We start from the raw sequence: 55,619 nt of genomic DNA, 5'->3' as shown, positions 1-55,619 counted from the left end.
CCAGGTCTCGGCCGGGGTGATGGGGTCGAGGGCACGCAACTCCGCCAGGGTGGTGCCGACCGCAAGCCCCGGAACGTCGCGCTTCACCCCCGTATGGTCCGAGATATGGACGAAGCGCCCCTCCATATCGGTCTCCCACACCAAGTCGGAGGAGCAGAGGGTCAGGTCCTCGGCGCGGCGGAGCGCCTGTTCCATCCGCCGGTTCGCCGCGTCCAACCGGCGGATCTCCTCCCGCCGGGAGCTCATGAAGGACCAGAACAGCGCGAGCAGCAGCACCGCATGGCCCAGGATCAGCAGGGCGGAGACGAGGCCATGGTGCGGCGCGTGATGCGCGCCCTCAGGCAGCGAGACCCGCAGATCCAGGAGAAGGAGCAGGAACTGCCCTGCGAGAAGCAGGGGAACAGCCAGTCTCCGCAGCGACATGACGGTTTTCGCCTGATGCGACAATGCAACCGACGGTAGACGGATCGGGCGGGCTATTCAACTTTCAACGAGGAATGTTCGCCATTTCAGCGGAAGGTCTACGCGGACGGGACGGAGGCGGATTTGTGGTCCGCCCCGCCCCGCTTGGACACCTCAGTTCAGCTCGTTCTTGAAGAACCGGCCGTCCCGCATGATGGCGAGCATCGCCGCACCCTGGTTCTGCAGGCAGGAGAGATCCTTCAGCGGGTCGCCGTCCACCACCAGCAGGTCGGCCTTCGCCCCGGGGGCCAGCACGCCGATCTCGCCCTCCATCATGCAGAGCCGTGCCGCCAAGGTGGTAGCGGAGACGAGGATCTCATGCACCGGCAGCACCCGCGCGCGGATCTCGAACTCCATGGACTGGTACTTGTGCAGCCCGCCCAGCAGGTCCGAGCCGAAGGCCATCGGCAGGCCGGCGCGGCGCATGATGTCGAGGGATTCCAGCCCGGCGGTGCGGACCGTCTCGATCTTCGCGACCGATTCCGGCCCGAGGCCCAGCGCCTTGCCCTCCAGCGCCAGCCCCTCATAGGCGACGAGGGTGGGGCAGGCGATGGCGCCGGCCTTCGCCGCCATCTCGGCCGTGTTCGGCCGGATGAGGTTGCAATGCTCCAGCGAGTGGACGCCGCATTCCACCGCGCGGCGGATCGCCTTGTCCGTATAGAGATGCGCGGCGACATAGGTGCCGGCATTCTCCGCCTCCTCCACCGAGGCGCGGATCTCGTCGCGGGAGAAGCCGAGCGCGTGGATGGGGTCGTTGGGCGAGGCGACGCCGCCATTCGCCATGATCTTGATGAAGCGCGCGCCGGACTTGATCTCCTCCCGCGCCGCGCGGCGGACGGCATCCACCCCGTCGCAGATGCGGCCCAGCGAGCCGACGCGGTTGGCGAACACGCCCTCGCGGTCGTCGGAGCGCGCGCGGAAGTCGGAATGCCCGCCCGTCTGCCCCAGCGCCTTGCCGCAGGGAATGACGCGGGGGCCGTCGATGAGGAACTCGTCCACCGCGGTGGCGATGCCGGGCTCCGCGCCGCCGAGGTCGCGCACCGTGGTGAAGCCGCGCATGAGCATGCCGTGCATCACCTTCGCCGCGCGCATCATGGCGAGGGAGGAGGGCTGCGCCGCGTTCTCGGCGAGGTTCACCATGGCCGCGATGACATGGACATGCGCGTCCACCAGCCCGGGCATGATGGTCTTGCCGCGCAGGTTCACGCGGGTGGCGGAGGAGGAGGTGATGGGCCTGTCCGACACCTCGCGGATGCGGTCGCCCTCCACCAGCACCTCCATCCCGCCGCGCAGCTCGGTCGCGCCGGGTTCCAGGAACTGTCCGTTGGTGAAGATGTAGGAGGTCATGCTCTCTCTCCGTCTCGGCGCGCCGGCTTCACCGCGCCACCGCGTAACCCTGCATGCCGCGCGGATTGGCCGCGGCCTTGACCATATGCGTGTCCCCGTCCGCCTCCCGCGCGCAGGCGGAAAGGCGGCCTTCGGACCAGGAATCCCCCAGCGTCACCGCGTGCCCGCGGCGGCGCAGCTCCTCCACCGTCGCGGCGGGGAAGCGGTTCTCCAGCGTTAGCGTGCCGAAGCCCGTCTCGCGCGGCCAGAAGGAGGCGGGGGCGTGGTCCGTGTGGAAGGCCGGCGCGTCGATCGCCTCCTGCAGATTCATGCCGTGATGCGCATGGTGCAGGAAGAGAAGCAGCGACCACTGCTCCTGCTGGTCGCCGCCCGGCGTTCCGAAGGCGAGATAGGGCTTGCCGTCCCGATAGGCGAAGCTCGGCGTCAGCGTGGTGCGCGGCCGCACGCCCGCCGCCATGGAGGAGGCGAGCCCCTCCGTCAGCCAGAACATCTGCCCGCGCACGGTGAGGCCGAAGCCAAGCCCGGGCACCACGGGGCTGGACTGGAACCACCCGCCCGATGGCGTGGCCGCGACCATGTTGCCCCAGCGGTCCACCACGTCCACGTGGCAGGTGTCGCCGCGATGCGTGCCGCCGGCCGTGGTCACGGCCTCGCCCGCGCGGTCCTGCCCGCCGCGCGCATCCTCGCGCGCGACCGTCGGCTCGCCCGTGCCCACGCGCGGCTCCTTCAGCGTGCCGGCGGCGGCGAGCGGCGGCAGGGTTGGGGCGCGGCCTTCGGGCGAACCCGGCCGGAACTCCCGCGAAGCCTGATCTCCGATCTGCGCCCGCCGCTGCGCCGCGTATTCGGCCGAGAGCAGCGCCTCCAGCGGCACCGGCGCGCTGTCGCCATACCAGCAATCGCGGTCGGCGAAGGCGAGCTTGATGGCCTCGGTCACCACATGCACGAAATCCGGGCCCAGCGGGTCCATCTTCGCCAGGTCGAAGCCCGAGAGGATGTTGATGGCCTGGAGGAAGGACGGCCCCTGGCTCCAGGGGCCGCATTTGAACACGCGGTAGGCGCCATGGTCGGCGAAGACCGGGCGCTCCACCGGCACCTGCCAGGCGGCCATGTCCTGCCCGGTCAGCAGGCCCCGGTTCTTCCGGCCGGAAACGTCCCACACCTCCGCCTCGCGGTAGTAGCGGTCCACCGCCTCGGCGATCGGCCCGCGATACCAGTAATCCAGCGCACGGCGGATCTGCGCCTCGCGCCCGCCCACCGTCTCGGCATCGGCCAGAAGCCGCTCATAGGTCGCGGCCAGGGCGGGGTTGCGGAACAGGCGCCCGGCCTGCGGCACCTGCCCGCCGGGCAGGTAGATCTCGGCGGATGTGGGCCAATGCGTCGCGAACAGCTCCCGCACCGAGGCGATGGCGGCGGGAATGCGCGGCACCAGCGGATAGCCTTCGCGCGCATAGAAGATGGCGGGCTCCAGCACCTCGCGCAGCGTCGCGGTGCCCTGGTTCAGCAGCAGCGTCATCCAGGCCCCGAAGGCGCCGGGCACGCAGGCCGGCAGCAGGCCGGAACCGGGGACGAGGTCGAGCCCCAGCCCGCGCATCCGCTCCATGGTCGCCGCGGCGGGGGAGGGGCCCTGGCCGCAGATCACGATTGGCTCCTCCGCCCCGGCGGGGCAGGCGATGATGGGGGCGTCGCCACCGGGCCCGTTCAGATGCGGCTCCACCACCTGCAGCACGAAGCCCGAGGCGACGGCGGCATCGAAGGCGTTCCCGCCCCGCTCCAGCACGCCCATCCCCGCCGCCGAGGCCAGCCAATGGGTGGAGGCGACGGCGCCGAAGGTGCCCCGCAGCTCGGGGCGGGTGGTGAAGCCGGACATGTCAGTGTCTCCCGAAGCGGGCGGGGTCGAAGGGGGTGAGGTCGAGGCCGGGCGTGCCGCTGGTGACCAGCGCCGAGACGAGCCGCGCGGTCGTCGCGGCCAGGGTGAGGCCGAGATGCTGGTGTCCCGTGGCGACCACCGCATTCGCCAGGCCCGGCACCGGCCCGAGGGCGGGCAGGTAGTCCGGCAGCGTCGGCCGGTCCCCCTGCCAGCGCGAGGCCGCCTCCGGCACCGGGCCGAAGAGGTCCCGCGCATGGCGGACGAGGATTTCGGCGCGCGACCAGTCCGGCGCGCGCCCGGCGGCCCCCAGCTCCACCGTGCCCGCCAGGCGCGTGCCGTGCTCTATGGGGGTGGCGATGAAGCCGCGCTCGGCGAAGGCGACGGGGCAGGGCAGGGGCACGGAACCCGGGGGCAGCATGGCGTGATAGCCGCGCTCCGCCGTGAGGGGCAGGCGCAGGCCGAGCATCGGGGCCAGCCGCGCGCTGGCGAGCCCGGCGGCAAGGATGACGGATTCCGCCGCGCGCTCTCCGCCGGGCGTCTCCACGGCGGCAATGCGCCCGCCCTCCCGGCGCAGCCCCGTCACCGGCTGGGCGAGGATCTCGCCGCCCTCGGCGGCGAAGCGAGCGGCAAGGTCGCGCACCAGGCGCTGCGGCTCCACCGCATGCGCCGCTTCGGGAAAGAACTGCCCGCCCGTGACAGGGGCGGAGAGCCCCGGAATCCGCGCCGCGACCTCGGCCGGGCCGAGGGATTCCAGCCGCACCCCATGGGCGGCCATGATGGCCGCTTCAGCCTCGGCGGCGCGGCGCCCGGCCTCGCTTTCGGTGACGGCGATGGCGCCTTCATACCGCAGCAGCGCGGCGAGGTCAGGCGTGTCGAGCAGGTCGCGCCAATCCGCCACCGCATCCCGCAGCAGCGCCGCAAGGGCAAGCGTCCCGGCCTCCACCCGCCCCGGGCGGCTGGCGGCCGCCATGCGGAGGAACCAGGGCAGCATGGCCGGCAGCCCGCGCCAGCGCAGCGTCAGCGGGCCCTGGGGATGTGCAAGCATGCGCGGCACGGCGGCGATCATCTCCGGCCGCGCCAGGGGCTGCACCTGCTCGATCGCGATATGGCCCGCATTGCCGGCCGAGCAGAGCGAGCCGGGCGGGGAGGGGTCCACCAGGAGAACCCGCCGGCCCGCGCGCTGCAGGGCGCGGGCGCAGGCCGTGCCCACCACCCCCGCCCCGATGACGGCGACCGGCGCTTCGCCCTGCATCACACTAGGAAGCCGGCGCGCAGCGGGTCGCGCTCGTTCACGAAGATTGTGTTGATCCCATGGGTGCGCGCCCAGCCGGCGATGCTCGGGATGATCGCCTCGTGGTTGCCCACCACGGCCTTGCCTTCCACGCGACCGTCGAAATGCGTGCCGATGATGCTCTCATGGATGAACTCGTCGCCCACCGAGAGCACGCCGCGCGCGGCGAGCTGCGCCATGCGGGCGGAGGTGCCGGTGCCGCAGGGGGAGCGGTCCACCGCCTTGTCCCCGTAGAAGACCGCGTTGCGCGCATGGGCGCGTGGGTCGCGCGCGCGCCCCGTCCACATCACATGGCTGACGCCGCGGATGGTGGCATCGTCCGGATGCACCACCTCGACGATCTCGTTCAGGCGGCGCCGCAGCTCCGGGCTGTAGCGGATCACGTCGTCGGCTGAGAAATCCTCCAGCCCCGCGAAGCCGGCCTGCGGCTCCACGATCGCGTAGAAATTGCCGCCATAGGAGATGTCCACGCGCAGCCGCCCCATCCCCGGCATCTCCACCTCCACCTCCGGCAAGGCGAGGAAGGAGGCGATGTTGCGGATTCGCACGCTGTCCACATGCTCGCCGCGACGCTCATAGGTGGCGACGATCCGGCCGGCGGGCGCGTCCAGCCGCAGCTCGCCCTCCTTCTCCGGCCGGGCGAGCCCGTTCTCGATCGCCATGGTGACGGTGCCGATGGTGCCGTGCCCGCACATGGGCAGGCAGCCCGACGTCTCGATGAAGAGGATGGCGATGTCGCAATCCTCGCGCGTCGGCGGATAGAGGATGGAGCCGGACATCACGGAATGCCCGCGCGGCTCGAACATGAGGGAGCGGCGGACCCAGTCGTGATGGGTCAGGAAGTCCATCCGCTTCTCGCTCATCGTCGCGCCCCGCAGGAAGGGGCCGCCGCCGGTGACGAGGCGGACCGGGTTCCCGCAGGTATGGCCGTCTATGCAGGAAAAGGTGTGGTTCCCCGGGGGTACCGGTGTTTCGATTCCCTGCATCGGCGAGCAATCCCTTGCGGCACGGCCCGACGCCTATAAAGGACATTTTATCCAATTGACAGTCCGCATGGCTTGCCGCTTGCATGAACGAACCCGCCGAGGCGGTGCTGACGGAGAGGTGGATTGGCAGGAATCGCGGCAGCGTCAGAGGGGGCGGCACCGGCGCGCGCCAGCACGCCGGCGGTGGTGCATCGCCGCGTCTCGGCCGCGGCGGTGCTCGTCTGGGGGCTGATCGCCACGGGGGTGCTGGCCATGGCCGTGCCCCTGGTGATGACGGCCTATATCAGCCTGTTCCGCGACGCGGTCGTAGTCTTCCCGCCCTCGGGCTACTCCGTCTCCTGGTATGCCCGGATCCTCGAATTCCCGCGCTTCGGCGACGCGCTGGGCACCAGCCTCCGCATCGCCGCCATGGCGACGCTGGGCAGCCTGGCGCTCGGCATCCCCGCCAGCCTCGCCCTGGTGCGCTACCGCTTCCTCGGCCGCGGCCTGCTGAACGTGCTGCTGCTCTCGCCGCTGACGGTGCCGGGCGTGGTGATCGGCCTCTCCATCTACGTGCTGGTGGTGGAGACGGAGATCGCGACCGAGGTGCCGTTGATCGGCTCCGACCTCGTGCTGGTGCTGGCGCATCTGCTCATCACCGTGCCCTGGGTCATCCGGCTCTGCGTCGCCAACCTCGTGGGGCTTGACCGCTCGGTGGAAGAGGCGGCGGCAAATCTCGGCGCCCGGCCCTGGTCCGTGCTGTGGCGCGTGACGCTGCCGATGATGCGCCAGGGCATCGTGGCCGCCGCGCTCTTCGCCTTCATCGTCTCCTTCGAGAATATCGAGATGACGCTGTTCCTGATCGCGCCGGGGCAGACGACGCTGCCGATCTCCGTGCTGCAATACCTGGAATACAAGGTCGATCCGCTGGTGGCGGCGGTGGTGATGGTGCAAACCCTCGTCATCGCCGGGCTGCTGCTGCTGCTGGACCGCTATGTGAAGCTGAGCCGGATCGTCTGATGAGCGACACCTATCTCCGAATCGAGGGGCTGACCAAGCGCTTCGGCGCCAGCACCGCCGTGCAGGACGTGAACCTGGATGTGCGGCAGGGCGAAATGCTCGTCCTGCTCGGCCCCTCCGGCTGCGGCAAGACGACAACGCTGCGCATGGTCGCGGGCTTCGTGGAGGCGAGCGAAGGCCGCATCCTGCTGGAAGGGCGGGACTATGCGGGGCTCCCCCCCTACCGGCGCGAAATGGGCATGGTGTTCCAGAGCTACGCCCTGTTTCCGCACATGACCGTGGCCCAGAACGTCACCTTCGGCCTGCGCATGCGCAAGCTGCCGAAGGCGGAGGTGGAGGCCCGGCTGGCAGAGACGTTGGAGATGGTGAAGCTGGCCTCCATGGCCGACCGCTATCCCCGCCAGCTCTCGGGCGGGCAGCAGCAGCGCGTCGCGCTCGCCCGCGCGCTCGCCATCCGCCCGAAGGTGCTGCTGCTGGACGAGCCGCTTTCGAACCTGGACGCCAATCTCCGCCAGCAGGTGGCGCGCGAGATCCGCGGGCTCCAGCGCGCGGCGGGGCTGACGGCGCTGATGGTCACGCATGACCAGGACGAGGCCATGATGATGGCCGACCGGCTGGTGGTGATGAACGAGGGTGCCGTGCAGCAGGTAGGCACGCAGGAGGAGCTGTACGAGCGCCCCGCCAACCCCTTCGTGGCGCGCTTCATCGGCCACAGCAACCTCATCCCCGGGGAACTGGCCGAGGGGGAGCGGCTGATGCTGCCCGGCGGCGGCGCCATCCGCCTGGCCGGAGGCTATACCGCCACCGGCCCCTGCACCCTGGCCATCCGGCCCGAGCGGGTGCGGCTTTGCGGCCCTGAGGACGCCGGGGCGCGCGTGGTCGCGACCGTCGAGGATGCCACCTATGTCGGCGCCCATATCGAGGTGCTGCTGGTGCTGCCGGACGGCACGCGGCTGATCCTGCACGACCCGACGGATGGCGGCGCCGCCCGCCGCTTCGCCGCGGGGGACCGGGCCGGCATCGCCTGGGACCCGGCCAGTGAACGCCTCTTCGATTCCGCCGGCGCGCCGCTGGCCGCCCGCACCCCTGTTCCTGCCTGACCCCCGCCTGAACCCCCGATGAAGGAGCCCAACATGACCGACCGGCAACCAGGCGCCTCGCGCCGACAGCTTCTCGGCCTGGGCGCCGCGGCCGCCGCGCTGCCCTTCATGCCCCATGTGGCGCGTGCCCAGGCCTCCGGCCGGCTCGTGGTCAGCACCTGGGGCGGTGACTACGCCCGCCTGCTGGGCAGCAATATCGACCAGCCCCTGCTCGCGCCGAAGAACATCGAGGTGACGCAGGATGTGGGCACGGAGCCGGCGCGCGTCGCCAAGCTCATCGCCCAGCGCCGCCTGCCGCGCGGCAATGTGGACATCATCTGCGCCCAGGCCCCGCAGTCCTACGACCTGAACGAGGCGGGGCTGCTGGAGCCGCTGGACGAGGGCAAGGTGCCCAACATGAAGTACGTGCTGCCGGAGCTGCGCACGAACTACGCCCTGCCGCACATCTTCAGCCCGCAGATCTTCATCTACAACACCGAGCGCGTGCAGCAGCCGCCCACCGCCTTCGCCGACCTGATGGCCGACCGCTATAAGGGCAAGGTCGGGCTGCTGGACAACAGCTTCATCTACATCGTCATGGCCGCTGCCCTGGCGAAAACCGGCGATGCCTCCAACTTCGCGGCGGCGAAGCCGGACCTGGAGAAGCTGGTCCGCGACGGCAACAAGACCTACACCGTGACCGACGCCTTCGCCCCCGCCCTGCGCTCGGGCGAGATCGATGTCGGGCCGGTCTGGCAGGCGCGCACCATCTTCTGGCAGAAGGCCGGCGTCTCGGTGCAGAGCTCCTTCCCGAAGGAAGGCAGCATCGTCTACGTCTCCTCCATGAGCGTGCCGAAGAACGCGCCCAACAAGACCGCCGCCTTCGCCTATCTCAACGCCATGCTGGAGCCCTCCGCCCAGCGCGGCTTCGCCGACAGCATGGGCTACCTGCCCACCAGCAGCCAGGCGACGCTGGAAGGCGAGGTGGCCCAGCGCCTGGCCCTGCCCGAGCCCAAGCCGAAGCTGGTGGCGCCGGACTACGCCAAGCTTGCCGCCGCGCGCGACGACCTGAATGACTGGTGGCGCCGGCTGTTGGACGGGCGATGAGCCGTCCCTCCAAGCGCCGGACCACGGGCCTGACGGCCGGGCTGCTGATCGGCCCGGCCACCTTCCTGGTGATGGGGGCGCTGGTCACGCCCCTGCTCCTGCTCGCGCGCTACAGCCTCAACCGCTACGACCGCACGAACTTCATGGTCGAGGCCCTGACGCCCGAGAACTACCTGCGCTTCTTCTACGACCCCTTCTACACCGGGGTGCTCTGGACCACGCTGTGGATCGCGCTGGTGACGACGGTGCTGTGCCTCGTGCTGGGCTTTCCCATCGCCTACCGGCTGGCGCGGTCGCAGAGCCGGTGGAAGTCGGTGGGCGTGCTGCTGGTCATCCTGCCGCTCTTCATCGGCAGCACCGTGCGCGCGCTGGGCTGGATGGGCGTGCTGGGGCGCGGCGGGCTGGTGGACAGCACGGTCGCCGCCCTCTCGCCCGGCTCCAGCTTCCCGCTGCTCTACACGCCCTTCGCCGTGGTGGTCGGCATTCTCTCCATCAACCTGCCCTACATGGTGCTGACGCTGCAGAGCGTGATCGAGGGCATCGATGCGCGTGTGGAGGAAGCCGCCGACAGCCTCGGCGCCGACCCCTCCCGCCGCTTCTGGCACGTGGTGCTGCCGCTGGCCCTGCCCGGGCTGGCGACCGGCGGGGTGCTCGTCTTCATCCTCGCGATGAACGCCTATGCCACGCCGCTGCTGCTGGGCGGCGCGCGTTTCCAGATGATGGCGCCCATGCTGTTCCGGGAATATGCGGTGAACAACAACTGGCCCTTCGCGGCCGCCATCGCCTTCATCCTGATGGTGACCACCCTCACGCTCACGGCCGCCTCCAGCGCCTTCGTGCAGCGCCGCTACAAGGCGGCCTGAGGGTGGCTGGGCGCAAGCTGCAACGGCAGACGGTGGTGGAATCGGCCACCGACGAGTTGCGGCGCCGCATCCTCTCCGGCGAGTTCCGGGAAGGCGAGGCGCTGCGCCAGGACGCGCTGGCCGAGGAATTCGGCATCAGCCGCATCCCCGTGCGCGAAGCCTTCCGCCAGCTCGCCGCCGAAGGGCTGGTGACGATCCACGCCCATCGCGGCGCCGTCGTCAGCTCCCTCTCCCCGGAGGAGATCGCGGAGCTGTTCGACCTGCGGGCGCTGCTGGAGCCGGACCTGATCCGGCGCGCCGTGCCACGGATCGGACCCTCCGATATCGCAGAAGCCGAGCGAATCCTGGTGGACTATTCCGCCGCGATCGACCGGGCGGACCTGAACGCATGGGGCGAGCTGAACACCGAATACCACCTGGCCCTCTACCGTCCCGCGGGCCGGGTCCAAACCCTGGCGATGGTCCGCACCCTGCTGGCGAACACGGACCGCTACACCCGCCTGCAGCTTGCCGTCGCCGACGGCACCGAGCGCGCGAAGGCCGAGCATGCCGAGCTTCTCGACATCTGCCGCCGCGGCGCGGCCGAAGAGGCGGCGCGCTTCACCCGGCGCCATGTGCTGGAGGTGAAGCGCGACCTGCTGCGCCTGATCGCCGCTCCGGCTGAGGAGGCCCCGGCTCCGCTGGCCGGTTGATACTGCCTTGCCCATTCTGGGCTGATGGTTTGTCCCGGGGAGAGGAAGAAGGAATTCTTCCTCTCCCCGGACCCCTCACCATCATCTTCTTTTAGAAGTTTGGAATCACTCAGCTGACGGTGCGCCTCGGGTCATGGACCCGAGGCGACTGCAAGGGCCGGAAAAGCACCGGCCACCAGCGACCCCGCCGATCAACGGTATCCACGGCAGTTCGATGGGGTTCCAAGGGCCTCAGGCCTTTGGCGGGTGGAGGGCGGAGCCCTCCCTGTCCTGCCCCTTTGTTTTCCGGCTGGCATGACGATTGCGAAACCCGCAACCTACTCTCTCGGCGCCGCTTCGCGGGGCCGGCGGATGCGGGGCAGGGGGGATGGGCGGCCGGTGACACCACGAACGCGTGCCTGTGCAGGCCGGCAGGGAATGCGGCGTTGAGCGCCTCCGCCCTGGAAGTCCGCGACCTCGCCGTCACCTTCGCCACCGAGCGCGGCCCGCTCCGCGTGCTGGACGGCATTTCCTTCTCCCTGCCCGCCGGGCGCACCGTGGCGCTGGTCGGGGAAAGCGGCTGCGGGAAGTCCGTCGCCTCCCTGGCCGTGATGGGCCTGCTCCCACCCAGCGCGAAGGTCGCGGGCACCATCCGCCTGGAGGGGCGCGAGATCGCGGAGCTGCCGCCGGAGGAGCGCCGCCGGATCCGTGGCGCCGAGATGGCCATGATCTTCCAGGAGCCGATGACCAGCCTGAATCCCGCCTTCACGGCAGGAGAACAGGTGGCGGAGGCGCTGCGCCTGCATCAGGGGCTGGACCGCGCCAGGGCGCATGCGGCGGCTGTGGCGATGCTGGAGGCTGTCCGCATCCCCGAGGCCGCGCGCCGCGCGCGGCAATACCCCCACCAGCTCTCCGGCGGCATGCGCCAGCGCGTGATGATCGCCATGGCGCTGGCCTGCCGCCCGCGCGTGCTGATCGCCGACGAGCCGACTACGGCGCTGGACGTGACCGTGCAGGCGCAGATCCTCGCGTTGCTGGACGAGCTACGCGGCGGCACGGGCACCGCGGTGCTGCTCATCACCCACGACCTCGGCGTGGTGGCGGACCACGCGGACGAGGTGGTGGTGATGTATGCGGGCCGCGTGGCGGAAAGCGGCCCGGCAGCGCAGGTGCTGGCCATGCCGCAGCATCCCTATACCGTCGGCCTGCTCGGCGCCGCGCCGCGGCTGGATGGCCCGCGCGGCACGCGGCTGGCGACGGTGGAGGGCACGGTGCCGGACCTGGCGAACCCGCCCGAGGGCTGCCGCTTCAAGACCCGCTGCCCCTTCCGCATCGCCGTCTGCGACACGGTGCCGGCGCTGCGGGAGATCGCGCCCGGCCACCGCGCCGCCTGCCACCGCGCTCCGCTCGACCAGATTCTGGAGGCCGCGTGAGCGCACCGCTGCTCGAGCTCGAAGGTGTTGTCCGCCACTTCCCCGTGCGCGACGCGCTCGGCCGCCGGCGCGGCGCGGTGCGGGCGGTGGATGGCGTCTCGCTCTCGGTGGAGGAGGGGGAGGTGCTGGCCGTCGTCGGCGAAAGCGGCTGCGGCAAGTCCACCCTCGGCCGCCTCGCCCTGCGCCTGGAGGAAGCGGATGCCGGCGCCATCCGCTTCGCCGGGCAGGATCTGCGCGCCATGGCCCCCGCGCTGCTGCGCCGCCAGCGCCGGCACATGCAGATGATCTTCCAGGACCCCTATGCCAGCCTCGACCCGCGCATGACCGTGGGCCAGGCCGTGGGGGAGCCGCTGCGGCTGCACGGCATCGTGCCGCGCTCGGCGGAACGCGGCCGGGTGCAGGAACTGCTCGCGCGCGTCGGGCTGCGGCCCGAGCATGCCGACCGCTGGCCGCATGAATTCTCCGGCGGGCAGCGCCAGCGCATCGCCATCGCCCGCGCCCTGGCCAGCGGCCCCCGACTGATCGTCGGCGACGAGCCGGTCAGCGCGCTCGACGTCTCGGTGCAGGCCCAGGTCATCAACCTGCTGCAGGACCTCATCCGCGAGTTCCGTCTCGCCTTCGTCCTCATCAGCCATGACCTCGGCGTGGTGCGGCATGTCGCGGACCGGGTGGTGGTCATGTATCTCGGCCGCATCGTGGAGGAAGGGCCGGCCGGCCAGCTCTTCGCCACGCCGCGGCACCCCTACACGCGCGCGCTGCTGGCCTCCGTGCCCGGCGGGGGAGCGAAGGCGGCGCCGTTGCAGGGCGACCTGCCCAGCCCCATCTCGCCGCCCGCCGCCTGCCGCTTCCACACGCGCTGCCCCCATGCCCAGCCGATCTGCCGGGAACAGGAACCGGCCCTGGTGGCGGGCACGACCGCCGCCATGCCGGGCCATCGCGCCGCCTGCCACTTCCAGGACGTGCTGCCGCCCGTCGCCCCCGCCGCGGAGCACCAGCCCGGCGGCGAGCGCCTCGCGCGGCTGCAGTCCTTCTTCGCCCCCAAGCCCCCCTCGGGCGCCAGCATCGGAACCGCCGCATGAAAGCCCGCTTCCTCGCCCCCCTCGCCGTGGCGGCGGTCCTCTCCGCCGGGGCCGCGCAGGCGCAGAACCTGCCGAACCTGCGCATCGGCCTGCGCGAAGACCCGGACATCATGGACCCGACGCTGGCGCGCAGCTTCGTCGGCCGCATCGTCTTCGCCAGCCTCTGCGACAAGCTCTTCGACATCAACGACAAGCTGGAGATCGTCCCGCAGCTCGCCACCGGGCATCGCTGGGAGGATCCGAAGACCCTCGTCATCACCCTGCGCGACGGCGTGACCTTCCATGACGGCGAGAGGATGGACGCCGAGGCCGTCCGCTTCTCCCTCATGCGCCACCTGACCATGCAGGGCAGCTTCCGCCGCGGCGAGATCACGGATCTCGAGGCCGTGGAGGTGGTGGACCCGCTGACGGTGCGCCTGCGGCTGAAGCAGCCCTCCGCCCCCTTCCTCAGCCAGCTCACGGACCGCGCGGGCATGATCGTCAGCCCCAAGGCGGCCGATGCGGCGGGGCGGGACTTCGGCGCGCGCCCGGTCTGCGCCGGCCCCTTCCGCTTCGTCGAGCGCGTGGCGCAGGACCGCATCGTGCTCGAGCGTTTCGCGAATTACTGGAACGCCGCGAACATCCATTTCAACCGCGTCACCTTCCAGCCCATCACGGACAGCACGGCGCGCCTGGCCAACCTGCAATCCGGCACGCTGGAGCTGATTGAGGTCACCAGCCCGAGCGACGTGCCCGGCATCCGGCGCGACCGGCGCCTCGGCCTCGCGACGGTGGACGGGCTGGGCTACTGGGGCATCATCTACAACATCGGCAACGGGGCCCGCGCCCAGTCGCCGATCGGCCAGGACCGCCGGGTGCGCGAGGCCTTCGACCTCTCGATCGACCGCGAGGCGCTGATCCAGGTGGTGTATGAAGGGCTGCACACGCCCTCCTCCCAGCCCATCCCCCCGGCCTCGCCCATGCATGTGCGCGCCCTGCGCGTGACCGCGCGGAATGTGGACCGCGCCAAGGCCCTGCTGCGCGAGGCCGGCATCCGCACCCCCGTGACCGTGGACCTGATGGTCGCCAACAGCCCCGAGCTGCGCCAGGCGGCCGAGGTCATGCAGTCTATGGCCGCGGAAGCGGGCTTCGAGTTGCGGATCGTCGCCACCGAATTCGCCTCCGCCCTCCAGGCCGGGGTGCGCGGCGACTTCCAGGCCTATCTCAGCGGCTGGTCCGGCCGCCCGGACCCGGACGGCAATGTCTGGACCTTCCTCCACAGCCGAGGTGCCCAGAACGACGGCAAGTATGCCAACCCCGAGGTGGACGCGCTGCTGGACCAGGCCCGCGCGGAGAGCGAACCGGCCAGGCGCACCGCCCTCTATGCCCAGGCCTTCGGGATCGCGCTCACCCAGGACCGCGCCCGCAGCTATCTCTGGCACCCCAAGACCATCGTGGCGCACACCACGCGCCTGCAGGGCTTCTCCCTGGTGCCGGACGGGTTGATCCGCCTCCAGGGCGTGCGGCTGCGCTGACGCGATGTGGGGATGGCTGCTGCGCAGGCTGGGGCAGATCATCCCCACCCTGCTGATCCTCTCGGTCCTGATCTTCGCCCTCCAGCAGCTGATGCCGGGGGACCCGGCCATCATCATGGCGGGGGAGGAGCGGGGAGACCCCCAGGTGCTGGCCGAGATCCGCGCGGAGCTGATGCTCGACCGGCCGCTCTGGGAACAATACGGCGCCTGGCTCTGGCGCCTCCTGCACGGGGATCTCGGCTTCTCCTGGCGCATCCGCCAGCCCGTGGGTGAGCTGATCCTGGAGAAGCTGCCCGTCACGCTGCAACTCGGGCTCATGGCCTTCGTCATCGCGGTCGTCATCGGCGTGCCGGCCGGCATCGTCTCCGCGGCCTATCGCGACCGGCCGGCGGATTGGGCGGCGAACGGCATCGCCCTCGCCGGCATCTCCACGCCGAACTTCTGGCTCGGGATCATGATGATCCTGCTGTTCAGCGTGAATCTCGGCTGGCTGCCGCCCTCCGGCTACGTCCCGCTCACCGAGGACTGGCGGCAATCCCTGGCCACCACCATCATGCCCGCCTTCGTCCTGGGCGGCGGGATCGCGGGCGTGTTCATGCGCCACACCCGCGCGGCGATGATCGGCGCGCTGGGGCAGGACTATGTCCGCACCGCCCGTGCCAAGGGGCTGCCGGAACGCGTGGTGATCGGCCGCCACGCGCTGCGCAACGCCCTCATCCCCGTCGTCACCCTCGGCACCATCGAGCTGGGGCGCCTCCTGGCCGGCGCGGTGCTGACCGAGCAGATCTTCTCCATCCCCGGCTTCGGCAAGCTGATCGTCGATGCCGTGTTCAACCGCGACTACCCCGTGGTGCAGGGGGTGGTGGTGGTGACGGCGCTCATCTTCGTCACCCTCTCCCTCATCGGGGACCTGCTCTACATGGCCATCAACCCGCGGCTGCGCGTGGCATGAGCGCCAGCGCATCCCCCGCCGTCGCCCCCGCCGGCGCCCCCGCCGTCGCCCGCGCGGACAGCCCCGGCCGCCGCGCGCTGCGCCGCTTCTTCCGGCACCGCCTGGCCGTGCTGGGGCTGGTGGTGGTGCTCGTCTTCGTCCTGGCGGCGCTGCTGGCCCCCTGGATTGCGCCCTATGATCCCGTCGCCACCTCCTGGTCCCGCATCCGCCGCGCGCCCTCCGCCCTCCACTGGTTCGGCACGGATGAGAACGGGCGCGACGTCTTCTCCCGCGTGCTCTGGGGCGCGCGCGCCTCGCTGATGGCGGGGGGGCTCTCCGTCACCGCCGCGCTGCTTCTCGGCGTTCCCTTCGGCCTCCTCGCCGGCCTGGCCGGCGGATGGGTGGACACGATCATCTCCCGCATCACCGATGCGATGCTCTCCGTGCCCTTCCTCATCCTCGCCATCGCGCTCGCCGCCTTCCTCGGCCCCGCGCTGGAGAACGCGATGCTCGCCATCGCCATCTCCGCCAGCCCCATCTTCGTGCGGCTGGCACGCGGCATGGCGATGGAGGCGAAGGCGACGGAATGGGTGGAGGCCGCGCGCTCGCTCGGGAACCCGCCCTGGCGAATCGCCGTGCTGCATGTGCTGCCGAATATCGTGCCACCGCTCCTGGTCCAGGCGACGCTGTCCATCGCGGAGGCCATCATCGCCGAGGCCTCGCTCTCCTTCCTCGGCCTCGGGCAGCAGCCGCCGAATCCCTCCTGGGGGTCGATGCTGAACGCCGCCCAGCGCTTCCTCACCCAGGCGCCCTGGATGGCGGTCTATCCCGGCCTGGCCATCTTCCTCGTCGTGCTTGCCTTCAACCTGCTGGGCGACGGGCTGCGCGACGCCCTGGATCCGCGCGCCAGGGGCCGCTGATCCCGCGCCCGGGCACATCCCGGGCCGCTCCCTTCATCATCCTCCATCCCGCCCGGTGCATCGCGCCGGGCGGGCTTCGGCATGGGCGCTCCACGGCGAAGACGGCGCACGAAAAAATTCACGCATGCGCGAAAACTGTTTGACGCAGATCAATGACAAGTCAAATATCGCTTCGGATGCAATACAAAGTATTCAGGTAGAATACAAAATGCCGGACGGCTTCGACATGCATGAGGAGGGCGAAGGCGCGTCGGAAGGCGGCGTCCGGCCACTGGGCTCGGCGCTGAAGACCCTCGCGCTGCTCGACCATCTCGGCCGCACGCGGAGCGCCGTCCGCCTCGCCACCCTCTCCCGCGAACTCGGGATCGGGCGCGCGACGATCTACCAGCGCCTCGTCACCCTCATGGCCGCAGGCTGGGTCGAGCAGACCTCCGAGGGCCTCTTCCGGCTGACGCTCCGCGCCGCACGCGTGGCCCAGGCGGCCACGGAACAGGCCGGCCTCGGCGCCCGCACCCTGCCGATCCTGGAGCGCCTCTCGGCCGAGACCGGCGAGGCCGCCTCCCTCGCCGTGCTGGAAGGCGACGCGCCCTGCATCGTCCAGCGCGTGGAGCCGCAGGGCGTGCTCCGCGTCGAGATGCGCGTGGGCGCGACCATGGCGCTGGCGGGCAGCGCCTCCGGGCGCGTGCTGCTCGCCTATCTCGAACCCGAGCGCGCGCGCCGCATGGCGCCGGAGCTCGACCCCGCGATCCTCGAAGCCGTGCGCCAGAGCGGCCATTCCATCTCCTCCGGCCAGACCATGGAAGGCATCCGCGCCGCCGCGGTCCCGGTCTTCGGGCATGACGGCGCCTGCGCCGCCGCCCTCTCCCTCGTCGCCCCGGTGCAGCGCTTCGCGCCGGATGGCTGGATCCAACCCCTGCGCGACGCGGCCGAGGCGTTGCGCGCCATCATGGAGGGCCGCCCCGCGTGAGCGCCGCACTTCCGATCCAACGGGACACGACGCCGCGGCCCTCGCCGCGCGGCCCGGATGTCCTCATGCAGCCCGAGCGGCTGGCCGCCTTCCAGCCCAGCCGGATCAGCTGTTCCCGCGCGCTGATGGCGCAGGCCATTGCCGAGCGCTGGCGCATCACCACGCGCCGCTTCGACATCGGCGCGGATTCGGCCGGCACGGCGGTCTACGAGATCGTGACCCCCGGCGGAACCTTCAGCTTCCTCGCCTATTCCAACACGCCGCAGCGCGCCGGCCGCACCGGCCGCATCATCGGCCGCACCTGGGATATGACCGGGGCGCTGGTCGAAGGCGTGGCGGATGACGCGGTGATCGAGACGACCCGCCGCGAGCTGCCCAAGCTCTATGCCGGCCGCGCGACGCCGGGCTCGCTGATCTGGTGCCGCTCCAACCGCAGCATGCGCGTCTTCGACGCGACCGTGGCGGCCCTGGCGGAGGGGCGGCAGCCCGAGCCCGCGCTGGTCGCCCAGGTCTGCTACCTCATGCGCAACACGGGCCTGGACGGCAACGGCACCTTCGGCACTCGCTCCTTCCTCGCGCTGGAAGAGGGCCATGCGCTGCGCCACCCGCTGGCCGCGCAGATGCTCGCCGCCTACATGATGCGCGAGTTCGCCGCGGACCTGGTGAACCACCTGGCATCGCTGCAGTCGGCCAAGGCTGTGGCGCTCTCGACGGAGAATCGCCGCTTCCTCGGCATCGGCAATGGCTCCGCGCTCGGACTCATCCTGTTCATCAACAACCACCCGCGTCTGATGGACGCCTGGATCCGCGCGCGGGAGGAGGCGATCACCGCCGCCCGCGCGCTGCCGGTCCGGCCCGGGGACGCGGCCCTTGCGCGGCTCGAAATCCTGCTGCGCCGCGCTGCGCGCTTCCGGCGCGAGGACCGTATGGTCTATGACGCCTTCGCCCCGAGCGCTCTCATCGCGGAGCAGCTGGAAGCGGTGGCCGGCCTCGTGGCCGCCCTGCACGAGCGTGGCACCGACGCCCCCTATCCGCTGGACACGCTCGCGACGGAAGTCGGCGCGCGCTTCCATCCGGAGACGGAGGAGACCCTCCTCTCCCTCATGATCGAGCTGGTGCCCGAGGAGGCGGATCGCCTCGCCCGCGGCATGATCGTCAGCGAGGAGATGGAGGCGCAGCCCGCCATGCCGCTCGGCCGGCTGCGCGAGATCCTGCGCCGCGAATATGCCTGGGCCCTGGCCTGGGACATGTCTTCGCCCGGCGCCTATGCCCATGTCTGGTACAAATCGGCCACTGCCGAGGAACCGCGTCGCGGCCCGGCCTCCGAGGCCCCGCCCGACACCTTCAATCTCGGCCTCGACCTGCCCGGCCTCGTGCAGGCGCTCGATGCCGCGATGGAGGGGCGCGACCCCGCCGAGCCGGTGGGCCGCCTGCTGCTGGCGCGGCCGGACCTTCGCCAGATCATCACGCGCGTGCAGAGCCTGGCCGGGCTGCACTACCACCAGCCCCGCGCGAACATCATGGGCGACGACTTCGTGCCCGCGCATATGGTGCGGCTGATGAACGTCGCGCTGCATGGCGTGGACAAGACGCGCGACTATCTCGCCCGCAACCTGCGCGGCGTGCTGTTCCACGGTGCGCCCACCGCCGCCGAGCTGGCCGGGGGCGCCGATCAGGACTGGTTCTATCCGCCGGAGCCGCAAGCATGAGCGCCGCCTGCACCGAAGGGCCCGTGACACTGCTGCCGCGCGAGGTGCGGCTGGTGGTGGAGCGGATCCTGCTTCTCACCGCCGTTCCATCCGGCGCCATCCCGGCTGTGCGGGACGTGGTGCTGTATTCGGCCGCGGCCGGGCTCGGCGGCCTGCCGCTGCTGCGCCGCCGCTTCGAGGCGCTCCGCCCGGCCTCACCCGAGGCCCTCCAGGTGGCGGAGACGGCTCCTGGAACCCTCGCGATCGATGCCGGCGGGCAGCATGCCTGGGTGGCGCTGCCCTTGATCCTCGATGCGCTGGAAGTGGCCGCGAAGACCGATGGCGCGGCGCTCGCCACCGTCACGAACATCCAGGACCCGGAGGAGCTGCGCACGGCCTGCGCCCTGGCTCCTCGCCGCGGGCTGGCGGTCTTCTTCACCGACGGCGCCTGCACCGGCCCGGCCACGGGGCCCGATGCGGCGCTGCTGCGGGCCGAGAGGGGCGGTGCCACGCTGCTGGCCGTCCCTGCCACCTCGCCCGATGCCGTGCTGAGCCATGCGCTGCGCCACGGGGTGGTGGTGGAGCCGGAGCTGTGGTGGGCGCTGCACCACCTCTCCAACACCGCCCTGGCGACGGACACGCCGGAATCGCGGCGCCATGCCGGCCCGGTGATCGTGGAGCCGGATGGCCGCGTCATCGGCCGGACGGACCATGACGACGACACCGACATCTCCCTCCTTCTCAGCCCGAAGCCGGAATCCGCGGATGCTCATTGACGGCCTGCAATGCGGCCACTTCACGCCGGAGGTCTTCGCCGCCCTGCGGCGCGGCGGGATCGGGGCCGTGACCGTGACCTGCGGCTTCTGGGAGGACCCGATGGAGTCCTTCGACGCCTTGGGCCGCTGGCGTGACCTGATCGCCGAGAATGCCGCCACCTGCGCCGTGGCCCGCAGCCCGGCCGAGATCGAGGCGGTGAACGCCTCGGGCCGCACGGCGGTCATCCTGGGCTTCCAGAACACAGACCTCTTCGGCGGCCGCATCCGGCTGGTCGAGATGTTTGCGGAACTCGGCGTGCGCGTCGTGCAGCTCACCTACAACAACCAGAACTCGGTTGGCGGCAGCTGCTACGAGCCGAATGATGGCGGCCTCGCCCGCTTCGGCCGCGAGGTGGTGCGGGAGATGAACCGCGCCGGCATGCTGATCGACTGCTCCCATGTCGGCGAGCGGACGACGCTGGAGGCCATCGCGCATTCCGAGAAGCCGATCGCGGTGACGCATGCGAACGCCACCAGCCTCGTGCCCCACAGCCGCAACAAGAGCGACGCCATCCTGCATGCCCTGCGGGACTCGGGCGGCGTGATGGGATGCGCCGTCTACCGCAACATCACCGGCGATTACTATTGCGCCTCGGTCCGCAACTGGTGCGAGATGGTGGCGCGCACCGTGGACATTGCGGGGATCGACACGGTCGCGGTCGGCACGGATTACGGCCATGACAACACGCCGGCGGATTATGCCTGGATGCGCATGGGCCGCTGGACGCGCGGCATCGACCACGGCGCCTCCTCGGCCGGCAGGCCCGTGAAGACGCCGAAGGCGGAGTGGCTGGCCGAAGGCGTCTCCGGCCTGGGGCAGATCCCGCAGGGGCTGCGCGAGGTGGGCTTCCAGCCCGCGGAAATCGAGAAGATCACAAGAGGCAACTGGATCAGGCTCTACGGGGCCACGTTCCGGCCGAACTGAGGAGGCGAGAATGGCACAGAAGGGTTTCACCCGCCGCGCGGCGCTCTCGCTGGGCGGCGGCATCGTGGCGGGGCTCGCGGCCCCCTACTTCAAGCGGGTGCGCGCGGCGGAGGTGTTGCACATCAACACCTGGGGCGGCGTCTGGGAACGCGCCGCCATCAAGAACCTCTTCGAGCCCTTCACGCGCGATACGGGAATCGAGATCCGTCCCGTCTCCCCGGTCTCCTTCGCCAAGCTGGCCCAGCAGGTCCGCAGCGGCGCCTATGAGTTCGACGTGACGACCCTCGGCGCGGGCGAGATCATCCGCGCCAACCAGGCGAACCTGGTCGAGAAGCTGGACAACACCGACTTGGCCAAGAGCCCGCCTTTCCCCGGCGCGGTCTTCCAGAACGGCGCGAGCAGCCACGCCTTCGCCACCGTCATCGCCTACCAGAAGGCGAAGTACCCGAATGGCGGCCCGCAGAACTGGGCGGATTTCTGGAACCTGGAGAAGTTCCAGGGCTCGCGCTGCATGCAGCGCTATGCCTCCCGCATCCTGCCCATCGCCCTCGCGGCCGATGGCGTGCCGACGGACAAGCTCTACCCGCTGGACATCAACCGCGCCTTCCGCAGCCTGGACAAGATCAAGCCGGCCGTGCGCGTGTGGTGGACGCAGGGCCAGCAGTCGCAGCAGCTTCTGCGGGACGGCGAGATCGACTGCATCGCCCTGTGGCACGCCCGCACGCTGGAGCTGATCGACCAGGGCCAGCCCGTGGAGATCGTCTGGAACCAGGCGGAGATCGAGCGCGCCTACTGGGTGGTCGCCCGCGGCACGCCGAACAAGGACAACGCGATGCGCTTCCTGGAAGCCGCGCTCCGCCCCGAGCGGCTGGCCGGCTTCTGCCGGGATTCCCTGAACGGCCCCCTGAACCCGGCCGCCTTCAACCATCTCAGCGAGGCGGAAGCCGCCCGCATGCCCACCGCCCCCGCCTACAAGGGCAAGGTGTTCGAGCAGGACATCCTGAACTTCGGCGCCGACGTGAACGCCGCGACCCAGCGCTTCGAGCGCTGGATCGGCACTTGAGCGCGGCCAGCGCAGCCACGGGGGGGAGCAGCCTGAGGTCCTGGCTGCTCCTCGCACCGCTCCTGGTGTTCCTCGCGGCCTTCTTCATCGTGCCGCTGGCCCAGGTGGCGGTGATGAGCGTGACCGAGCCCGAATTCGGCTTCGGCCACTATGCCGAGATCGTGACGGACGGCTTCCACCTGCGCGTTCTTGGGGAAACCTTCGTCACCGCCCTGGTGGTCTCGCTCTGCTGCCTCGTCCTCGGATTCCCGCTCGCCTATGCCATGGCCGCGGCCCCCGCCGGCCTCGCCGCCGCCATGATGGTGGTGGTGACGATGAGCTTCTGGACGAGCTTCCTCGTCCGCACCTATGCCTGGATGGTGCTGCTGGGCAATCGCGGCCCGGTCGCGCAGTTCGTGGAATGGCTCGGCTTCGCCACGCCGGAGCTTCTCTTCACGCGTTTCAGCTCCACCGTCGCCATGACGCATATCCTGCTGCCCTACATGGTGCTCAGCCTCTATGGCGTGCTGAAGCGGATCGAGCCCTCCCTGCCGCGCTCCGCCGCCAGCCTCGGCGCCAGGCCGGCCTCGGTGATCCGCCATGTCGTGCTGCCGCTCGCGGCGCCGGGCATCGCCAACGGGCTCACCCTCGTCTTCGTCCTCTGCCTTGGCTTCTACGTCACGCCCATCCTTCTCGGCTCCCCACGGGAGCAGATGGTGGCGGGCGTGATCGGCCAGCAGGTGGAGGAGTTCCTGGCCTTCGGCGAGGCCTCGGCGATGGCCATGGTGCTGCTGGCCAGCACGCTCGTGGTGCTGGGTCTGTACCACCGCCGCTTCGGCCTCGACCGTCTCTGGGGCTGATCCGATGCGCCTCTTTCTCATCCTGCTCGGCGCCGTGGTGCTCGCCTTCGTGGCCACGCCGCTCCTCATCGTGGTGCCGATGTCCTTCAGCACCGCCGTCTCGCTCGAATTCCCGCCCCCGGGATGGTGGACCGGCTATTACACCGCGTATTTCAGCGATACGCGCTGGACCCGGCCGACGCTGAACAGCCTCGGCATCGCCGCCGCCGTCGCCGTGCTCACCGTGGTGCTGGTCACCCCGGCCGCCTTCGCCCTCGTCCGCCACCGCTTCGCGGGCAAGAGCCTGGTGAACCTGCTGCTGATGCTGCCGCTCGCCGTGCCGCACATCGTCATGGCCATCGGCTACTACGCCTTCCTTGCCGACATGCGGCTGCTGCAGACCTTCCCCGGCATCATCCTGGCGCATACGGCGCTCTCCGTGCCCATGGCCTTCCTGGTGCTCTCGGCCAACCTCAAGGGCTTCGACCGCAGCCTGGAACGCGCGGCCATGTCGCTCGGCGCCAGCCCCGCGGCCACCTTCCGCCACGTCACGCTGCCAGTGCTCTGGCCCGGCTTCGCGGCGGCGGCGCTTTTCGCCTTCGTGCAGAGCTTCGACGAAACCGTCGTCGCGCTCTTCATCTCGGGCCGCGACACCGAAACCCTGCCGCGCCGGATGTTCGACAGCATCCGCACCACGGCCGACCCGGTGATCGCGGTCGTCTCCACCCTTCTTTTCCTGGCGGTCGCCGCGCTGGTGATCCTGCCCGTCCTCTGGCGCGCCCTGGCGCGCCGCCGATCGGAAGCCCGCCCGTGACCAAGCCCTACCTGGAGCTGAAGAACCTCTCCAAGAGCTATGACGGCCGCCACCGCGCGCTCGATAGCGTCGACCTGACCGCGGCGAAGGGGGAGTTCATCACCTTCCTCGGCCCCAGCGGCTCGGGGAAGACCACCACCCTCATGCTCATCGCCGGCTTCGAGGCAGCGACCGAGGGCGAGATCCTGGTGGACGGCGTCTCCATCACCCGCGTGCCGCCCCACAAGCGCGGCATCGGCATCGTCTTCCAGAACTACGCGCTGTTCCCGCACCGCACGGCGCTGCAGAACGTCCTGTTCCCGCTGCAGATGCGCAAGCTGCCCAAGGCCCAGGCCACGGAAAAGGCCCGCGCCATGCTCGCCCTGGTGGGACTGGATCGCTTCGCGGACCGCCACCCGCGCGAGATGTCCGGCGGGCAGCAGCAGCGCGTGGCGCTCGCCCGCGCCCTCGTCTTCGACCCCGCCCTCCTGCTGCTGGACGAACCCCTGGGCGCGCTCGACAAGAACCTGCGCGAGAACCTGCAGATCGAGATCAAGCGCATCCAGCGCAGCCTCGGCGTGACCACCATCTTCGTCACCCATGACCAGTCGGAGGCCATGGCGATGTCCGACCGGATCGTGGTGTTCGAAGGTGGCCGCATCCAGCAGGCCGGCACGCCGCTGGAAATCTACGACCGCCCGGTGAACGACTTCGTTGCCCGCTTCGTCGGCGACAGCAACCTCCTTCCCCTGCGCTTCACCGACCCCGCCGCGGGCCTGGGCGAAATCCCCGGCATCGGCGCGGTCCGCATCCCCGCCCAGCCGGCCCACAAGCCCGGGCAGGCCGCCACGCTGCTGCTGCGGCCGGAGGTGCTGGGCCTCGCCCAGCAAGGCGCGGAGAACACCTGCCGCATGCGGGTCGAGACCGTCGTCCACTTCGGGGACAGCGCGCTGCTGATCGGACAGGCCGGCGGCACACCGCTCCGCGCGCGCCTCCCGGGGCATGCCGCCCAGGGGATCGCGGAGAACACCGATATCGGGCTCTCCTGGAACGCTGCCGCCGGGCACCTCATTCCCGCTGATTGAGGCGCCGTCGGTCTGTCCCGGGGAGAGGAAGAAGGAATTCTTCCTCTCCCCGGACCCCTCACCATCATCTTCTTTTAGAAGTTTGGAATCATCCGACTGACGGTGCGCCTCGGGTCATGGACCCGAGGCGACTGCAAGGGCAGGAAACGCGCCCAGCAACCCGAGACCCCTTCAATCCGGGGTATCCACGGCAGTCGGACGGGGTTCCAAGGGCCTCAGGCCCTTGGCAGGCGAGGGCGGAGCCCTCACCCTTCAGCCTCAGCCCAGGATCAGACCTCGAACGCCTCACCCGGCTTCGGCAGCCGCACGCGCGCGGCCTGGTCGCCCATCTCGCGGAGGAACGCATCCGCGGAGGGGGCGATGATGGGGAAGGTACCGAAGTGGCAGGGCAGGATCACCGGCACATCCGGCAGGAAGCGGCGCATGGCCAGGGCCGCGCCGCGTGCACCCATGGTGAAGCGGTCGCCCATCGGCACCATGGCCACCTTCGGGCGGTAGAGTTCGCCGATCAGCGCCATGTCGGAGAAAACGTCGGTGTCGCCCATGTGGTAGACGGTCGGCTGTGCCGCGTCGCGGGGCGTGATCACCACGCCATTCGGCAGGCCGAGGTTATGGGTCACCCCGTTCTCGTCCATCTCCGAGGAGGAGTGGAAGGCGATGGTCATGGAAACCGTGAACTCGCCCTGGTCCGTGGTGCCGCCCGTGTTCATCGGGTCGGTCTTCTCCACGCCCTTGCGGGCGAGGTGCTGGCACAGCTCGAAGTTCGTCACCAGCTTCGCGCCGGTGGCCTTCGCGATCGCCACGGTGTCGCCGACATGGTCGCCATGCCCGTGGGTGAGCACGATATGGGTCGCGCCCCTCGAGGCCTCCTCGACCGTGCCCTTGAAGGTGGAATTGCCGGTCAGGAAGGGGTCGATCAGCACGACCGCGCTGCCGAACTCCAGCCGATACGCGGAATGGCCGAACCAGGTGATCTTCATGCCGTCCTCCTCGACGAGAGGGGGTTGGTTTAGCCGGGGCGGTCCGCGCCGGCCAGGAGGCGGGGGCACACAGGGCCGTGGGGCGCCTCAGCCCGTCGCCGCCTCCCGCACCCTGTCCATCCCATGGAACACCGTCACCGTATCCCGCCGGGCCACCGCCACCAGGTTCATGTCCAGCGCCCGCGCCCGGTCCAGGGCGAGGGCCGTGGGGGCGGAAATGGCGACGAGCGTGCGCGCCCCGATGGCGGCCGCCTTCTCCACCAGCTCGAAGGAGCAGCGGCTGGTGACGAGGACGAAACCGTCCCCCGGCGCCTCGCCGCTCCGCATCAGCGCTCCGGCCAGCTTGTCGAGCGCGTTGTGGCGGCCGACATCCTCCCGTACCGCGGCCAGGCTGCCATCGGCGCGCGCGAAGGCCGCGGCATGGACCGCCCGCGTCTCGTCATTCAGCGGCTGGGCCCCTTCCAGCGCGTCCAGCGCGCGGCGGATGGCGGGAAGGTCGATGGCGGGGGCGGGGCCTTCCGGCCGGATGGCCTGCGGCATCTGGTCCAGTTCCTCGATCCCACAGAGACCGCAGCCCGTGCGCCCGGCGATGGAGCGGCGCCGGGCCAGATGCGCCGTCAGCGCCGTGGGCGCGAGCCGGATGGCCAGCCGCAACCCGCGCGGATCCACCTCCACCTCCACCTCGCGGATGCCCGCGGCCTCCGTGACGATCCCTTCCGTCAGGCTGAAGCCATAGGCGAAGTCCTCGAGGTCCGAGGGGGTCAGCATCATCACCGCGAAGGGGACGGAGGAGTAGACGAGGCTGACCGGCACCTCCTCCGGCACGGCGCGGGTGGTCGGGCGGGGCTCGCCGTCGCGGCCCACCACCAGGGCCGGGGCGGGGCGGCTGCTCGGGGGCAGGGTCATCGGGGTCGCCTCCTCAATTCCAGCAACGCCGCCGCGGGGGCCGGGTCGCGTCGCGGCTTCAGCGCGCCTTCGCGCGGGGGCTTCAGCGCGCCTTCGCGCGGGGGCTTCAGCGCGCCGTCACGCGGGTGGCCAGCGTGCCCTCGTCGAAGCCGGCCTCGTAGCGCAGCCCCTTGCGCGTGGCCCAGGCCCAGGCGGCCGTATAGAGCGGGATGACACCGAGATCCGCCATCGCCCCCTCCATCGCCGCCTGCTGGGCGGCCCGCCGGCGCTCCGGGTCGATGGTGGCGGCCGCGGTCTCGATCAGCCGGTCCACCTCGGGGTTGGCGTAGCGCCCGCGGTTGAAGCCGCCATAGCCGCGCGCCTCGTCCACCGAATGCAGCGCCTGGCGCATGACGATCAGGTTGTCCCCGATGCTGCCCCAGCCATTCAGCAGCAGGCTCGCGTCGAAGCGCGTCATGCGGGTGTAGAACACCTGCGGCGGCTCGGCTTCCACGGCGGCCTGGATGCCGATGCGGTTCAGCATCTGCCCCACCGCCTGGCAGGTCTGCCGGTCATTCACATAGCGCCCGCTGGAGCAGTGCAGCGTCATGCGGAAGCCCTGCGGATAGCCCGCCTCCGCCAGCAGCTTCCGCGCGCCGGCGGCGTCGTAGGGCGCGGGCGGGATTCGGCCGGAATGGCCGAACATGCCGGCCGGCGCCGCCTGGTTCGCCGGGCTCGCCATGCCCTCCATCACGCGCTCCACCAGGGCCGGGCGGTTGATCGCGGCGGAGATCGCCCGCCGCACCTCGATCCGGCGGAGCGGGTTGGGGGTGAGGGGTGTGCCATCCGCGCCGGTGACGAAGGGCGAGGTCTCGCGCGATAGGTCCGGCACGAGGAACATCGTGCGGTTGCCGTCATGCTGGAAGACGGAGACGCGCGCATCCCGCCGCAGGCCCGCGATATCCGCCGTCGCCACCTTGTCGATCACGTCCACGCTGCCGGAGAGCAGGGCGGCGAGGCGCGAGGCATCGCTCGGGATAGGGCGGAAGACCACCTCCTCCCATTCCGGCGCGGGGCCGGAATAGGCGGGGTTGCGCCGCAGCTCCAGCCGGTCGCCGGGAATCCAGCGGATGGCGCGGTAGGGGCCGGTGCCGGTCGCCGCTTCGCCGCGGTTGAACCGCTCGGTGGGCGCATCCTCCCCCAGCGCGGCGGAGATGATCCGCACCCGCGCGAGATCGGCGATCAGCAGCGGATAGGGCGTCTCGGTCCGCAGCCGGATCCGGTGCGGCCCGGCCACCTCCACCTCCCGGATGGCGCGCACATAGGGCGCGACCGTGCCGGCGGGGTTGCGGATGGCCTTCGCCCGCCGGATCGAATAGGCCACGTCCTCCGCGGTGAAGGGCCGGCCGTCCGAGAAGGTCACGCCCTCCCGCAGGTCGAACTCCCAGCTCGTGTCATCCGTGTTGCGCCAGGCGGTGGCGAGGTCCGGCACGATGTTCAGCGCCGCGTCCATGCTGACGAGGCTGCCATAGACATGCTGCTGCATTGCCGCGCTGGTGAAGGTGGGTGCGACATGCGGGTCGAGGGAGGTGAGGTCGGTCTGCAGGGCAATCGTCAGCGGCTCGGACCGGGCCAGCCCCGTTGGGAGCCCGGACGCCAGAACCAGGAGCCCGAGCGCTACGCGCCGCGCCAGAACCAGCCATCCCGCCATCGCCGCCCCTCCCGAATGGCGGGGTGGGCTAGGCGTCGCGCCCCGCCACCACGCGCCCCGCGCATGGATTGCCGCCGAGCCAGTAGCACAGCTCAGCCGGCGCATCGATCCGGTACAGGGCCAGGTCGCAGCGCATCCCCGGCGCCAACATGCCGCGGTCGGCCAGGCCCAGCGCCGCGGCCGCATGGCGCGTGACGCCGAGCAACGCCTCCTCCACGGTCAGCCGGTACAGGGTGCAGGCCATGTTGAGCATCAGCAGCAGGGAGCGCGCGGGGGAGGAACCGGGATTCATGTCCGTCGCGATCGCCATGCGCAGCCCCGCCGCGCGCATCGCCGCGATGTCGGGGTGCCGTTCCTCGCGGATGAAATAGGTGGCGCCGGGCAGCAGCACGGCCACGCTTCCGGCCGCCGCCATCGCGGCCAGCCCCTCGGCCGAGGCATGCTCCAGATGGTCGGCCGAAAGCGCCCCGAAGCGCGCGGCGAGGGCGGCGCCGCCCAGGTCGCTGAGCTGGTCCGCATGCAGCTTCACCGGCAGGCCGCATTCGCGCGCCGCCTGGAACACCGCCGCCGTTTCCGCCGGGGTGAAGGCGATGCGCTCGCAGAAGGCGTCCACCGCATCCACCAGCCCTTCCTCGGCCAGTGGCGCGATCATCCCCGCCACCAGCGCGGCGTACTCCCCCTGCCGCCCCCTGTATTCCGGCGGCACCGCATGGGCGCCGAGGAAGCTGGTCGCGACCGAGACGGCCCGCTCCCGCCCCAGCGCCCGCGCCGCGCGCAGCATCCGCCGCTCGGCCTCGAATTCCAGCCCGTAGCCGGATTTTACCTCGATGGTGGTCACGCCCTCGGCCAGCAGCCCGTCCAGGCGCGGCAGGGCGGAGGCGATCAGCGCGTCCTCGCTGGCGGCCCGCGTGGCGCGCACGGTGGAGAGGATGCCGCCTCCCTCGCGCGCGATCTCCTCATAGGTGGCGCCGGCGAGGCGGCGCTCGAACTCCCCGGCGCGGTTGCCGCCGAAGACAAGATGGGTGTGGCAGTCGATCAGCCCGGGCAGGATCCAGGCCCCGCCGCAATCCGTGCGCGGCGCCTCCGTCGCGGGAAGCTCCCCACGCGGACCGGCCCAGGCGATCCGCCCGTCCCGGGCCGCCACGGCGCCGTCCCGCACCACGCCCAGCCCATCCTGCATCGTGCAGAGATGGGCATTCACCCAGACCCGGTCGAACTCAGCCATGGCCCAGCCGCGCGAAGCGCCCCTCCGCGATCAGCGCGGAGACGGCGGCGATGTCCGGCGCCATGAAGCGGTCCTCCTCCCATGCCGCCGCCACGCCGCGCACCATCCCATGCGCCTCCTCCAGCAGGGGCGAGGACCGCAGGGGCCGGTGGAACTCGATGGCCTGCGCGGCCGCCAGCAGCTCGATGGCCAGGATGTCGCGCAGGTTCCGCCCCATGGGCATCAGCCGCAGCGCCGCCCCGGTCGCCATGCTCACATGGTCCTCCTGGTTGGCGGAGGTCGGCAGGCTGTCCACGCTGCGGGGATGCGCGAGAGATTTCTGCTCGCTCGCCAGGGCCGCCGCCGTCACCTGCGCGATCATGAAGCCGGAATTCAACCCGCCCTCGCGCACGAGGAAGGCGGGCAGCCCGGAAAGGGCGGGGTCCGTCAGCAAGGCGATCCGGCGCTCCGACAGCGCGCCGATCTCGGCGAGCGCCAGGGCGAGGTGGTCCGCCGCGAAGGCCACCGGCTCCGCATGGAAGTTGCCGCCCGAGAGCACCTCGCCCTCCGCCGTCACCAGCGGGTTGTCGGTCACGGCATTCGCCTCGCGCTCCAGCACGGCGGCGGCATGGTCCATCGCGTCCATGCAGGCGCCCATCACCTGCGGCTGGCAGCGGATGGAATAGGGATCCTGCACGCGCGGGTCGTTCTCGCGATGGCTTTCCCGGATCGCGCTGCCCGCCATCAGCGCGCGCAGCGCGGCGGCGGCGCGGATCTGCCCGGGCTGGCCCCGCAGGGCATGGATGCGCGGATCGAAGGGCGTGTCGGAGCCGCGCACGCCCTCCGTGCTCATGGCACCGGCCACCAGCGCCGTGGTGAAGAGGTCCCGCGCCTCGAACAGCGCCACCAGCGCGATGGCGGTGGAAACCTGCGTGCCGTTCAGCAGCGCCAGCCCCTCCTTGGGCCCGAGCGGCAGCGGCCCGAGCCCGACATGCGCCAGGGCCTCGGCGCCCAGCACCACGCGGCCGCCCAGGCTCGCCTCACCCTCGCCGATCAGCACCATGGACAGATGCGCGAGCGGCGCGAGGTCGCCGGAGGCGCCCACCGAGCCGCGCGCCGGGATCACCGGCAGCACATCGGCCTCCAGCAGCCGCAGCAGCGCCTCCACCGTCTCCTCCCGCACCGCGGAGGCCCCGCGGGAGAGGGAGAGCGCCTTCAGCGCCAGCACGAGCCGCACCACGGGGCGGGGCAGGGGCTCCCCCACGCCCGAGGCATGGCTGCGGATCAGGTTCAGCTGCAGCCGCACCAGGGCATCGGGCGGGATGCGCGTGCCCGCGAGCTTCCCGAAGCCCGTGTTCACGCCATACATCACCTCCCCCGCCGCGAGGCGCGCGGCCAGGGCGGAATGGCTGGCGCGCACGGCGTCCCGCCATTCCTCGCCGAGCTGGAGGGGCGCTCCCTCCATCACGGCACGGAGCTCGGCCAGGCGCGCCATCACGCGCCCACCATGGGCAAGTCCAGCCCCTTCTCCCGCGCCCATTCCTTCGCCGCGGCATAGCCCGCATCGGCATGGCGCATCACGCCCGTCGCCGGGTCGTTCCACAGCACCCGCCTCAGCCGCCGCGCCGCATCCGGCGTGCCATCGGCCACGATCACCATGCCCGCATGCTGCGAATAGCCCATGCCCACCCCGCCGCCATGATGCAGCGAAACCCAGGTGGCGCCGGAGGCCGTGTTCAGCAGCGCATTCAGCAGCGGCCAGTCGGAAACGGCGTCCGACCCGTCCATCATCGCCTCCGTCTCCCGGTTGGGGGAGGCAACGGAGCCGGAATCCAGATGGTCGCGCCCGATCACCACGGGGCCGATCTCGCCCCGCGCCACCATCTCGTTGAAGGCCAGGCCCAGCCGGTGCCGGTCCCCCAGCCCAACCCAGCAGATGCGCGCCGGCAGGCCCTGGAAGGCGATGCGCCGCTGCGCCATGTCCAGCCAGCGATGCAGATGCGGGTCGTCGATGAGCTCGCGCACCTTCGCATCCGTCTTGCGGATATCCTCGGGGTCGCCGGACAGCGCCGCCCAGCGGAAGGGGCCGATGCCCTTGCAGAACAACGGGCGGATATAGGCCGGCACGAAGCCCGGGAAGTCGAAGGCCTCCGCCAGCCCCTCATCCTTCGCCATCTGCCGGATGTTGTTGCCGTAATCCATGACGACCGACCCCATCCGCTTGAAGTCCAGCATGGCCTGCACATGCGCCACCATGCTGCGCTTGGCCGCGGCCGCCACCGCCTTCGGGTCGCTCTCGCGCTTCGCCTGCCACTCCGCCAGCGTCCAGCCCGCGGGCAGGTAGCCATTGGCGGGATCATGCGCGCTGGTCTGGTCCGTCACGATATCCGGCACCACCCCGCGCCGCACGAGTTCCGGGAACACCTCCGCCGCATTGCCCAGAAGCCCGACGCTGATCGCGCGCTTGTCGATGCAGGCCGTGCCGATCATGGCCAGCGCCTCGTCCAGGCTCGCCGTGCGGTGGTCCAGGTAGCGCGTCTCGATCCGCTTCTCGATCCGGCTGGGCTGGCATTCCACCGCCAGCACGCAGGCGCCCGCGAAGACGCCCGCCAGCGGCTGCGCCCCGCCCATGCCGCCGAGCCCGCCGGTGAGAATCCAGCGCCCGGAAAGGTCGCCCCCGAAATGCTGCCGCCCGGCCTCGGCGAAGGTCTCGTAGGTGCCCTGCACGATCCCCTGGGAGCCGATATAGATCCAGGACCCCGCGGTCATCTGGCCGTACATCATCAGCCCCGCGCGATCGAGCTCGTTGAACGTGTCCCAGTTGGCCCAGGCCGGCACGAGGTTGGAATTGGCGATCAGCACGCGCGGCGCATCCGCATGCGTCTCGAACACGCCCACCGGCTTGCCGGACTGGACCAGCAGCGTCTGCGTGTCCTCCAGCCGCCGCAGCACGTCGCAGATCATCTCGTAGCTGCGCCAGTCCCGCGCCGCGCGGCCGATGCCGCCATAGACGACGAGCGCGCCGGGATCCTCCGCCACCTCGTCGTCCAGGTTGTTCATCAGCATCCGCAGCGGCGCCTCCGTCACCCAGTGCTTCGCGGAGAGGGTGAGGCCGCGCGGTGCCCGGATGGCGGGTGCGTTGCGCAGGCGAGGGCCGGGAGATCTGGCGTCGCTCATCACATCCTCAGAAGCTGTAATGCCCGCCGGGCCCGTCCTGCATCCGGTAGCGGCCGGAAAGCTCGAAGCGGCTGGCGGGCTGGGTGAGGCGGGAGAAGGTGGTGGCCTCCCCACGGCGGAAGGTGCGGCGGCGGATGACGAGGCAGGGGTCGCGCGCCTCCACCTGCAACAGCCGCGCGATCGGGGCGGGCGGCAGGATGGCGGTCACCGCCTGCTCCATCTCCGTCACCTCGCCCACCTCGCGCAGGTAGTCATAGGTGGTGCGGGCGGCATAATCCTGCTCCGCATAGCCCGGGGCGTAGCCTGGCCGGATGAAGCGCTCCTCCAGCTGGATCGGCAGCGCATCGCCCAGATGCAGGATCATGGAGGCCGGAACCCGCCCGCCGCGCGGCAGGCCGAGCGCATCCGCCGCCTCCTCGGTCAGGTTGGCCAGGCCGAGCGCCAGCACCTCGCAGCTCCATTCCATGCCACGCCCGCGGATTTCCTCCGCGATGCTCTCGATGCTCGTCAGCCCCGTGCGCGGCTTTCCCTCGGCGACGAAGGTGCCGACGCCCGGCACCTTCCGCAGCCGTCCCTCCCGCGCCAGCTCCGCGAAGGCGCGGTTCACCGTGATGCGCGAGACCCCGAGCATCGGCCCCAGCTCGTTCTCGCTCGGGATCCGGGCATGGGTCGGCCAGTCGCCCGAGGCGATGCGCGAGAGCACATAGTCCTTCACCGCCTCGTAGCGCGGCTTGGGCGCGCCGCCATCCGGCATGGCGCTATCCTGCCGCCACCGTGGGCGCGGCCAGGGTCTTGCGGTAGCCGAAGGCCTGGTCGAAGCGGTTCAGGATATGCTGCCCCGCGGTGATCGGCTCGTAACGCGCCTCACCGGCCGGGGTGCCGAGGTCGCGCGGGTCGATTAACGCGCCGAAATCGGGGTCGTGGAAGGTTGCGATCGACATTCGCTCCCGCCCGCTGCGGTTCACCACGCGGTGCGGGGTGGAGGCGAAGCGGTCATTGCTCCAGCGCCCGAGCAGGTCGCCCACATTCACCACCAGCGTGCCGGGCAGGGGAGGGGCGTCGATCCAGCCGCCGCTCTGCCGCTCCCGCACCTGCAAGCCTCCGTTGCCATCCTGCCAGAGCAGGGTGATGCAGCCGAAATCCGTATGCGGGGCGACGCCGAAAATCTCCTCCTCTGCGCCCACATCCTGGGGCGGGTAGAAGATGGCCTGGGTGCGCTGCAGCGGCTTCGTGTAGCGGGGCGCGAAGAAGCCCTCCTCCAACTCCAGGCTGACCGCCACCGCCCGCAGCAGCCGCCCGCCGAGCGCGAACATGGCGCCGTAATAGGCGGACATGGCCGGGCGCAGGGCGGGCGCGAAGTCCGGCCACTGGTTCGGGCCGCGCAAGGGCTCGCCGGCCAGCACGGAAGGGTCGTCCTCCGGCAGCTCCAGGCCGATGGAGAAGAACTCCTTGCGGTCCGTGTGCTTCGCACCTTCCATCAGCGCTCCGCCCATGGCGTGCCAACCCCGGTGCCGCGCATTGGCGCGCACCCGTGCCTTGGTTTCGGGCGGCAGGTGGAAGAAGTCGCGCGCCGCCTCCACCGCGGCGCCGATCACCGCATCCGGCACGCCGTGGTTCGAGACGTAGAAGAAACCCGGCCCCATGCAGGCCGCGCGGATGGCCGCCGCCACTTGCGGCACGGCGTTTGCTGATCCCGTATTCAGTCCGGACACGTCGATCACGGGGAGAGAGGTCATGTCGGTCATCTGCGCCTCCGACGCGGCCCAGGGGCCTGCATGCCCCTTGATCGGCCAGTGCACCGATGGTTACGCTCATAACCTGTCATGTCAAGTCACGCATGGCTGGCGGAAGCGCAACGGCACGGCCAACATCCCAACCAGAGCAGGCCCGGATTCCGTGGCGATTCGCCCCGGGCGCACAGGAGAACCAGGATGAGCATCACCCGACGCGGCCTGGGTGCCGCCGCCCTCGGCACCGGCCTCGCCGCCGCCTATGTGCGGCGCGCGGCCGCCAACAACCTCGAGAAGGCGAAGCGGGCGGGCGAGCTCGTCATCGCCACCGAAATGCACTTCGCCCCCTTCGACTTCACCGAGGGCGGTAAGCAGGTCGGGCTGAATGCCGAGCTTTTCGCGGAGTTCGGCAAGGAGATCGGCGTCAAGATCACCTTCCAGGACCTGCCCTGGCCGGCCGTGCTGCCTGGGCTGGAAGCCAGCCGCTACGACCTCGTCGGCGGCCCCGCCACCATCACCCGGGCGCGCGCGGAGCGCTACCGCTTCTCCGTCCCCGTGGCCGAGGCCACCGTCGCGCTGCTGAAGCGCGCGAACGACTCCAGCATCACCAAGCCGCAGGACATCGCGGGCAAGCAGCTCGGCGGCGCGACCGCCACGGCGCAGCTCGCCCAGTTCCAGGCCTTCGTCGCCACCCTGCCGGGCACCACCCCGCCCATCCGCGAATACCAGTCCTTCTCCGAGGCCTATGCCGACCTCGCCGCCGGCCGCGTGGCGGCGGTGGGCAATTCACTGCCCAACATCGCCTATGTCGCGAAGCAGCGGCCCAATGTCTTCGCGGTCGTGCAGCCGCCCTTCGGCACCAAGTCCTATTTCGGCTATATCGGCCGCAAGGATGCGGATTCGGCGCCGCTGATGGATGCGCTGGACGCCCATATCGTGAAGATGCGGAACGACGGCCGCTTGGCCGCGCTGCAGACCAAGTGGTTCGGCCAGGCCTTCGAGACGCCGGACACGGTGCCCGCCCCGCAGGTCTGATCCCCCTTGGATTCGATCATGCCCTGGTCCTTCGTGGAGGAGGCCCTTCCGGTCTTCCTGCGAGGGGCGGTGGCGACGGTGGGGGTCTCGCTGGCCGCCATCGCGCTCGGCTTCGCAGTGGGGGCGGCCATCGCCGCCGCCGCCACCTCGGGGCTGCGGGGGCTGCGCGCCTTCGCGGCCCTCTACATCAGCTTCTTCCGCGGCGTACCGCTGCTGGTGCAGCTGCTGCTCGCCTATTACGCGCTGCCCTTTCTCGGGCTCGACATCCCGGCCATCGTCGCGGCGGTCGGCACCCTGGCCCTGTGCTGCGCCGCCTATGCGGCCGAGATCCTGCGCGGCGGCCTCGCCACCGTGCCGCCGGGCGCGGTGGAGGCCGCGCGCCTGCTGGGCCTCACCCGCGCGCAGACCTTCCTGCGCATCCGCCTGCCCATCGCGGCGCGCGCCATGCGGCAGTCCCTGGTGGGGGAGGCGATCATGATCATGAAAGCCTCCTCCCTCGTCTCCATGGTGGGCATCCTCGAGCTGACGCGCACCTCCCAGGCGCTGGCAGCCAGCACCTTCATGCCGCTCCAGGCCTACACGCTGTGCGGCATCATGTACCTCATCATCAACTTCGTGCTCATGGCGGTGTCCTGGGAAAGGCGGAGGGCATGACGGTCGTCACGGAAACCCTCTGGGCCGTGGCGCGCGGCCTGCCGCTCACCATCGGGATCTGGCTCGCCTCCGTCGCCACCGGGCTGCTGGTGGGCGTGCTCGTCGCCTGCCTTCGCCATTTCGGCCCGGCGCTGCTGAACGTCCTGCTCGCCACGCTGGTAGAAATTGTGCGCGGCGTGCCCTTCGTCGTGCAGGCCTTCCTCCTCTATTACGGCGGCCCCTTCATCGGGCTCGACCTGACGCCGGTCGTCGCCGGCTGGCTCGCGCTGTCCATCTACGCGGCGGCCTATTTTAGCGAGGTCTTCCGCGGCGGCTTCCTCGCCATCCCCCCCGGCCATGTGGAGGCCGCACGGCTGCTGGGGCTGAAGACGCCCCAGACCATCACGCGCATCCTCCTGCCGGAAATGGCGCTCTCCGTGCTGCCCTCCCTCGCCAATCTCGCGGTCATCCTCGTCAAGGAAACCGCCATCCTCTCCATCATCACCGTGCCGGAGCTGACCTTCACCGTCTCCGGCGTGGGCAGCGCGACCTTCGCCTTCGCCCAGACCATGGCGGCGCTGGCGCTGAGTTACTGGCTGCTGGTGGAGCTCACCGCCTATGCGGCGCGGCGGCTGGAACGCGGCATCGCCCGCGCCACGCTCGGCACCGCCTGAGGAACCCGTGATGACGACCCCCTTCCTCCTGGCCGAGAAGCTGGAGCGCCGCGTCGGCAACACGCAGATCCTGGCTGGCATCGACCTCTCCGTGCAGAAGGGGGAGGTGGTGGGGCTGATCGGCCCCAGCGGCTCCGGCAAGTCCTCGCTGCTCCGCTGCATCGCGGGGCTCGACCCGCTGACCGGCGGGCGCGTGCTGGTGGAGGGGCGCGTGCCCCAGCCCGGCGACGGGCTGATCGGCATGGTCTTCCAGCAATTCAACCTCTGGCCGCATCTGACGGCGGGGGAGAACGTGGCCCTCGCCCTGCGCCTCGTGCGCCGGATGAGCCGCGCGGAGGCGGCCGAGCGCGCCCGCGCCATGCTGGACCGCGTGGGCCTCGCGAAATTCGCCGACCGCCGCCCGGCCCAGCTCTCGGGCGGCCAGCAGCAGCGCGTCGCGATCGCGCGCACCCTGGCGATGGAACCGCGCCTCATCCTCTTCGATGAGCCGACGGCGAGCCTGGACCCGGAGCTGACGACCGAGGTGCTGGACGTGATCCGCGGCCTGGCGGAGACGGGGATGACGATGCTCGTCGTCTCGCATGAGATGGGCTTCGTCGCCTCGGTCGCCTCCCGCGCCGTCTTCCTCGACCATGGCCGCGTGCTGGTGGATGGCCCGGCCAGGGCGGTGTTCCGCGACGCGGAGGAGCCGCGCCTGCGCCGCTTCCTCTCCACCTATCTCCAGCGCGTGGCCTGGGCGCCGGACCCGGAGCCGCCCGCCACCCAACCCGCCACCACCATGTCGCTGCTCGGCGCCGCGCCGGCGGAGCCGGGGAGTTTCCCGCTGCTGGGCGGTGAAGCCGCTTCTCCGCCGCCGCCGGCGCGCTTCTCGCTGCTGGACGCCGCCACCAACCCGCCGGGCGAGGGGCAGCCGGTGACGGCGCCGAAGCCCGGAGCCTGAGGCCGGCTTCGCCCGGGGCGCCTTGCGGCGTTAGCATCGGCGAAGCCCAAGGACCCCCCGATGCAGCGACGCGCCCTTCTCTCCCTCGCCACCCTCTCGCCCCTCGCGGCCCAGGCCCAGCCCCGCTGGTCCCCCGATGCCCCGGTCCGCCTCATCGTTCCCTTCGCGCCCGGCGGCTCCCAGGACGTGCTGGGCCGGCTCCTCGCCCAGGCGGCGGGCCCCATCCTCGGCCAGACCGTGGTGGTGGAGAACCGCGCGGGCGCCGGCGGCGTGCTGGGGGCGGAGGCGGTGGCGCGCGCGGCGCCGGATGGGCTGACGGTCCTCCTCGCCACCGCCGGGCAGCTCACCATCGCCAAGGCGATCGGCCGGCGCCTGCCCTATGACCCTATCGCCGATTTCGCGCCCATCCTGCATCTGAGCGACAGCCCCGTCGCGCTGCTGGCCGCGCCGCAGCTGGCGGTGGCGGATGCCCAGGGCCTGCTCCGCATGGCACGGGAGGCGGCGCAGCCCTTGCCCTATGCCTCCACCGGCATCGGCACCAACACGCATCTCATCATGGAGGACCTGAAGGCGCGGGAGCGGCTGAATGTGGAGCACGTGCCCTATCGCGGCGCGGCGGCGGCCTTCAACGACCTCGCGGCCGGGCGCATCGCGACGATGTTCGTCTCCGTCCCCTCCGTCCTCGCCGCCACGGGCGGGCAGTTCAAGGTCCTGGCCGTCACCTCGCGCGAGCGCTTCCCCGCCACCCCCGACATTCCCACCCTCATCGAGGCCGGGGTGAAGGATTTCGAGGCGAGTATCTGGACCGGCCTCTCCGCGCCCCGGAACACGCCCGCACCCATCGTCGCGCGGCTGGCCGAGGCCTTCCGCGCGGCGATGGAAACCGAACTCGTCCGTGCCCGGCTGGGCGGCCTCGGCGTCACCCCCAATGGCGGCGACGGCGCGGCCTTCGCGGCCACGCTGCGGGAGGATCTCGAGCGCTGGACCCGTGTCGCGGCGCCGCTGGACATCAAGCTGGACTAGTCCCTGGGCCGGGGAGGGCGGTCCCCCACCCGCTCAATGCTGGCGCGTGCCGATCAGCTCCTCCGCCACGGCCACCACCGCCTCCGCCAGGATGGCCCGCAGGGCGGCGCCGTCCCGCGGCTGCGCGTTCTCCAGCACCGCCACCACGCGCGTCACCTCGCTGGCCGCGCCGCGCAGATAGGCGACGGGATCGGGCGCCTTGCGCGCGCCTTCCTCCAGGGCCAAGCGAACGGCGTCCAGCACGATCTGCCGCACGAGCGCATCCCGCAGGCTTGCGGATGCCTCGCCCTCGCCGCGTGATGCCTCCCTGCCGGGGCTGCCAGGGATGCTCGTCATGGCCGTATCCACCTCTCCTCGCGGCCCTCCGGCATTGGAGGGCGCGGCGGGAGAGTGGTCCGTGCTGCGCTGCCGCAACAGCAGGGTCGTGCCGATGCCCGTGATCGGTCCTGCCTATGCGTCCCGGTCCTGTGCGTCGCGGCCGAAGCCATGGGCCAGCGCCGCATCCAGCCCCGCGGGATCCAGCGGATCGAGCAGCGGGTTGCTGTGCAGGTTGCGGCCCCAGAGCGTCTCCAGCGAAGTGACCACCGCCTCCGTCACCGGCATGGCGATGCCGCGCCCGCGCGCGAGCCAGAGGTAGAAGGCTAGCCCATAGGGCACGTCCTCCGTCACGTAGCGCGTCTCCATCGCGGCGGGGCCGAGCACCGCCCCGCGCGACACCGCGATGGCGGCCGCCATCTCCGCCAGCGGCCCGATGGGTACGCCATTGGCCCGATGCAGGGATTCATCCAGCCCCAGCACCTCAACGCCGAAGGACCGCGCCAGCGCCGCGCGCTCGGCCGAGAGCGCCTCCATCATCCGGCAAGCGGCGGGGGTCATCAGCCCGTATTGCGCCCATTCCTCCGCCCGCTCGATCCGCGTGACATTCGTCAGCGCCAGCACGGCGTGGATGATGGGGTTCGCATTGGCCAGCCCGGCATGGAGTGCGTGCGGCGCGACGGGGCTGGCATGGCCGAACAGCGCCGTGGCCAGGGCACCCATCTCGCCGGCCGCCCGGGCGGGCACGGCGGCCATGTCCACCGCCGCGCGCACCGCGGCCACGCGCACCCGCCCCGGTGCCGGGCGGCGCGCCGTCACAGGGGTGGTCGCCATGGCCCCGATCGGCGGCCGCCGGGCCGGCGCGCCGCGCCGCGCCATCAGCGCATCCAGCGCCAGCGGGGCGAGGGAGGCGGCCGGGGCGATCAGCAGCGGAAGATGGGGCGGCAGCGCCTCCGCGATGCGCGGCAGAAGGGCGGGAAAGGCATAGGCGGGCACGGCCAGCAGCGCCGCATCCGCATCCCGGAAGGCCTCGGGCAGGTCCCGCGCGACGCGCAGCGTCACGCGCCCCGTCACCGCGCCTTCGGCCTCGATGGATTCCACCAGCCCGGCCGTGCCGGCGCCGGAGGGCGACCAGAGCGTGACCTCATGCCCGCGGGACGCGGCCAGCACCGCCGCCGCCGGTCCCACCGCACCCGCGCCCAGCACGACCAACCGCATCGCCGCCCCCATCGCATCCGCGCGCGATCATCCCGACCCCGCCCGATCCGGCAAGGTGCCCGCGCGATTTCCGTCCTGGCCCCGATCCTGCCTAAGCTTCGGGCAAAGCCCCCTGGGAGCCCCGATGATGAGCATCACGCGCCGCAGCGCCCTCGCCCTTCCGGCCCTCGGCCTCGCCTCCACAGCCCTGGGGCAGACCGCGCCGGCCCCGGCCGCGCCCGCTCCTTCCCCGCCAGCAGCAACCGGCCCCTGGCCCAACCGCCCCGTGCGGGTCATCGTCCCCGCGCCGGGCGGCGGCGGCACGGCGGATACCCTGGCCCGCATCTTCGCGCAGGAGTTGGAGAAGCGCATCGGCCAGCGCGTCATCATCGACAACCGCGGCGGCGCCAACGGCAATATCGGCGCCCTGGCCGGCGCGCGCTCGGCGCCCGATGGCTACACCATCCTCTGGTCCTGGGCCGGCACGCTGGCCACGGGCCCGGCCCTCTACCGGGACCTGCCCTTCGACCCGGAGAAGGACTTCGAGCCGGTCGTCCTCGTCGGCAACGTGCCCAACGTGCTGGTGGTGAACAAGGACCTGCCGATCCGCAACCTGGCGGAGTTCGGCGCCTATGCCCGCGCCAACCCGGGCGCGATCAACTTCGGCTCCACGGGCAACGGCTCCTCGATGCATCTGGCGGGGGAGCTCTACAAGTCCCTCACCGGCACGCAGATGACGCATGTGCCCTACACCGCACCGGCGGCGGGGGTGACGGACCTGCTCTCCGGCCGGATCCAGGCGATGTTCAACCTCATCACCGGCGTCGCGCCCCAGGTGAAGGCTGGGGCGGTGACGCCGATCGCGGTGCTGGACGAACGCCGCGCGCCGCAACTGCCCGACGTGCCCACCACGGCGGAACTGGGCATGCCCGGCCTCGTCTTCGGCACCTGGTTCGGTCTCTTCCTGCCCAAGGGCTCGGACCCCGCCTTCGTGCAGCGCCTGAACACCATCGCGAACGAGGTGCTGAACGACCCCGAGGCGAAGGCGCGGTTCGAGCAGTCCGGCATGGCCACGCTCGGCGGCCCGCCGGAGCGGCTGGCCACCTTCCTGCACGAGGAAATCGGCCGCCACGCGGCGCTGGTGCGGCAATCGGGGGCGCGGAACGAATAGGGTTAGGCGCTGATGGCCCCCGGGAGCGAGAAGGAATTCTCCCTCCCGGACCCTCCCTCATCTTCTTTTGGAAGACTGCCGTGGAATGCGGGGTTGGAGGTGCGCCTGAGGTCGATGACCTCAGGCGACGGTCAGGTCAGCCCGCGCGGCCGAAATCAAAATGCCTGCGGCGCCACAGCGATCATCGCATCCCCGGCAGGCCGAACGCGGGGTCCGGGGTGGCCGCTGCCACCCCGGTGGAGGGTCTGGGAGGCAAAGCCTCTCAGGGCGCCGCAAGCACAATCCGCCCCGAACAAACCCCCCGCACCCCCGGCCGTTCCTCTCTGCGATATGGCGAATGGAGGCGCCTGATGATGGATGGCATTCGTGGAGCGGGCCTCGCCTCGCTCCTGCTCCTCGCGGCTTGCGCCCAGGGCGGTCCGGGGCAGACCGCTTCCACCGGCCCCGCCACGGCAGCAGATGCGCGCTATGCCTGCCAGATGCGCGGCGCGATGGCGGAGGACCGGGTGTACGGCCCCTTCGGCAAGCTCGACATCGACAGCGCCCTGGTGCGGGCCCAGGTGACGGAGGACTGCCTGGCAGGCGCGCAGAGAGCGGGGACGCTGCCGCCAACGCCGAAGTTCTAGGCGGCCGGGGGTTCCGATTCCCCCAGGGACTGCATCAGCCGGTTCGCATTGGCGAACATGGCGATGGAGTGGATGAGGTCCAGCAGCTCCAGCTCGTCCATCCCCAGGGCGCGGAGGGGCGCGAGGTCGGCGGCCGTCACGGCGCCCGGCGTCAGTGTCAGCTTTTCGCTGAAATCGGCGATGGCGCGGCGGCGCGGATCGATCTCGGCCTTGTGGCCCTCATCCAGCACGCGCTGCATCGCCTCGCGCTGCTTGGAGAGGTCGGCGAAGCGCCGGGCGTGGACCGAGGTGCAGTACACGCAGCCATTCGCCATGGAGACGATGGCGGTGGAGAACTCCCGGTCCGCGCGCGGCAAGCCGCGTGGCGCGTACATCACCGTGTTGAACAGCGCCCCGCGCTCGCCGAGCGAAGCCGGGTCGTTCGCCAGGGTGAGGAAATAGGTCGAGCGCCGCTGCGCCGGCGGGCAGGCTTCCAGCGCGGCGAGCTGGGCGGGGGTGGCGGTCTCGGCCTCCACGGGCGGGATGCGCGGCGTCCAGCCCACCTCTTCCATGGTGAAGCGGCTCATGCGGCGGCTCCTTCCTGCATCATGGCGCGCAGGCCGGCGATGACGCGGACCTGATAGGGCACAAAGGAGACAAGCTGCGTGATCGCCACGATGTCGCGTGGGGTCAGCCCCATGCCGGAAAGCGCGTCGATCGTCTCCTGCGTCACGTCGTCGGGGCGGGTGGCGACCACATCGGCATAGCGCAGCAGCGCGGGCAGGCGGCCCTCCATCGGCGCGCCGCTCAGATCTTCGGCGAGCATGATGGCTTCCTGCGCGCCTGCCTTCTCCAGCAGGCCGCGGAAATGCGCGGCCAGGGCGGCGTCGCCCTCGCGCAGCGCGGTGCGCAGCGCCAGCGCCGCGCGATCGGCGTGGGAGATGTTGCCGGGGTCCTCCGGCATCAGCAGCTCCCGATAGGCGCCCTGCGCGTGGCGCAGCGCCTCCGGCCGGCGGCGGCGCAGCACGTGCAGCGGCGATCCGGGCGCGATGCCCAGGATGCTCTCGATCAGGTCGTCATCGCTCATGCCGTCAGTTCCCTTTCCGGCCACTCGTCACCCAGCAGTTCCGGCGTGTCATAGGCCTGCAGCCGGGCGAAATGCGTCTCGCGATCCTCGACGAAGAGGGAGCGCGCGATGCCCTGCGCCAGCCGCCTTGCCCCGGCCGAAATGGCGGGGATGTCGCCGGTCAGCTTCCCGTGGCTGAGGGTGGCCGGATAGTTGAAGGCGTGGATCCGCGCCAGGGCGGGGCAGGCGCCGGGCACCCGTTCCTGGAAGGAGAAGTCGGGCGCGAGATCAGGGGAGGAGGACAGCTCCTCGCTCTCCTGCCCCGGCTCCGGGGCGAAGCGGTCCCGCCAGAGCCGGACATGCGGCGCGATCAACGCCAGCTCCGGCCGTTCCTCCAGCGCCACCTTGAAGCCCGTGGCCCAGATCAGGAAATCCACCGTGAATGCGCCGCGCGGGGTGGTGACGACCACCGCGCCCCCTTCCTCCCGCACCGCCGTCACGGGGCTGCCGAGGTGCAGATGCGCGTGGGGATGGCGGGAGACGCGCAGCGTGCTGTCGCGCGGCGGCGGCGTCTGCGCGCTGTTGGCATAGTGCTGGAAGCGCCACTTCCACTCGTCGGGCAAGCCCGCGAAGCCATGCACCACGCCCTGGCTGCCGATTCCGGTGAACTTGTTCACGCGCGGCAGCGCGCGGCGGCGGACGAACATGTGCAGCCCGCTGCAGCCGGCCTCCAGCGCCGTGGCGGCATTGTCCATGGCGGAGGCGCCCGCGCCCACCACGCCAACGCGCTTCCCGCACAGCGCGGCGAAGTCGATCTCCTCGCGCGAATGGGCCCAGAAGCGGCGGTCCAGGCCTCGCGCCATCTCCGGCACGAACTCACCGCCCAGCCCGTCGCGCCCGCTGGCCAGCACCAGGCGCCGGCACAGGACCTCCGGCGCCCCGCGCATCTCCAGCGCGATCAGCCCGTCCTCGCGCGGGCGGACCAGCGCGACATCGGCGCCGTTCTCGACCGGCACGCCCATCACGCGGCGGTACCAGTTGAGGTAGTCCATCCACAGGCCGCGCGGGATCTTGCCCAGCGCCTCCCAGGCGGCGGGCCCGTGCTGCGCCTCGAAGAAGGCGCGGAAGGTGAGGGAGGGCAGGCCCAAGGCGGGGCCGGCGAGGCCCTTGGGCGAGCGCAGCGTCTCCATCCGCGCATAGGTCACCCAGGGGCCTTCCTGCCCCTGCGCCGCGCGGTCCATCACGCGCAGCCGCTCCACGCCATCCAGCCTCAGGGCCGCGGCGGCCGCCAGCCCGGCCATGCCGGCGCCGATGATCGCCACATCCGCCACCGGGCGCCCGTCCGGCGCGGTCGTCTCGGGCACCCAGGGCTTGGCGGGCAGCTCCAGCCATTCCAGGTCCTGCCGCAGCCGTGCCTCGAGCGCGGCCAGCCCCGGGGCGCCGCTTCCATCCATCAAGGTGCCATCCATCACGGCAAGGCCTGCATGCGTCGTTCCACCATTCCCCGCCAAGGCGCGCCCTCCGGCGCGGTCGCCAGCAGCGCGGACCAGGTGGCGCGGGCCACGGCGGGGCGGCCAGCCTGCGCCTCGGCGAGGCCGGAGAGGAAGCGGAGCCCCACATGGCCCGGTGCGCGGGGCAGAACCTCGGCCAGGAAGGCCGCGGCTTCCTCCACCTGATCCGCCTCCAGCAGAACCTGCGCGCGCTGGGCCGCGATGTCGGGCTCGAAGCCGGCCTTCAGCGCCTCCGCATAGGCCGCGGCCGATTCGGCGGCGCGCCCGCGGTTGCGCTCGGCCTCGGCCAGCAGCAGCCAGCCCTGGCGCGCGGCGGGGTTCTCGGGCGGGATGGCGGCGAGCCGCGCGCGGAGCTGCGCCAGCAGCGCCTCGTCCCGCTGCGTGACATCGCGCCGCTCCGCGAAGGTGGCGGAGGGCATGCCAGGCAGGCCGTTGAGGAAATAGACGGCGAAGGCGAGCACGGGCACGACGACCAGCCCGGCCAGCACGGGCCCGCGCCCGCCCATGCGCGCGGGCGCCGCATCGGGCACAGCCAGGAGGCGGCGCTGCACCTCCAGCCGCGCGGCGGAAAGGGCGGCATCGTCCAGCCGGCCCATCGCCTTGTCCCGCTCCAGCTCGGCCAGCTGCGCGCGGTACAGCGCGCGGTCCGCCGCGCCGCGATCCGTCAGGCGGGCCGGGCGCCAGGCCACCCAGGCGAGCGGCAGCAGCGCGGCGAGCGCGAGAAGCGCCGCGAAAACCCAGGTCAAAGCTCTTTCTCCAGCGCCGCCAGCCGGGCGCGCTCCTCATCCGTCAGCGGGGCGGGGCCGGTGCGGGCGGCCTGCCGCCGCCGCATCCGCAGCAGCACCAGCCCGCCAATCCCCAGCACGATCACCGGCAGCGCCCAGAGCGGGGCCGTCACCCAGTTGAAGGGTGGGCGCAGCAGCACGAAGTCGCCGTAGCGCGCATGCACGTAGTCGCGCACGGCATCGCTGGATTCGCCGGCCGCCACGCGCTCCCGCACCAGCCGGCGCAGGTCGCGCGCCAGGTCGGCCTCGCTGTCCTCGATGGACTGGTTCTGGCAGACCATGCAGCGCAGCTCGCGCCCGATCTCCTGCGCGCGCGCCTCCGCCGCGGGGTTAGGCAGCATCTCGGAGGGCCGCCCCACCGCCAGCGCCAGGCCGGGCGCCAGCACCAGCGCGAAGAGAAGCGCCCTCACGCGTGCCGCCGCAGCAGCGGGTCCAGCTCGGCCGAGAGCGTGTCGGGCATCATCGGCCCGGCCCAGCGCCAGCGGATGAGGCCGCCCTTGTCCAGCAGATAGGTCTCCGGCACGCCATAGAGGCCGTATTCGATGCCCGCGCGCCCTTCCGCATCCGCCACCAGCGCGGCGAAGGGGTTGCCGTGGCGCGCCAGGAAGCGCGCGGCATCCGCCGGCTTGTCCTTGTAGTTGATGCCGAGGATCCGCACGCCGCGCCGGTGCAGCGCCATGAGCTGCGGATGCTCCACCACGCAGGGCACGCACCAGGAGGCCCAGAAGTTCACCAGCACCGGGGCGGCGGGCGCGGCCAGCGCATCGGGGGCGAAGGCGGGCAGGTCGATCCCCTCTACGGCCGGCAGCGCGATCCGGGGCGCGGGCTTGCCGATCAGGGCGGAGGGAACGCCGCGCGGGTCGTAGGACCCGTCCCGCATGCCGCGCAGCATGGCCCAGAAGCCCACCCCGCCCGCGGCCGCGACGCCGAGGGGCACCCAGAGCAGGGCGCGGCGGGAGAGGGGGGTGGCCTTGGTCCCGCTCATGCCCGTGCTGCTCCAGGATCCTGGGCCGCCCCGGGGTCCTGGGCCGCGGCACGGCGCGCCGGGGCGCCGACGCGCGCGCGCCGGTCGGACAAGGAGAGCCCGCCGCCGAAGGCCATGATGGCGCCACCGAGCCAGATCCAGGGCGCCAGCGGGTTGTGGTGCAGGCGCAGCGTCGCGCGGCCGTTCTCCTCCTCGCCCATCACCGCATAGAGGTCGGAGGCCCAGGTCGTGTGGATGGCGGCTTCCGTCGTGCTCTGGCGGGCGAGGGGGAAGTTGCGCTTCTCCGGCTGCAGCACCGTCACCGGCGCGCCGCCCCGCGTCACCGTCACGGTGGCGCGGCGGCTGGTCCAGTTCGGGCCGGTCACGTCGCGCACGCCTTCCAGCTTCCACTCATAGCCGCCGAGCGAGACGGTCTCGCCCGGGCGCACCGCCGCGAGACGTTCCGTCGCCAGCCCCATCCCGGCCATGCCGAGCAGCGTGACGCCGAAGCCCGCATGCGCCACGGCGCCACCCCAGGCCGCGCGCGGCAGGCCCCTGGCGCGGGCGAGCGCGGCGCGCGGGCGGGAGAAGAGGGCGATGCGCTCGGCCACGTCGACGAAGGCGCCGAGGATCAGCCACAGCGCCGCGCCGAAGCCGAGCGCCGGCAGGATCGGCCGGCCCTGCACGAGCCAGACCAGCGCGATGGCGCCCAGCGCGGCCAGCGCCACCCACCAGAGGCGCTGCAGCACCGGCCAGGGCTTCGCGCGCTTCCAGGCCATCAGCGGCCCCGCCGCCATGGCGAGAATGAGCGGCAGCGCCAGGGGGAAGACCGTGGCCTGGTAGAAGGGCGGGCCGACCGAGATCTTCGCCTTGAGCATCAGGTCCGCGAACATCGGGTAGAGCGTGCCCGCGAGCACCACCGCCGCGATGGTGCAGAGGATGAGGTTGTTCAGCACCAGCGCCCCTTCGCGCGAGAGCGGCGCGAACACCCCGGTGGGGGCGAGGGCCGGCGCGCGCCAGGCGAAGAGGGCGAAGGCGCCGCCCATCGTCAGCAGCAGCAGGGCGAGGATGAAGACGCCCCGCTCCGGATCATTGGCGAAGGCGTGGACGGAGTTCAGCACGCCCGAGCGCACGAGGAAGGTGCCGAGCAGCGACATGGAGAAGGCGAGGATGGCCAGCAGCACCGACCAGGTCTTCAGCGCCTCGCGCTTCTCCACCACGATGGCGGAATGCAGCAGCGCGCAGCCGGCGAGCCAGGGCAGCAGCGAGGCATTCTCCACCGGGTCCCAGAACCAGTAGCCGCCCCAGCCCAGCTCGTAATAGGCCCACCACGACCCCAGCGCGATACCGAGCGTCAGGAAGGACCAGGAGGCCAGCGCCCAGGGCCGCACCCAGCGCCCCCAGGCGGCATCCACGCGGCCCTCGATCAGCGCCGCGATGGCGAAGGCGAAGGTGACGGCGGTGCCGACATAGCCGAGGTAGAGAAGCGGCGGATGGAAGGCCAGGCCGGGGTCCTGGAGCACGGGGTTCAGCCCCTGCCCATCGGCCGCCGGCGGCCAGACCCGCAGGAAGGGGTTGGAGGTGGCCAGGATGAAGGCGAGGAAGCCCGTGGCGATCATGCCCAGCACCGCCAGCACCCGCGCCCGCAGCGCGCCGGGCAGGTTGCGCCCGAAGGCCGAGACCGCCGCGCCGCAGAGCGCGAGGATGAGCACCCAGAGCACCATGGAACCCTCATGGTTCCCCCAGGCTCCGGCGAGCTTGTAGAGCATCGGCTTCGCCGAATGGCTGTTCTGCACGACATTGGTGACGGTCGTGTCGTTCAGCGCGAAGGACCAGAGCAGGGCGGCGAAGGCCGTGGCCACCGCGATGAGCACGCCGGCGGCGAGGCCGGGCCCGGCCGCCATCAGCCGCGCATCGCGCCGCTGCGCGCCCACGAGGGGCAGCACGGCCTGGGCCAGCGAGAGCGCCAGGGCCAGGGCCAGGGCGAAGTGCCCGATCTCAGGAATCATCCGCCGGTCCGGGGCTGCATCGTGTTCCAGCCGCTCGCAGGCGGCGGCGCCCCCTGCTCGGGGTTCCAGTGGCCGCTGCGCTCCAACGCGTCCTTCACCTCGGGCGGCATGTAGGACTCGTCATGGCGGGCCAGCACCTCGCTGGCGGTGAAGTGGCCGTCCGGGCCCAGCTTGCCCAGTGCCACCACGCCCTGGCCCTCGCGGAAGAGGTCGGGCAGCACGCCGCGATAGCTCACCGCGATAGTGTGGGCGCCATCCGTCACGCGGAAGCGCGCCTCCGCGCCGTCGCGCACCACGCTCCCGGCCTCCACCAGCCCGCCGAGGCGGAAGGCGCGGCCGTCCGGCGCGGGCATGGCCACGATGTCGGAGGGGGAGCGGAAGAAGACGAGGTTGTCGCGGAAGGCGGTCAGCGCCAGCGCCGCCGCCGCGCCCAGCCCCAACCCGCAGAGCAGCAGCACCCAGAGCCGCCTTCTCCGGCGGGAAGCCGCCAGCCCCATTCCGCCCCGCTTGGGGGCCGCGACGGCACCGCTCATCGGGCGCGCTCCAGTTCCTTCAGGCGGCGGGCGGCGGTGCGGTGCCGCCAGGCGGCGCCCAGGGCCAGCCCGCCGAAGCCGATCGCGGCCAGTCCCCAGGCCGCGATCACGTTGATCCAATGGCCGCTCATCGTGTCACGATCCCATGGCCGCTCATGTGGCCGCTCATGCCGGCACCGCCTCGGGCGCGGGGGCGCGGTCGGCCTCGCGCGCCCTGGCCAGCTCCAGCGCCTGCACCCGGCGCTCCATCACCGCGGCCCGCACCCGCGCCAGCACGAGCGTGCCGAAGAGCAGGGAGAAGCCGATGGCGCAGGCCAGCAGCGGCCCGAGCATCGAGATGTGCATCGAGGGCCCCTCGATCCGCGCCACGCTGGCGGGCTGGTGCAGCGTGTTCCACCAATCCACCGAGAACTTCACGATCGGCAGGTTCACCACCCCCACGAGGGCGAGGATGGCGCCCACCCGCGCTCCGCGCTCCTCATCCTCGAAGGCGCGGGTGATGGCGGCGTGGCCGACCCAGAGGAAGAAGAGGACGAGCACCGAGGTCATCCGCGCATCCCAGGCCCACCAGGTGCCCCACATCGGCCGGCCCCAGAGGCTGCCGGTGGCCAGGCACAGGGCCGTGGCCACGGCGCCCACGGGGGAGAGTTCCCGCGCCGCGAGGTCGGCCAGCGGGTGCTTCCAGACCAGGGCCAGGAGCGAGGCGATGGCGAGCCCGGCATAGCCGGACATGGCCAGCCAGGCCATCGGCACATGCACATACATGATCCGCACCGTCTCCCCCTGCTGCCAGTCGGCCGGGGAGGCAAGCAGCGCCCAGCCCGCCGCCGGCAGCAGCACGGCCAGGGAGAGCCCCCAGAGCCAGGGCATGAGCCGCGCCGTCGCCCGCAGGAAGCGGCCGGGATTGGCGAAGCGGTGCAGGAGGGGCGCGGCGGTGGTCAGGGCGGGGCGTCCAGGCAACCAGGGGCGAAGAGCGGCACCCCGGTCCCGGGGTGGTGCCGGGGGTTTAGCGCGCCCGGGCGTCCGCTGGAATTGATGCAGCGCAAGACCGGGCGGGCCATCCCCGCAGATGGGGGCGGCCCGCCCATGGCCCAAGATGCGGCCCGCCATGCTGCGCCGCCGTTGCCGCGGCGCAGCACGGAATCGAGCAGGACGCTTGACGCGGCCTCCCGCCAGTTCTTTCCTCGCGCCTGCCCGGGCAGTGTTTTCCTGCCGAAAACAAAGACCTGGCGGGGAAACGAAGGAGTTGCCGGATGGCCGACCAGGAGCCTGTCACCCTCTCGATCGAAGGCGGCATCGCGGAGATCCGCATCTCGAACCCGCCGGTGAACGCGCTGAGCGCGGCGGTGCGTGGCGGCCTGGTCCGGGCGGCCGAGGCGGCCGCCGCTGATCCTTCGGTGCGCGCGGTGGTGGTGACGGCGGAGGGCCGGACCTTCATCGCCGGCGCCGACATCACCGAATTCGGCAAGCCCCCCATCCCGCCCAGCCTGCCCGAGGCGATCGCGGCGCTGGAGGGACTCGCCAAGCCCGTGGTGGCGGCTATCAACGGCGCCGCGCTGGGCGGCGGGCTGGAGGTGGCGCTGGGCTGCCATGCCCGCGTGGCCGCGCCCGCGGCCAGGCTGGGCCTGCCCGAGATCAAGCTCGGCCTGCTACCGGGTGCGGGGGGCACGCAGCGCCTGCCGCGCCTCGTCGGCGCCGTGCCCGCCCTGCGGCTGATGACCGATGGCAACCCCGTCTCGGCGGGGGACGCCCAGGCCATGGGCCTGGTGGATGAGGTGGCCGAGGATGCCTTGGCCGCCGCCCGTGCCCTGGCCCTGCGCCTGGCCGATGCGGGCCGCCCCACCCCAAGCCGCGACCGCATGGATCTCGGCTCGCGCGAGGCCTTCGAGGAAGCCGCGGCCGCGCTGCTGAAGAAGGGTGCCGAGAATCCGAGCATCGGAGCCTGCGTGGACGCCGTGCGGGCCGCCTTCGACAAGCCCTTCGAGGAGGGGATGGCGGCCGAGCGCGCGCATTTCCTGCGCCTGCGGGAGGACCCGCGCAGCAAGGCGCTGCGCCATGTCTTCCTCGCCGAGCGCGCCGCCGCCCGCATCCCCGGCCTGCCCAAGGGCACCAAGCCGCGCCCGGTGGAGCGCGCGGCCGTGATCGGCGCCGGCACCATGGGCGGCGGCATCGCCATGAGCTTCGCCAATGCCGGCATCCCCGTGACGCTGATCGAGACGAGCGAGGAGAACCTCGCCCGTGGGCTGGAACGGGTGGCGGGCAACTACGCCACCTCCGTCAAGCGCGGCAGCCTGAGCGAGGAGGCGCGCGCGAAGCGCATGGGCCTGATCGAGGGCAAGGTGGGGCTGGAGGCCGCCGCCGGTGCCGATGTGATTGTCGAGGCGGTGTTCGAGGAAATGGGGCTGAAGAAGGAGATCTTCGGCAAGCTGCAGGAGATCGCCCGCCCCGGCGCCGTGCTGGCCACCAACACCTCCTATCTCGACGTGGACGAGATCGCGGCCTCCACGCGCCGCCCCGGCGACGTGCTGGGCATGCACTTCTTCTCCCCGGCCAATGTGATGAAGCTGCTGGAGGTGGTGCGCGGCCGGGAGACGGCGCCCGATGCGCTGGCCACCGCGGTGGAGCTGGGGCGCAAGCTCGCCAAGGTGCCGGTGGTTTCCGGCGTCTGCTACGGCTTCATCGGCAACCGCATGCTCGCCCGCCGCACGGCCATGGCGGAGCGCCTGCTGCAGGAAGGCGCGCTGCCGCAGGAGGTGGACAAGGCGCTGACCGATTTCGGCTTCCGCATGGGCCCCTTCGCCATGGCAGACCTCGCGGGCCTCGATATCGGCTGGCGCATCCGCAAGGCGACCGGCAAGACTTCGCCCGTGGCCGATGCGCTCTGCGAGGCGGGCCGCCTCGGTCAGAAGACGAAGCGCGGCTACTACGACTATTCCGGCGATGGCCGGACCGGCACGCCGGACCCGGAGGTGTTGGCCCTCATCGAGCGCGTTTCGGCGGAACAGGGCCTGACGCGCCGCTCCATCCCGCAGGAGGAGATCCTGGAGCGCCTGCTCTACCCGATGATCAACGAGGGCGCGCGCATCCTGGAGGAGGGCGTCGCGGCCCGCGCCGGGGATATCGATACGGTCTGGCTGAACGGCTATGGCTGGCCCGCCTGGACGGGCGGCCCGATGTTCCACGCCGATTTGGTGGGGCTGCCGAGGATCGTCGCCCGGTTGCGGGACTTCGCCGCGGCCAGCGGCGACGACAGCCTCCAGCCCGCCGCCCTTCTCCTGAGGCTCGCCGAGAGCGGCGGCAGCTTCGCCTCGCTCGACCAGAAGGAAGCGGCGTGAGCGCGCCGGCCTTCGACCCGGCGGCGGAGGGCTGGGCCCCCCGCGCGCCGATCGGCTTCTCCGGCCTCACGGGCCCGCTCTGGTCGCGGCCGGAGGGGGATGGCTGGGCCTATGGCATCCTGGCGGACAGCCGGCACGTGAACGGCCATGGCATCGTCCATGGCGGCATGCTGATGACGCTGCTGGACAACGCCATGGGCGTCACGGTCTGGCATGCCGGGGGGCTGCGGCCCGTCGTGACCATGCAGCTGAACACCCACTTCCTGGCCTCGGCCCATCCGGGGGAGTTCCTGGAGGCGCGGGGCGAGATCATCCGCGTCGCGAACTCGGTGATCTTCGTGCGCGGCATGATCACGGTCGGCGAGCGCAAGGTGGCGGCGGGCGACGGCGTCTGGAAGGTGCTGGCGGCCAAGCCGGGCGCGCCGAAGCGGGAGGGCGACCCGGCCTGAGCCGGGCCGCCGTAGCCCGTAAAGCGAGACGGCTTACCGACGGGGCGTGCCGCTATGCTCCGGATCGGCCTCGATCTCCCGCTCCGCCTCCTCCACATCCTCGCGCGAGACGACGCCGGGCGTGTGCATGTCCGGGTCGCCGCCCTCGGCGGCCTCGACATGGCTCTTGATGCTTCGCAGCGCGTTGCCCGCATTGGTGGGCCCGTCATCCGGGCTCATCTCCTCCGCCGGCGGCTCCGGGGTGTGCTCCTCCTCGGCGAAGGTGAGGGACAGGTCGGAGACGTCGCCCCGGCCCGTCACGGTCATCTCCCCCGCCGGGGCCATGGTCCAGCGAATGGTGTTCGCGCCCGCCTCCACGCTCATCCCAGGGTCGGGCAACACATCGGCATCATGGCGGAGATGAGCGTACCAGTGGCGCGCATTCCCCTTTTCGGACAGCCAGGCGAACAGGCGGTCCGGGCTGGCATGGACGGTGATCTTGGCGTGCATGAATCCCTCCGGGTCTGGGGGGCTATCGCCCCGGGAGCGGCCGGGTTGCGCGGCCGGGTTCCTCGACCCGGGATGGGGCACTGCCCGTGAACCCCGGATGAATTCGAGGAAACCCGCAAACCCCCTATCCTGTCCGGAGCTTCTCTGGAACGCGCCGGCCTTTCAAGCGTCCGGCGCCCCGAGATTTCGGTGGAGCCGATGTCCTTCTCCAAGCTCTTCAACGACGTCGCGAGCCGCGTCGCTCAGGCGACGGGCCGCCCGCTGACCTTCGTGCTCTGCGTGGCGATTGTCGTGTCCTGGGCCTTGTCAGGGCCGCTTTTCGGCTTCTCCGACACCTGGCAGCTCGTCATCAACACGGGCACGACCATCGTCACCTTCCTGATGGTCTTCCTGATCCAGAACACGCAGAACCGCGACGGCGCGGCCATCCAGGCGAAGCTGGACGAGCTGATCCGCACCAGCGCCGCCGGCAACGCCTTCATCGGCATCGAACACCTGACCGAGGAGGAGCTGGACAAGATCCGCGCCACCTGCGAGCAGCGCGCCCGCATGGCCGAGGCCGCCGACACGGCGGAGGACCAGGCCAACCGCCGCGCCGCGGCCGCCGCCGAGGCCGCGACCAGCTGAACGCCGCTCCCGACCCTTTTTGTTGACCGCGGCGCCCGGGGCGGCGACCCAGCGCCCCATGCCGCGCCTCCGCCCCGTGCTTGCCCTTCTCGGTGTCCTGATGGCCGGCGCCACGTCCGCCCTGGCCCAGGGCGGCGGCGACGACTGGTCCGCCTGCCGCCGCGCCATCGCCGTGGTGGAGCCCGCCGCCGGCGTTCCCGCCGGGCTGCTCGGCGCCATCGCCCTGGTGGAGACCGGCCGCGCCGCGCCCTCCGGCCGGCCGGAGCCCTGGCCCTGGAGCTGGAACGCCGCCGGAGACAGCGGCTCCGCCCCAACCAAGGCCGCCGCAATCGCGGCCGTCGCCGCCCTCCAGGCCCGGGGGGTCCGCTCCATCGACGTCGGATGCATGCAGGTGAACCTTCTGCACCACCCCGATGCCTTCCCGAACCTCGAAACGGCCTTCGACCCCACCGCCAACGCCCGCTACGCCGCGCGCTTCCTCAACCGCCTGCGCGGCAACGCGCCGGATTGGGGAGACGCCATCGGCCGCTACCATTCCGGCGAGCCCGAGCGCGGCGCCGCCTATAACCGCCGCGTGGCCCTGGCCCGCCTCGGCGCCGCCTGGGGCCGCGGCGGGGCCGTGCCCCTGCCGCCCATGCGCGGCCTGGCCAATCTCTGCGCGCCCGGGCTGCAACCGGCGCTGCTCATCGGCGGCCCCGCCGAGGCGCGGCAGTTCATGCGGCCCGGGGTGCGGCGGCCCGTGCCGGTGCCGCGCCATTCCCGGCCGCGAATGGCCTGCCTGCGGCGATAGGGAAGGGAAGGGCTCCGCCCTTCACCCGCCAAGGGCCTGAGGCCCTTGGAACCCCATCGGACTGCCGTGGATACCGTTGACCGGCGGGGTCTCTGGTCGCTGGTGCTTTGTCCTGCGTTTGCGGTCGCCCGAGGTCATCGACCTCAGGCGCACCGTCAGCCCTGGTGATTCCAAACTCGAAGAAAAAGATGATGGTGAGGGGTCCGGGGAGAGGAAGAATTCCTTCTTCCTCTCCCCGGGACAGACCCCTAGCCCAAGAAAAAGCCCCGGTTCAAACCCCCCGCCGATCGACCCCAGAACCCGCGCGGCTTGCGAGCAGGAAGGCCCCGGCCACCATCAGCCAGGCCACCCGCGCGCCGTAGCGGTCATGCGGCCCGCTCAGCGCGCCGGTCGCGAAGGCATTCGCCAGGAGGCCGGTGGCGATGCCGAGGGCGAGGCCCAGGACCAGGCGGTTCCGCCGTCCCCGCCAGCCGAGGATGGCGAGGGCGATGGCGCCCAGCAGCAGCACGGGTTCCTGCACCCAGAGGAGAGGGGCCACGAGGGCCGGCATGTCACCACGCCAGTGGGCGCCGGCCTGGAAGCGCGCGGCTTCCTCCGGCCCGAAGGCCTGGACATGGCCGAGCACGCCCTCGCCGATATGGCGCCGCTCCAGCGTGTCGCCGACGCGGTTGCGGAAGATGAGCTGGGTGAGGGTGTCCCGCGCCGCGTCCAGGGCGACGGCGAGCGGTTCCCGCGCGATCGTCGCACGGACGATCTCGCGGGCCTCGCCGGAAAGGGCGCGCCCGCCGAAGTCGCGCGGGCGGCCGGTCTCGTTTCGGTTGATGGGGCTGGCGGGATCCCAGAGGAAGATGTCGCTCGGCAGCAGGTCGCGCGGGCAGCGGCGATAGATGCAGGCGCGCGGGCCATAGGGGTCGAGGCCCGGTCCCTTGAAGGCGCAGAGCGCCCATCCCGCTTCGGGGCAGGCGGCGTCGATGGTGTTCAGCCCGGGGCCGTTCGCCACCAGCCGCGCCATCATGAAGGTGGCGCCATGGGGAGAGAGGGAGAGGCGCCCATGGCCCAGCAGGTTGGTGACCAGCAG

The 55,619-nt window shown here is 71.7% G+C and carries 56 protein-coding genes (2 of these 56 only partly in view); 29 read left to right on the top strand and 27 right to left on the bottom strand.

The annotated features are described in order from the left end of the window. The 5 genes from BUB97_RS09670 to BUB97_RS09650 form a co-directional block, all read right to left on the bottom strand. On the bottom strand, window positions 1-423 hold the 5' end (the start) of the coding sequence (locus BUB97_RS09670; RefSeq protein ID WP_073134048.1) for a putative bifunctional diguanylate cyclase/phosphodiesterase. Its footprint begins 1,521 nt before the window's first position; the window shows 423 of its 1,944 coding nt (coding positions 1-423); its start codon is at window positions 421-423; its stop codon lies beyond the left edge, outside the window. A gap of 153 nt (window positions 424-576) precedes the next feature. Next, window positions 577-1,809 (bottom strand): metal-dependent hydrolase family protein, encoded by a 1,233-nt coding sequence (locus BUB97_RS09665; protein ID WP_073134046.1) that lies wholly within the window; start codon window positions 1,807-1,809, stop codon window positions 577-579. A gap of 28 nt (window positions 1,810-1,837) precedes the next feature. Then, complete coding sequence (locus BUB97_RS09660; protein ID WP_073134044.1) at window positions 1,838-3,676, bottom strand: gamma-glutamyltransferase family protein; 1,839 nt, start codon at window positions 3,674-3,676, stop codon at window positions 1,838-1,840. Window position 3,677: 1 nt separating this feature from the next. Beyond that, complete coding sequence (locus tag BUB97_RS09655; RefSeq protein WP_073134042.1) at window positions 3,678-4,928, bottom strand: NAD(P)/FAD-dependent oxidoreductase; 1,251 nt, start codon at window positions 4,926-4,928, stop codon at window positions 3,678-3,680. Continuing rightward, on the bottom strand, window positions 4,928-5,953 hold the full coding sequence (locus tag BUB97_RS09650; RefSeq protein WP_073134040.1) for a 4-hydroxyproline epimerase: 1,026 nt from the start codon (window positions 5,951-5,953) through the stop codon (window positions 4,928-4,930). The genes BUB97_RS09655 and BUB97_RS09650 overlap by 1 nt, the downstream gene beginning before the upstream one ends. A gap of 123 nt (window positions 5,954-6,076) precedes the next feature. On the opposite strand from BUB97_RS09650, the gene BUB97_RS09645 reads away from it, so the two are divergent. The 18 genes from BUB97_RS09645 to BUB97_RS09560 all read left to right on the top strand — a co-directional run bounded on the left by BUB97_RS09645 (window position 6,077) and on the right by BUB97_RS09560 (window position 24,703). Then, complete coding sequence (locus BUB97_RS09645) at window positions 6,077-6,952, top strand: ABC transporter permease (protein ID WP_086062055.1); 876 nt, start codon at window positions 6,077-6,079, stop codon at window positions 6,950-6,952. Then, the gene (locus BUB97_RS09640; RefSeq protein WP_073134038.1) at window positions 6,952-8,052 is read left to right on the top strand and encodes an ABC transporter ATP-binding protein; all 1,101 of its coding nucleotides are present in this window, start codon (window positions 6,952-6,954) and stop codon (window positions 8,050-8,052) included. The genes BUB97_RS09645 and BUB97_RS09640 overlap by 1 nt, the downstream gene beginning before the upstream one ends. Before the next feature lie 33 nt (window positions 8,053-8,085). Then, entirely contained in the window at window positions 8,086-9,138 is a 1,053-nt protein-coding gene (locus BUB97_RS09635) for an ABC transporter substrate-binding protein (protein WP_073134125.1), read from the top strand. After that, on the top strand, window positions 9,135-10,001 hold the full coding sequence (locus tag BUB97_RS09630) for an ABC transporter permease (protein WP_073134036.1): 867 nt from the start codon (window positions 9,135-9,137) through the stop codon (window positions 9,999-10,001). The genes BUB97_RS09635 and BUB97_RS09630 overlap by 4 nt, the downstream gene beginning before the upstream one ends. 2 nt (window positions 10,002-10,003) lie before the next feature. Then, window positions 10,004-10,693: a GntR family transcriptional regulator gene (locus tag BUB97_RS09625; RefSeq protein ID WP_086062053.1), complete on the top strand. Its 690-nt coding sequence runs from the start codon at window positions 10,004-10,006 to the stop codon at window positions 10,691-10,693. Window positions 10,694-11,118: 425 nt separating this feature from the next. Beyond that, complete coding sequence (locus BUB97_RS09620; RefSeq protein ID WP_073134034.1) at window positions 11,119-12,105, top strand: ABC transporter ATP-binding protein; 987 nt, start codon at window positions 11,119-11,121, stop codon at window positions 12,103-12,105. Beyond that, window positions 12,102-13,184, top strand: coding sequence for an ABC transporter ATP-binding protein (locus BUB97_RS09615; RefSeq protein ID WP_073134032.1), 1,083 nt, complete (start codon window positions 12,102-12,104; stop codon window positions 13,182-13,184). Before BUB97_RS09620 ends, BUB97_RS09615 begins: the two co-directional genes overlap by 4 nt. Then, window positions 13,181-14,698, top strand: a complete 1,518-nt coding sequence (locus BUB97_RS09610; protein ID WP_073134030.1) for an ABC transporter substrate-binding protein — start codon at window positions 13,181-13,183, stop codon at window positions 14,696-14,698. Before BUB97_RS09615 ends, BUB97_RS09610 begins: the two co-directional genes overlap by 4 nt. A 4-nt stretch (window positions 14,699-14,702) precedes the next feature. After that, entirely contained in the window at window positions 14,703-15,650 is a 948-nt protein-coding gene (locus BUB97_RS09605) for an ABC transporter permease (RefSeq protein WP_073134028.1), read from the top strand. Further along, a complete protein-coding gene (locus BUB97_RS09600) occupies window positions 15,647-16,549 on the top strand; it encodes an ABC transporter permease (protein ID WP_073134026.1) in 903 nt (300 codons plus the stop codon). Before BUB97_RS09605 ends, BUB97_RS09600 begins: the two co-directional genes overlap by 4 nt. A gap of 208 nt (window positions 16,550-16,757) precedes the next feature. Next, entirely contained in the window at window positions 16,758-17,516 is a 759-nt protein-coding gene (locus tag BUB97_RS09595; protein WP_073134024.1) for an IclR family transcriptional regulator, read from the top strand. After that, window positions 17,513-19,225, top strand: a complete 1,713-nt coding sequence (locus BUB97_RS09590) for a hypothetical protein (protein ID WP_073134022.1) — start codon at window positions 17,513-17,515, stop codon at window positions 19,223-19,225. Before BUB97_RS09595 ends, BUB97_RS09590 begins: the two co-directional genes overlap by 4 nt. Further along, window positions 19,222-19,980, top strand: a complete 759-nt coding sequence (locus tag BUB97_RS09585) for a hypothetical protein (protein ID WP_073134020.1) — start codon at window positions 19,222-19,224, stop codon at window positions 19,978-19,980. Before BUB97_RS09590 ends, BUB97_RS09585 begins: the two co-directional genes overlap by 4 nt. Then, the gene (locus tag BUB97_RS09580; RefSeq protein ID WP_073134018.1) at window positions 19,970-20,944 is read left to right on the top strand and encodes a dipeptidase; all 975 of its coding nucleotides are present in this window, start codon (window positions 19,970-19,972) and stop codon (window positions 20,942-20,944) included. The genes BUB97_RS09585 and BUB97_RS09580 overlap by 11 nt, the downstream gene beginning before the upstream one ends. Before the next feature lie 10 nt (window positions 20,945-20,954). Continuing rightward, window positions 20,955-22,007 (top strand): ABC transporter substrate-binding protein, encoded by a 1,053-nt coding sequence (locus BUB97_RS09575; RefSeq protein WP_073134016.1) that lies wholly within the window; start codon window positions 20,955-20,957, stop codon window positions 22,005-22,007. Then, window positions 22,004-22,846 carry an ABC transporter permease gene (locus tag BUB97_RS09570; RefSeq protein ID WP_086062051.1) on the top strand — a complete coding sequence of 281 codons (843 nt, stop codon included), beginning with the start codon at window positions 22,004-22,006 and terminating at the stop codon, window positions 22,844-22,846. Before BUB97_RS09575 ends, BUB97_RS09570 begins: the two co-directional genes overlap by 4 nt. Before the next feature lie 4 nt (window positions 22,847-22,850). Beyond that, complete coding sequence (locus BUB97_RS09565) at window positions 22,851-23,639, top strand: ABC transporter permease (protein ID WP_073134014.1); 789 nt, start codon at window positions 22,851-22,853, stop codon at window positions 23,637-23,639. After that, window positions 23,636-24,703 (top strand): ABC transporter ATP-binding protein, encoded by a 1,068-nt coding sequence (locus BUB97_RS09560; RefSeq protein WP_073134012.1) that lies wholly within the window; start codon window positions 23,636-23,638, stop codon window positions 24,701-24,703. The genes BUB97_RS09565 and BUB97_RS09560 overlap by 4 nt, the downstream gene beginning before the upstream one ends. A 269-nt stretch (window positions 24,704-24,972) precedes the next feature. On the opposite strand, the gene BUB97_RS09555 is transcribed toward BUB97_RS09560, so the two are convergent. The 8 genes from BUB97_RS09555 to BUB97_RS09520 all read right to left on the bottom strand — a co-directional run bounded on the left by BUB97_RS09555 (window position 24,973) and on the right by BUB97_RS09520 (window position 34,405). Further along, complete coding sequence (locus BUB97_RS09555) at window positions 24,973-25,683, bottom strand: metal-dependent hydrolase (RefSeq protein ID WP_073134010.1); 711 nt, start codon at window positions 25,681-25,683, stop codon at window positions 24,973-24,975. 87 nt (window positions 25,684-25,770) lie between these two features. Beyond that, window positions 25,771-26,589 (bottom strand): formate dehydrogenase accessory sulfurtransferase FdhD, encoded by an 819-nt coding sequence (gene fdhD / locus BUB97_RS09550; RefSeq protein ID WP_073134008.1) that lies wholly within the window; start codon window positions 26,587-26,589, stop codon window positions 25,771-25,773. 106 nt (window positions 26,590-26,695) lie between these two features. Beyond that, window positions 26,696-28,279: an ABC transporter substrate-binding protein gene (locus BUB97_RS09545; protein ID WP_073134006.1), complete on the bottom strand. Its 1,584-nt coding sequence runs from the start codon at window positions 28,277-28,279 to the stop codon at window positions 26,696-26,698. Between the two features lie 28 nt (window positions 28,280-28,307). Beyond that, the gene (gene hutI / locus BUB97_RS09540; protein ID WP_073134004.1) at window positions 28,308-29,504 is read right to left on the bottom strand and encodes an imidazolonepropionase; all 1,197 of its coding nucleotides are present in this window, start codon (window positions 29,502-29,504) and stop codon (window positions 28,308-28,310) included. Then, entirely contained in the window at window positions 29,497-30,978 is a 1,482-nt protein-coding gene (gene hutH, locus BUB97_RS09535) for a histidine ammonia-lyase (RefSeq protein ID WP_073134002.1), read from the bottom strand. Before hutH ends, hutI begins: the two co-directional genes overlap by 8 nt. Continuing rightward, on the bottom strand, window positions 30,978-32,660 hold the full coding sequence (gene hutU / locus BUB97_RS09530) for a urocanate hydratase (protein ID WP_073134000.1): 1,683 nt from the start codon (window positions 32,658-32,660) through the stop codon (window positions 30,978-30,980). Before hutU ends, hutH begins: the two co-directional genes overlap by 1 nt. Before the next feature lie 7 nt (window positions 32,661-32,667). Continuing rightward, complete coding sequence (locus tag BUB97_RS09525; RefSeq protein ID WP_073133998.1) at window positions 32,668-33,414, bottom strand: UTRA domain-containing protein; 747 nt, start codon at window positions 33,412-33,414, stop codon at window positions 32,668-32,670. A 4-nt stretch (window positions 33,415-33,418) separates the two neighbouring features. Then, window positions 33,419-34,405, bottom strand: coding sequence for an isopenicillin N synthase family dioxygenase (locus tag BUB97_RS09520; protein WP_217659606.1), 987 nt, complete (start codon window positions 34,403-34,405; stop codon window positions 33,419-33,421). Between the two features lie 186 nt (window positions 34,406-34,591). Here BUB97_RS09520 and BUB97_RS09515 point away from each other — a divergent pair, with 186 nt between their 5' ends. Genes BUB97_RS09515 through BUB97_RS09495 form a run of 5 tightly spaced genes read left to right on the top strand, consistent with a single transcriptional unit; the run spans window position 34,592 to window position 38,695 of the window. After that, entirely contained in the window at window positions 34,592-35,425 is an 834-nt protein-coding gene (locus BUB97_RS09515) for a transporter substrate-binding domain-containing protein (RefSeq protein ID WP_073133996.1), read from the top strand. A gap of 18 nt (window positions 35,426-35,443) precedes the next feature. Beyond that, window positions 35,444-36,079 (top strand): amino acid ABC transporter permease, encoded by a 636-nt coding sequence (locus tag BUB97_RS09510; RefSeq protein WP_073133994.1) that lies wholly within the window; start codon window positions 35,444-35,446, stop codon window positions 36,077-36,079. Next, entirely contained in the window at window positions 36,076-36,732 is a 657-nt protein-coding gene (locus tag BUB97_RS09505) for an amino acid ABC transporter permease (protein WP_073133992.1), read from the top strand. Before BUB97_RS09510 ends, BUB97_RS09505 begins: the two co-directional genes overlap by 4 nt. A 10-nt stretch (window positions 36,733-36,742) precedes the next feature. After that, window positions 36,743-37,672: an amino acid ABC transporter ATP-binding protein gene (locus BUB97_RS09500; protein WP_086062064.1), complete on the top strand. Its 930-nt coding sequence runs from the start codon at window positions 36,743-36,745 to the stop codon at window positions 37,670-37,672. A 60-nt stretch (window positions 37,673-37,732) separates the two neighbouring features. Beyond that, a complete protein-coding gene (locus BUB97_RS09495; RefSeq protein ID WP_073133990.1) occupies window positions 37,733-38,695 on the top strand; it encodes a Bug family tripartite tricarboxylate transporter substrate binding protein in 963 nt (320 codons plus the stop codon). A gap of 33 nt (window positions 38,696-38,728) precedes the next feature. Here BUB97_RS09495 and BUB97_RS09490 read toward each other — a convergent pair whose 3' ends face one another. Both BUB97_RS09490 and BUB97_RS09485 read right to left on the bottom strand, forming a co-directional pair. Continuing rightward, window positions 38,729-39,031, bottom strand: a complete 303-nt coding sequence (locus BUB97_RS09490) for a hypothetical protein (protein ID WP_073133988.1) — start codon at window positions 39,029-39,031, stop codon at window positions 38,729-38,731. Between the two features lie 114 nt (window positions 39,032-39,145). Next, window positions 39,146-40,228 (bottom strand): NAD/NADP-dependent octopine/nopaline dehydrogenase family protein, encoded by a 1,083-nt coding sequence (locus BUB97_RS09485; protein ID WP_175562597.1) that lies wholly within the window; start codon window positions 40,226-40,228, stop codon window positions 39,146-39,148. Between the two features lie 124 nt (window positions 40,229-40,352). Between BUB97_RS09485 and BUB97_RS09480 the strand changes: the two genes are divergently transcribed. After that, entirely contained in the window at window positions 40,353-41,378 is a 1,026-nt protein-coding gene (locus BUB97_RS09480; protein WP_245818258.1) for a Bug family tripartite tricarboxylate transporter substrate binding protein, read from the top strand. Between the two features lie 350 nt (window positions 41,379-41,728). Then, window positions 41,729-42,004, top strand: a complete 276-nt coding sequence (locus BUB97_RS09475; RefSeq protein ID WP_073133984.1) for a hypothetical protein — start codon at window positions 41,729-41,731, stop codon at window positions 42,002-42,004. Here the strand turns inward: BUB97_RS09475 and BUB97_RS09470 are convergent. Genes BUB97_RS09470 through BUB97_RS09425 form a run of 10 tightly spaced genes read right to left on the bottom strand, consistent with a single transcriptional unit; the run spans window position 42,001 to window position 49,811 of the window. Continuing rightward, on the bottom strand, window positions 42,001-42,570 hold the full coding sequence (locus BUB97_RS09470) for a peroxidase-related enzyme (RefSeq protein ID WP_073133982.1): 570 nt from the start codon (window positions 42,568-42,570) through the stop codon (window positions 42,001-42,003). The two genes, BUB97_RS09475 and BUB97_RS09470, sit on opposite strands and share 4 nt — an antisense overlap. Next, on the bottom strand, window positions 42,567-43,070 hold the full coding sequence (locus BUB97_RS09465) for a CMD domain-containing protein (protein WP_073133980.1): 504 nt from the start codon (window positions 43,068-43,070) through the stop codon (window positions 42,567-42,569). Before BUB97_RS09465 ends, BUB97_RS09470 begins: the two co-directional genes overlap by 4 nt. Continuing rightward, window positions 43,067-44,503, bottom strand: a complete 1,437-nt coding sequence (locus tag BUB97_RS09460; RefSeq protein WP_086062062.1) for a flavin-containing monooxygenase — start codon at window positions 44,501-44,503, stop codon at window positions 43,067-43,069. Before BUB97_RS09460 ends, BUB97_RS09465 begins: the two co-directional genes overlap by 4 nt. Window positions 44,504-44,517: 14 nt before the next feature. Then, window positions 44,518-45,306: a c-type cytochrome biogenesis protein CcmI gene (ccmI, locus tag BUB97_RS09455; protein ID WP_073133977.1), complete on the bottom strand. Its 789-nt coding sequence runs from the start codon at window positions 45,304-45,306 to the stop codon at window positions 44,518-44,520. Continuing rightward, complete coding sequence (locus tag BUB97_RS09450) at window positions 45,303-45,755, bottom strand: cytochrome c-type biogenesis protein (RefSeq protein ID WP_073133975.1); 453 nt, start codon at window positions 45,753-45,755, stop codon at window positions 45,303-45,305. The genes ccmI and BUB97_RS09450 overlap by 4 nt, the downstream gene beginning before the upstream one ends. Then, window positions 45,752-46,330, bottom strand: coding sequence for a DsbE family thiol:disulfide interchange protein (locus tag BUB97_RS09445; protein ID WP_073133973.1), 579 nt, complete (start codon window positions 46,328-46,330; stop codon window positions 45,752-45,754). The genes BUB97_RS09450 and BUB97_RS09445 overlap by 4 nt, the downstream gene beginning before the upstream one ends. Then, window positions 46,327-48,318 (bottom strand): heme lyase CcmF/NrfE family subunit, encoded by a 1,992-nt coding sequence (locus BUB97_RS09440; RefSeq protein ID WP_073133971.1) that lies wholly within the window; start codon window positions 48,316-48,318, stop codon window positions 46,327-46,329. The genes BUB97_RS09445 and BUB97_RS09440 overlap by 4 nt, the downstream gene beginning before the upstream one ends. Then, window positions 48,315-48,815: a cytochrome c maturation protein CcmE gene (gene ccmE, locus BUB97_RS09435; protein ID WP_073134113.1), complete on the bottom strand. Its 501-nt coding sequence runs from the start codon at window positions 48,813-48,815 to the stop codon at window positions 48,315-48,317. The genes BUB97_RS09440 and ccmE overlap by 4 nt, the downstream gene beginning before the upstream one ends. 32 nt (window positions 48,816-48,847) lie before the next feature. Next, complete coding sequence (gene ccmD, locus BUB97_RS25795; RefSeq protein ID WP_139281320.1) at window positions 48,848-48,982, bottom strand: heme exporter protein CcmD; 135 nt, start codon at window positions 48,980-48,982, stop codon at window positions 48,848-48,850. A 34-nt stretch (window positions 48,983-49,016) separates the two neighbouring features. After that, window positions 49,017-49,811: a heme ABC transporter permease gene (locus BUB97_RS09425; RefSeq protein WP_245818257.1), complete on the bottom strand. Its 795-nt coding sequence runs from the start codon at window positions 49,809-49,811 to the stop codon at window positions 49,017-49,019. 293 nt (window positions 49,812-50,104) lie between these two features. On the opposite strand from BUB97_RS09425, the gene BUB97_RS09420 reads away from it, so the two are divergent. Beyond that, complete coding sequence (locus BUB97_RS09420; protein ID WP_073133969.1) at window positions 50,105-52,186, top strand: 3-hydroxyacyl-CoA dehydrogenase NAD-binding domain-containing protein; 2,082 nt, start codon at window positions 50,105-50,107, stop codon at window positions 52,184-52,186. Next, window positions 52,183-52,635: a PaaI family thioesterase gene (locus BUB97_RS09415; RefSeq protein WP_073133966.1), complete on the top strand. Its 453-nt coding sequence runs from the start codon at window positions 52,183-52,185 to the stop codon at window positions 52,633-52,635. The genes BUB97_RS09420 and BUB97_RS09415 overlap by 4 nt, the downstream gene beginning before the upstream one ends. A 33-nt stretch (window positions 52,636-52,668) precedes the next feature. Here the strand turns inward: BUB97_RS09415 and BUB97_RS09410 are convergent, their stop codons facing one another. After that, the gene (locus BUB97_RS09410; protein WP_073133964.1) at window positions 52,669-53,124 is read right to left on the bottom strand and encodes a hypothetical protein; all 456 of its coding nucleotides are present in this window, start codon (window positions 53,122-53,124) and stop codon (window positions 52,669-52,671) included. A 198-nt stretch (window positions 53,125-53,322) separates the two neighbouring features. Between BUB97_RS09410 and BUB97_RS09405 the strand changes: the two genes are divergently transcribed. Further along, entirely contained in the window at window positions 53,323-53,751 is a 429-nt protein-coding gene (locus tag BUB97_RS09405; protein ID WP_073133962.1) for a low affinity iron permease family protein, read from the top strand. A 58-nt stretch (window positions 53,752-53,809) separates the two neighbouring features. Continuing rightward, window positions 53,810-54,541: a lysozyme family protein gene (locus tag BUB97_RS09400; protein WP_139281318.1), complete on the top strand. Its 732-nt coding sequence runs from the start codon at window positions 53,810-53,812 to the stop codon at window positions 54,539-54,541. 271 nt (window positions 54,542-54,812) lie between these two features. On the opposite strand, the gene BUB97_RS09395 is transcribed toward BUB97_RS09400, so the two are convergent. Continuing rightward, window positions 54,813-55,619, bottom strand: the 3' portion of a protein-coding gene (locus BUB97_RS09395) for a hypothetical protein (protein ID WP_245818256.1). Its footprint extends 591 nt past the window's final position; 807 of the gene's 1,398 nt are visible here — the last part of the coding sequence; its start codon lies off the right edge, out of view; its stop codon occupies window positions 54,813-54,815.

This window comes from Muricoccus roseus, from assembly GCF_900141905.1.
Lineage (GTDB): Bacteria > Pseudomonadota > Alphaproteobacteria > Acetobacterales > Acetobacteraceae > Roseomonas > Roseomonas rosea.
Note: the sequence above shows the minus strand (reverse complement) of the source record. Positions and strands in the feature narration are given on the sequence as shown.

Coding starts and splice junctions, on each gene's coding strand:
- BUB97_RS09665 (WP_073134046.1), bottom strand. CDS start 1,809: ATGACCTCCTACATCTTCACCAACGGACAGTTCCTGGAACCCGGCGCG.
- BUB97_RS09660 (WP_073134044.1), bottom strand. CDS start 3,676: ATGTCCGGCTTCACCACCCGCCCCGAGCTGCGGGGCACCTTCGGCGCC.
- BUB97_RS09655 (WP_073134042.1), bottom strand. CDS start 4,928: ATGCAGGGCGAAGCGCCGGTCGCCGTCATCGGGGCGGGGGTGGTGGGC.
- BUB97_RS09650 (WP_073134040.1), bottom strand. CDS start 5,953: ATGCAGGGAATCGAAACACCGGTACCCCCGGGGAACCACACCTTTTCC.
- BUB97_RS09640 (WP_073134038.1), top strand. CDS start 6,952: ATGAGCGACACCTATCTCCGAATCGAGGGGCTGACCAAGCGCTTCGGC.
- BUB97_RS09635 (WP_073134125.1), top strand. CDS start 8,086: ATGACCGACCGGCAACCAGGCGCCTCGCGCCGACAGCTTCTCGGCCTG.
- BUB97_RS09630 (WP_073134036.1), top strand. CDS start 9,135: ATGAGCCGTCCCTCCAAGCGCCGGACCACGGGCCTGACGGCCGGGCTG.
- BUB97_RS09610 (WP_073134030.1), top strand. CDS start 13,181: ATGAAAGCCCGCTTCCTCGCCCCCCTCGCCGTGGCGGCGGTCCTCTCC.
- BUB97_RS09605 (WP_073134028.1), top strand. CDS start 14,703: ATGTGGGGATGGCTGCTGCGCAGGCTGGGGCAGATCATCCCCACCCTG.
- BUB97_RS09600 (WP_073134026.1), top strand. CDS start 15,647: ATGAGCGCCAGCGCATCCCCCGCCGTCGCCCCCGCCGGCGCCCCCGCC.
- BUB97_RS09595 (WP_073134024.1), top strand. CDS start 16,758: ATGCCGGACGGCTTCGACATGCATGAGGAGGGCGAAGGCGCGTCGGAA.
- BUB97_RS09585 (WP_073134020.1), top strand. CDS start 19,222: ATGAGCGCCGCCTGCACCGAAGGGCCCGTGACACTGCTGCCGCGCGAG.
- BUB97_RS09580 (WP_073134018.1), top strand. CDS start 19,970: ATGCTCATTGACGGCCTGCAATGCGGCCACTTCACGCCGGAGGTCTTC.
- BUB97_RS09575 (WP_073134016.1), top strand. CDS start 20,955: ATGGCACAGAAGGGTTTCACCCGCCGCGCGGCGCTCTCGCTGGGCGGC.
- BUB97_RS09565 (WP_073134014.1), top strand. CDS start 22,851: ATGCGCCTCTTTCTCATCCTGCTCGGCGCCGTGGTGCTCGCCTTCGTG.
- BUB97_RS09555 (WP_073134010.1), bottom strand. CDS start 25,683: ATGAAGATCACCTGGTTCGGCCATTCCGCGTATCGGCTGGAGTTCGGC.
- fdhD (WP_073134008.1), bottom strand. CDS start 26,589: ATGACCCTGCCCCCGAGCAGCCGCCCCGCCCCGGCCCTGGTGGTGGGC.
- BUB97_RS09545 (WP_073134006.1), bottom strand. CDS start 28,279: ATGGCGGGATGGCTGGTTCTGGCGCGGCGCGTAGCGCTCGGGCTCCTG.
- hutI (WP_073134004.1), bottom strand. CDS start 29,504: ATGGCTGAGTTCGACCGGGTCTGGGTGAATGCCCATCTCTGCACGATG.
- hutH (WP_073134002.1), bottom strand. CDS start 30,978: ATGGCGCGCCTGGCCGAGCTCCGTGCCGTGATGGAGGGAGCGCCCCTC.
- hutU (WP_073134000.1), bottom strand. CDS start 32,660: ATGAGCGACGCCAGATCTCCCGGCCCTCGCCTGCGCAACGCACCCGCC.
- BUB97_RS09525 (WP_073133998.1), bottom strand. CDS start 33,414: ATGCCGGATGGCGGCGCGCCCAAGCCGCGCTACGAGGCGGTGAAGGAC.
- BUB97_RS09520 (WP_217659606.1), bottom strand. CDS start 34,405: ATGACCGACATGACCTCTCTCCCCGTGATCGACGTGTCCGGACTGAAT.
- BUB97_RS09515 (WP_073133996.1), top strand. CDS start 34,592: ATGAGCATCACCCGACGCGGCCTGGGTGCCGCCGCCCTCGGCACCGGC.
- BUB97_RS09510 (WP_073133994.1), top strand. CDS start 35,444: ATGCCCTGGTCCTTCGTGGAGGAGGCCCTTCCGGTCTTCCTGCGAGGG.
- BUB97_RS09505 (WP_073133992.1), top strand. CDS start 36,076: ATGACGGTCGTCACGGAAACCCTCTGGGCCGTGGCGCGCGGCCTGCCG.
- BUB97_RS09500 (WP_086062064.1), top strand. CDS start 36,743: ATGACGACCCCCTTCCTCCTGGCCGAGAAGCTGGAGCGCCGCGTCGGC.
- BUB97_RS09495 (WP_073133990.1), top strand. CDS start 37,733: ATGCAGCGACGCGCCCTTCTCTCCCTCGCCACCCTCTCGCCCCTCGCG.
- BUB97_RS09490 (WP_073133988.1), bottom strand. CDS start 39,031: ATGACGAGCATCCCTGGCAGCCCCGGCAGGGAGGCATCACGCGGCGAG.
- BUB97_RS09485 (WP_175562597.1), bottom strand. CDS start 40,228: ATGCGGTTGGTCGTGCTGGGCGCGGGTGCGGTGGGACCGGCGGCGGCG.
- BUB97_RS09480 (WP_245818258.1), top strand. CDS start 40,353: ATGATGAGCATCACGCGCCGCAGCGCCCTCGCCCTTCCGGCCCTCGGC.
- BUB97_RS09475 (WP_073133984.1), top strand. CDS start 41,729: ATGATGGATGGCATTCGTGGAGCGGGCCTCGCCTCGCTCCTGCTCCTC.
- BUB97_RS09470 (WP_073133982.1), bottom strand. CDS start 42,570: ATGAGCCGCTTCACCATGGAAGAGGTGGGCTGGACGCCGCGCATCCCG.
- BUB97_RS09465 (WP_073133980.1), bottom strand. CDS start 43,070: ATGAGCGATGACGACCTGATCGAGAGCATCCTGGGCATCGCGCCCGGA.
- BUB97_RS09460 (WP_086062062.1), bottom strand. CDS start 44,503: ATGGATGGAAGCGGCGCCCCGGGGCTGGCCGCGCTCGAGGCACGGCTG.
- BUB97_RS09445 (WP_073133973.1), bottom strand. CDS start 46,330: ATGAGCGGGACCAAGGCCACCCCCCTCTCCCGCCGCGCCCTGCTCTGG.
- BUB97_RS09440 (WP_073133971.1), bottom strand. CDS start 48,318: ATGATTCCTGAGATCGGGCACTTCGCCCTGGCCCTGGCCCTGGCGCTC.
- ccmE (WP_073134113.1), bottom strand. CDS start 48,815: ATGGGGCTGGCGGCTTCCCGCCGGAGAAGGCGGCTCTGGGTGCTGCTG.
- ccmD (WP_139281320.1), bottom strand. CDS start 48,982: ATGAGCGGCCATTGGATCAACGTGATCGCGGCCTGGGGACTGGCCGCG.
- BUB97_RS09420 (WP_073133969.1), top strand. CDS start 50,105: ATGGCCGACCAGGAGCCTGTCACCCTCTCGATCGAAGGCGGCATCGCG.
- BUB97_RS09410 (WP_073133964.1), bottom strand. CDS start 53,124: ATGCACGCCAAGATCACCGTCCATGCCAGCCCGGACCGCCTGTTCGCC.
- BUB97_RS09405 (WP_073133962.1), top strand. CDS start 53,323: ATGTCCTTCTCCAAGCTCTTCAACGACGTCGCGAGCCGCGTCGCTCAG.
- BUB97_RS09400 (WP_139281318.1), top strand. CDS start 53,810: ATGCCGCGCCTCCGCCCCGTGCTTGCCCTTCTCGGTGTCCTGATGGCC.